The sequence below is a fragment of the Catellatospora bangladeshensis genome (assembly GCF_016862575.1).
GTDB lineage: Bacteria > Actinomycetota > Actinomycetes > Mycobacteriales > Micromonosporaceae > Catellatospora > Catellatospora bangladeshensis.
This window is the reverse complement of record NZ_BONF01000031.1, coordinates 56,116-111,059: the sequence shown is the minus strand read 5'-3', so window position 1 is coordinate 111,059 and position 54,944 is coordinate 56,116. Positions and strand designations below refer to the sequence as shown.

At 72.4% G+C, this 54,944-nt stretch carries 58 protein-coding genes, 2 tRNA genes and 1 other RNA gene (2 of these 61 only partly in view); 25 read left to right on the top strand and 36 right to left on the bottom strand.

Annotation, left to right across the window (positions count from 1 at the left end):
* The 8 genes from mutM to rsmD form a co-directional block, all read right to left on the bottom strand.
* Positions 1-694 carry the 5' portion of a bifunctional DNA-formamidopyrimidine glycosylase/DNA-(apurinic or apyrimidinic site) lyase gene (gene mutM / locus Cba03nite_RS25700; RefSeq protein ID WP_203751151.1) on the bottom strand. 161 nt of this gene lie to the left of the window's left edge, so the window shows 694 of its 855 coding nt (coding positions 1-694); the start codon lies at positions 692-694; its stop codon lies beyond the left edge, outside the window.
* 25 nt (positions 695-719) lie between these two features.
* Positions 720-1,931, bottom strand: a complete 1,212-nt coding sequence (locus Cba03nite_RS25695) for a hypothetical protein (RefSeq protein WP_203751149.1) — start codon at positions 1,929-1,931, stop codon at positions 720-722.
* Positions 1,928-2,707, bottom strand: coding sequence for a ribonuclease III (gene rnc, locus Cba03nite_RS25690; protein ID WP_203751146.1), 780 nt, complete (start codon positions 2,705-2,707; stop codon positions 1,928-1,930). Before rnc ends, Cba03nite_RS25695 begins: the two co-directional genes overlap by 4 nt.
* A 154-nt stretch (positions 2,708-2,861) precedes the next feature.
* A complete protein-coding gene (rpmF, locus tag Cba03nite_RS25685; protein ID WP_120318486.1) occupies positions 2,862-3,035 on the bottom strand; it encodes a 50S ribosomal protein L32 in 174 nt (57 codons plus the stop codon).
* Between the two features lie 87 nt (positions 3,036-3,122).
* A complete protein-coding gene (locus Cba03nite_RS25680) occupies positions 3,123-3,713 on the bottom strand; it encodes a YceD family protein (RefSeq protein WP_203751143.1) in 591 nt (196 codons plus the stop codon).
* Between the two features lie 145 nt (positions 3,714-3,858).
* The gene (locus Cba03nite_RS25675) at positions 3,859-4,353 is read right to left on the bottom strand and encodes an ATP synthase subunit B family protein (protein ID WP_203751140.1); all 495 of its coding nucleotides are present in this window, start codon (positions 4,351-4,353) and stop codon (positions 3,859-3,861) included.
* Between the two features lie 109 nt (positions 4,354-4,462).
* Positions 4,463-4,948: a pantetheine-phosphate adenylyltransferase gene (gene coaD, locus Cba03nite_RS25670; protein WP_203751137.1), complete on the bottom strand. Its 486-nt coding sequence runs from the start codon at positions 4,946-4,948 to the stop codon at positions 4,463-4,465.
* 7 nt (positions 4,949-4,955) lie between these two features.
* On the bottom strand, positions 4,956-5,546 hold the full coding sequence (rsmD, locus tag Cba03nite_RS25665) for a 16S rRNA (guanine(966)-N(2))-methyltransferase RsmD (protein WP_203751134.1): 591 nt from the start codon (positions 5,544-5,546) through the stop codon (positions 4,956-4,958).
* 238 nt (positions 5,547-5,784) lie between these two features.
* On the opposite strand from rsmD, the gene Cba03nite_RS25660 reads away from it, so the two are divergent.
* Positions 5,785-7,554 carry an LPXTG cell wall anchor domain-containing protein gene (locus Cba03nite_RS25660; RefSeq protein ID WP_203751132.1) on the top strand — a complete coding sequence of 590 codons (1,770 nt, stop codon included), beginning with the start codon at positions 5,785-5,787 and terminating at the stop codon, positions 7,552-7,554.
* Positions 7,555-7,714: 160 nt separating this feature from the next.
* Here the strand turns inward: Cba03nite_RS25660 and recG are convergent, their stop codons facing one another.
* Together recG and fakA are read right to left on the bottom strand one after the other, a co-directional pair.
* On the bottom strand, positions 7,715-9,928 hold the full coding sequence (recG, locus tag Cba03nite_RS25655; RefSeq protein WP_203751130.1) for an ATP-dependent DNA helicase RecG: 2,214 nt from the start codon (positions 9,926-9,928) through the stop codon (positions 7,715-7,717).
* A gap of 12 nt (positions 9,929-9,940) precedes the next feature.
* Positions 9,941-11,536 carry a DAK2 domain-containing protein gene (gene fakA, locus Cba03nite_RS25650; RefSeq protein ID WP_203751129.1) on the bottom strand — a complete coding sequence of 532 codons (1,596 nt, stop codon included), beginning with the start codon at positions 11,534-11,536 and terminating at the stop codon, positions 9,941-9,943.
* Positions 11,537-11,739: 203 nt separating this feature from the next.
* Between fakA and rpmB the strand changes: the two genes are divergently transcribed.
* Positions 11,740-11,931 carry a 50S ribosomal protein L28 gene (gene rpmB, locus Cba03nite_RS25645; protein WP_203751128.1) on the top strand — a complete coding sequence of 64 codons (192 nt, stop codon included), beginning with the start codon at positions 11,740-11,742 and terminating at the stop codon, positions 11,929-11,931.
* 69 nt (positions 11,932-12,000) lie between these two features.
* Here rpmB and Cba03nite_RS25640 read toward each other — a convergent pair whose 3' ends face one another.
* Positions 12,001-12,465 (bottom strand): GNAT family N-acetyltransferase, encoded by a 465-nt coding sequence (locus Cba03nite_RS25640; protein ID WP_203751127.1) that lies wholly within the window; start codon positions 12,463-12,465, stop codon positions 12,001-12,003.
* Between the two features lie 26 nt (positions 12,466-12,491).
* Positions 12,492-13,433 (bottom strand): thiamine-phosphate kinase, encoded by a 942-nt coding sequence (locus Cba03nite_RS25635; protein WP_203751126.1) that lies wholly within the window; start codon positions 13,431-13,433, stop codon positions 12,492-12,494.
* 119 nt (positions 13,434-13,552) lie between these two features.
* On the opposite strand from Cba03nite_RS25635, the gene Cba03nite_RS25630 reads away from it, so the two are divergent.
* Together Cba03nite_RS25630 and Cba03nite_RS25625 are read left to right on the top strand one after the other, a co-directional pair.
* Positions 13,553-13,786 carry an Lrp/AsnC ligand binding domain-containing protein gene (locus tag Cba03nite_RS25630; RefSeq protein ID WP_203751125.1) on the top strand — a complete coding sequence of 78 codons (234 nt, stop codon included), beginning with the start codon at positions 13,553-13,555 and terminating at the stop codon, positions 13,784-13,786.
* The gene (locus Cba03nite_RS25625; RefSeq protein WP_203751124.1) at positions 13,783-14,361 is read left to right on the top strand and encodes a DUF3515 family protein; all 579 of its coding nucleotides are present in this window, start codon (positions 13,783-13,785) and stop codon (positions 14,359-14,361) included. Before Cba03nite_RS25630 ends, Cba03nite_RS25625 begins: the two co-directional genes overlap by 4 nt.
* 115 nt (positions 14,362-14,476) lie before the next feature.
* Here Cba03nite_RS25625 and Cba03nite_RS25620 read toward each other — a convergent pair whose 3' ends face one another.
* A complete protein-coding gene (locus Cba03nite_RS25620) occupies positions 14,477-15,586 on the bottom strand; it encodes a D-alanine--D-alanine ligase family protein (protein WP_239126005.1) in 1,110 nt (369 codons plus the stop codon).
* An 83-nt stretch (positions 15,587-15,669) separates the two neighbouring features.
* On the opposite strand from Cba03nite_RS25620, the gene Cba03nite_RS25615 reads away from it, so the two are divergent.
* Positions 15,670-16,197, top strand: a complete 528-nt coding sequence (locus tag Cba03nite_RS25615; protein WP_203751120.1) for a hypothetical protein — start codon at positions 15,670-15,672, stop codon at positions 16,195-16,197.
* A gap of 155 nt (positions 16,198-16,352) precedes the next feature.
* Here Cba03nite_RS25615 and Cba03nite_RS25610 read toward each other — a convergent pair whose 3' ends face one another.
* Genes Cba03nite_RS25610 through Cba03nite_RS25600 form a run of 3 tightly spaced genes read right to left on the bottom strand, consistent with a single transcriptional unit; the run spans position 16,353 to position 19,214 of the window.
* Positions 16,353-17,456, bottom strand: coding sequence for a cystathionine gamma-lyase (locus Cba03nite_RS25610; RefSeq protein WP_203751118.1), 1,104 nt, complete (start codon positions 17,454-17,456; stop codon positions 16,353-16,355).
* 16 nt (positions 17,457-17,472) lie between these two features.
* Entirely contained in the window at positions 17,473-18,465 is a 993-nt protein-coding gene (locus Cba03nite_RS25605) for an NAD(P)H-dependent glycerol-3-phosphate dehydrogenase (protein WP_203751116.1), read from the bottom strand.
* Positions 18,462-19,214 carry a lysophospholipid acyltransferase family protein gene (locus Cba03nite_RS25600; RefSeq protein WP_203751114.1) on the bottom strand — a complete coding sequence of 251 codons (753 nt, stop codon included), beginning with the start codon at positions 19,212-19,214 and terminating at the stop codon, positions 18,462-18,464. The genes Cba03nite_RS25605 and Cba03nite_RS25600 overlap by 4 nt, the downstream gene beginning before the upstream one ends.
* A 234-nt stretch (positions 19,215-19,448) precedes the next feature.
* On the opposite strand from Cba03nite_RS25600, the gene cofC reads away from it, so the two are divergent.
* Genes cofC through Cba03nite_RS25580 form a run of 4 tightly spaced genes read left to right on the top strand, consistent with a single transcriptional unit; the run spans position 19,449 to position 24,158 of the window.
* Positions 19,449-20,039: a 2-phospho-L-lactate guanylyltransferase gene (gene cofC, locus Cba03nite_RS25595; protein WP_239126004.1), complete on the top strand. Its 591-nt coding sequence runs from the start codon at positions 19,449-19,451 to the stop codon at positions 20,037-20,039.
* A gap of 10 nt (positions 20,040-20,049) precedes the next feature.
* Positions 20,050-20,247 (top strand): cold-shock protein, encoded by a 198-nt coding sequence (locus Cba03nite_RS25590; RefSeq protein ID WP_203751109.1) that lies wholly within the window; start codon positions 20,050-20,052, stop codon positions 20,245-20,247.
* 51 nt (positions 20,248-20,298) lie between these two features.
* Positions 20,299-22,644 carry an RNA degradosome polyphosphate kinase gene (locus Cba03nite_RS25585; RefSeq protein ID WP_203751244.1) on the top strand — a complete coding sequence of 782 codons (2,346 nt, stop codon included), beginning with the start codon at positions 20,299-20,301 and terminating at the stop codon, positions 22,642-22,644.
* The gene (locus Cba03nite_RS25580) at positions 22,641-24,158 is read left to right on the top strand and encodes a CYTH and CHAD domain-containing protein (RefSeq protein WP_203751106.1); all 1,518 of its coding nucleotides are present in this window, start codon (positions 22,641-22,643) and stop codon (positions 24,156-24,158) included. The genes Cba03nite_RS25585 and Cba03nite_RS25580 overlap by 4 nt, the downstream gene beginning before the upstream one ends.
* An 84-nt stretch (positions 24,159-24,242) precedes the next feature.
* On the opposite strand, the gene Cba03nite_RS25575 is transcribed toward Cba03nite_RS25580, so the two are convergent.
* From Cba03nite_RS25575 to leuC, 3 genes are all read right to left on the bottom strand, one after another.
* A complete protein-coding gene (locus Cba03nite_RS25575; protein ID WP_275411620.1) occupies positions 24,243-24,845 on the bottom strand; it encodes an HU family DNA-binding protein in 603 nt (200 codons plus the stop codon).
* Between the two features lie 161 nt (positions 24,846-25,006).
* Entirely contained in the window at positions 25,007-25,594 is a 588-nt protein-coding gene (gene leuD / locus Cba03nite_RS25570; RefSeq protein WP_203751100.1) for a 3-isopropylmalate dehydratase small subunit, read from the bottom strand.
* 16 nt (positions 25,595-25,610) lie between these two features.
* Positions 25,611-27,023 carry a 3-isopropylmalate dehydratase large subunit gene (leuC, locus tag Cba03nite_RS25565; protein WP_203751098.1) on the bottom strand — a complete coding sequence of 471 codons (1,413 nt, stop codon included), beginning with the start codon at positions 27,021-27,023 and terminating at the stop codon, positions 25,611-25,613.
* Positions 27,024-27,089: 66 nt separating this feature from the next.
* Between leuC and Cba03nite_RS25560 the strand changes: the two genes are divergently transcribed.
* On the top strand, positions 27,090-27,776 hold the full coding sequence (locus Cba03nite_RS25560) for an IclR family transcriptional regulator (RefSeq protein WP_203751095.1): 687 nt from the start codon (positions 27,090-27,092) through the stop codon (positions 27,774-27,776).
* An 82-nt stretch (positions 27,777-27,858) separates the two neighbouring features.
* On the top strand, positions 27,859-29,649 hold the full coding sequence (locus Cba03nite_RS25555) for a hypothetical protein (protein ID WP_203751093.1): 1,791 nt from the start codon (positions 27,859-27,861) through the stop codon (positions 29,647-29,649).
* Between the two features lie 142 nt (positions 29,650-29,791).
* Here Cba03nite_RS25555 and Cba03nite_RS25550 read toward each other — a convergent pair whose 3' ends face one another.
* Entirely contained in the window at positions 29,792-29,983 is a 192-nt protein-coding gene (locus Cba03nite_RS25550) for a hypothetical protein (protein WP_203751091.1), read from the bottom strand.
* A 170-nt stretch (positions 29,984-30,153) separates the two neighbouring features.
* Positions 30,154-30,354, bottom strand: a complete 201-nt coding sequence (locus Cba03nite_RS25545; RefSeq protein WP_203751089.1) for a hypothetical protein — start codon at positions 30,352-30,354, stop codon at positions 30,154-30,156.
* Positions 30,355-30,493: 139 nt separating this feature from the next.
* Between Cba03nite_RS25545 and Cba03nite_RS25540 the strand changes: the two genes are divergently transcribed.
* Positions 30,494-30,676, top strand: a complete 183-nt coding sequence (locus Cba03nite_RS25540; RefSeq protein ID WP_203751087.1) for a hypothetical protein — start codon at positions 30,494-30,496, stop codon at positions 30,674-30,676.
* A 69-nt stretch (positions 30,677-30,745) separates the two neighbouring features.
* Here the strand turns inward: Cba03nite_RS25540 and Cba03nite_RS25535 are convergent.
* From Cba03nite_RS25535 to Cba03nite_RS25525, 3 genes are all read right to left on the bottom strand, one after another.
* Positions 30,746-30,821, bottom strand: a tRNA-Glu gene (locus tag Cba03nite_RS25535).
* Positions 30,822-30,956: 135 nt separating this feature from the next.
* Positions 30,957-31,028: transfer RNA gene (locus Cba03nite_RS25530), tRNA-Gln, on the bottom strand.
* 68 nt (positions 31,029-31,096) lie between these two features.
* Positions 31,097-31,870: a fumarylacetoacetate hydrolase family protein gene (locus Cba03nite_RS25525; protein WP_203751085.1), complete on the bottom strand. Its 774-nt coding sequence runs from the start codon at positions 31,868-31,870 to the stop codon at positions 31,097-31,099.
* 132 nt (positions 31,871-32,002) lie between these two features.
* Between Cba03nite_RS25525 and Cba03nite_RS25520 the strand changes: the two genes are divergently transcribed.
* Positions 32,003-32,881: a 3-methyladenine DNA glycosylase gene (locus tag Cba03nite_RS25520; RefSeq protein WP_203751083.1), complete on the top strand. Its 879-nt coding sequence runs from the start codon at positions 32,003-32,005 to the stop codon at positions 32,879-32,881.
* Between the two features lie 178 nt (positions 32,882-33,059).
* Here Cba03nite_RS25520 and Cba03nite_RS25515 read toward each other — a convergent pair whose 3' ends face one another.
* Together Cba03nite_RS25515 and glnA are read right to left on the bottom strand one after the other, a co-directional pair.
* Positions 33,060-33,485, bottom strand: coding sequence for a DUF350 domain-containing protein (locus Cba03nite_RS25515; RefSeq protein WP_203751081.1), 426 nt, complete (start codon positions 33,483-33,485; stop codon positions 33,060-33,062).
* 86 nt (positions 33,486-33,571) lie between these two features.
* Entirely contained in the window at positions 33,572-34,924 is a 1,353-nt protein-coding gene (gene glnA / locus Cba03nite_RS25510) for a type I glutamate--ammonia ligase (RefSeq protein WP_203751079.1), read from the bottom strand.
* A 163-nt stretch (positions 34,925-35,087) separates the two neighbouring features.
* Here glnA and Cba03nite_RS25505 point away from each other — a divergent pair, with 163 nt between their 5' ends.
* The 3 genes from Cba03nite_RS25505 to panB all read left to right on the top strand — a co-directional run bounded on the left by Cba03nite_RS25505 (position 35,088) and on the right by panB (position 38,809).
* A complete protein-coding gene (locus Cba03nite_RS25505) occupies positions 35,088-35,894 on the top strand; it encodes a hypothetical protein (RefSeq protein ID WP_203751076.1) in 807 nt (268 codons plus the stop codon).
* A 206-nt stretch (positions 35,895-36,100) separates the two neighbouring features.
* Positions 36,101-37,852, top strand: a complete 1,752-nt coding sequence (locus tag Cba03nite_RS25500) for an NAD+ synthase (RefSeq protein WP_203751073.1) — start codon at positions 36,101-36,103, stop codon at positions 37,850-37,852.
* A gap of 117 nt (positions 37,853-37,969) precedes the next feature.
* Complete coding sequence (gene panB, locus Cba03nite_RS25495) at positions 37,970-38,809, top strand: 3-methyl-2-oxobutanoate hydroxymethyltransferase (RefSeq protein WP_203751072.1); 840 nt, start codon at positions 37,970-37,972, stop codon at positions 38,807-38,809.
* Between the two features lie 58 nt (positions 38,810-38,867).
* On the opposite strand, the gene npdG is transcribed toward panB, so the two are convergent.
* Together npdG and Cba03nite_RS25485 are read right to left on the bottom strand one after the other, a co-directional pair.
* Positions 38,868-39,554, bottom strand: a complete 687-nt coding sequence (npdG, locus tag Cba03nite_RS25490; protein ID WP_203751071.1) for an NADPH-dependent F420 reductase — start codon at positions 39,552-39,554, stop codon at positions 38,868-38,870.
* Positions 39,555-39,590: 36 nt separating this feature from the next.
* On the bottom strand, positions 39,591-40,343 hold the full coding sequence (locus Cba03nite_RS25485; protein WP_203751070.1) for a sulfite exporter TauE/SafE family protein: 753 nt from the start codon (positions 40,341-40,343) through the stop codon (positions 39,591-39,593).
* A gap of 165 nt (positions 40,344-40,508) precedes the next feature.
* Between Cba03nite_RS25485 and rnpB the strand changes: the two genes are divergently transcribed.
* An RNA gene (rnpB, locus tag Cba03nite_RS25480) (RNase P RNA component class A) lies at positions 40,509-40,924 on the top strand.
* Positions 40,925-40,987: 63 nt separating this feature from the next.
* Complete coding sequence (locus Cba03nite_RS25475; protein WP_203751069.1) at positions 40,988-41,467, top strand: GNAT family N-acetyltransferase; 480 nt, start codon at positions 40,988-40,990, stop codon at positions 41,465-41,467.
* Between the two features lie 43 nt (positions 41,468-41,510).
* Here Cba03nite_RS25475 and Cba03nite_RS25470 read toward each other — a convergent pair whose 3' ends face one another.
* Positions 41,511-41,849 carry an LppU/SCO3897 family protein gene (locus Cba03nite_RS25470; RefSeq protein WP_203751068.1) on the bottom strand — a complete coding sequence of 113 codons (339 nt, stop codon included), beginning with the start codon at positions 41,847-41,849 and terminating at the stop codon, positions 41,511-41,513.
* Between the two features lie 173 nt (positions 41,850-42,022).
* Here Cba03nite_RS25470 and Cba03nite_RS25465 point away from each other — a divergent pair, with 173 nt between their 5' ends.
* Complete coding sequence (locus tag Cba03nite_RS25465; RefSeq protein WP_203751067.1) at positions 42,023-42,481, top strand: DUF4362 domain-containing protein; 459 nt, start codon at positions 42,023-42,025, stop codon at positions 42,479-42,481.
* A 97-nt stretch (positions 42,482-42,578) separates the two neighbouring features.
* On the opposite strand, the gene Cba03nite_RS25460 is transcribed toward Cba03nite_RS25465, so the two are convergent.
* A complete protein-coding gene (locus tag Cba03nite_RS25460) occupies positions 42,579-43,409 on the bottom strand; it encodes a DUF8692 domain-containing protein (RefSeq protein WP_203751065.1) in 831 nt (276 codons plus the stop codon).
* An 82-nt stretch (positions 43,410-43,491) separates the two neighbouring features.
* Between Cba03nite_RS25460 and Cba03nite_RS25455 the strand changes: the two genes are divergently transcribed.
* The 5 genes from Cba03nite_RS25455 (at position 43,492) to Cba03nite_RS25435 (ending at position 48,076) form a co-directional block, all read left to right on the top strand.
* Entirely contained in the window at positions 43,492-44,016 is a 525-nt protein-coding gene (locus Cba03nite_RS25455) for a hypothetical protein (RefSeq protein WP_203751062.1), read from the top strand.
* Position 44,017: 1 nt separating this feature from the next.
* Complete coding sequence (locus tag Cba03nite_RS25450) at positions 44,018-44,521, top strand: DUF1877 family protein (protein WP_203751059.1); 504 nt, start codon at positions 44,018-44,020, stop codon at positions 44,519-44,521.
* Between the two features lie 75 nt (positions 44,522-44,596).
* Positions 44,597-45,592, top strand: coding sequence for a cation diffusion facilitator family transporter (locus Cba03nite_RS25445; protein ID WP_203751056.1), 996 nt, complete (start codon positions 44,597-44,599; stop codon positions 45,590-45,592).
* Positions 45,593-45,946: 354 nt separating this feature from the next.
* Positions 45,947-46,618: a histone gene (locus Cba03nite_RS25440; RefSeq protein WP_203751054.1), complete on the top strand. Its 672-nt coding sequence runs from the start codon at positions 45,947-45,949 to the stop codon at positions 46,616-46,618.
* Between the two features lie 51 nt (positions 46,619-46,669).
* Positions 46,670-48,076, top strand: coding sequence for an RNB domain-containing ribonuclease (locus tag Cba03nite_RS25435; RefSeq protein ID WP_203751052.1), 1,407 nt, complete (start codon positions 46,670-46,672; stop codon positions 48,074-48,076).
* A gap of 145 nt (positions 48,077-48,221) precedes the next feature.
* On the opposite strand, the gene Cba03nite_RS25430 is transcribed toward Cba03nite_RS25435, so the two are convergent.
* From Cba03nite_RS25430 to Cba03nite_RS25410, 5 genes are read right to left on the bottom strand one after another with little or no spacing between them, the layout of a single operon-like run.
* Positions 48,222-49,403: a bifunctional RNase H/acid phosphatase gene (locus tag Cba03nite_RS25430; protein WP_203751050.1), complete on the bottom strand. Its 1,182-nt coding sequence runs from the start codon at positions 49,401-49,403 to the stop codon at positions 48,222-48,224.
* Complete coding sequence (locus tag Cba03nite_RS25425; RefSeq protein ID WP_203751048.1) at positions 49,400-50,140, bottom strand: zinc ribbon domain-containing protein; 741 nt, start codon at positions 50,138-50,140, stop codon at positions 49,400-49,402. The genes Cba03nite_RS25430 and Cba03nite_RS25425 overlap by 4 nt, the downstream gene beginning before the upstream one ends.
* A gap of 47 nt (positions 50,141-50,187) precedes the next feature.
* Entirely contained in the window at positions 50,188-51,006 is an 819-nt protein-coding gene (locus Cba03nite_RS25420; RefSeq protein WP_203751046.1) for a Nif3-like dinuclear metal center hexameric protein, read from the bottom strand.
* A gap of 9 nt (positions 51,007-51,015) precedes the next feature.
* On the bottom strand, positions 51,016-51,564 hold the full coding sequence (locus tag Cba03nite_RS25415; protein ID WP_203751038.1) for a flavoprotein: 549 nt from the start codon (positions 51,562-51,564) through the stop codon (positions 51,016-51,018).
* Positions 51,561-52,787 (bottom strand): helix-turn-helix domain-containing protein, encoded by a 1,227-nt coding sequence (locus Cba03nite_RS25410; protein WP_203751035.1) that lies wholly within the window; start codon positions 52,785-52,787, stop codon positions 51,561-51,563. Before Cba03nite_RS25410 ends, Cba03nite_RS25415 begins: the two co-directional genes overlap by 4 nt.
* Before the next feature lie 266 nt (positions 52,788-53,053).
* Here Cba03nite_RS25410 and Cba03nite_RS25405 point away from each other — a divergent pair, with 266 nt between their 5' ends.
* Complete coding sequence (locus Cba03nite_RS25405; protein ID WP_239126003.1) at positions 53,054-53,740, top strand: bifunctional DNA primase/polymerase; 687 nt, start codon at positions 53,054-53,056, stop codon at positions 53,738-53,740.
* Positions 53,741-54,056: 316 nt separating this feature from the next.
* Here Cba03nite_RS25405 and Cba03nite_RS25400 read toward each other — a convergent pair whose 3' ends face one another.
* Positions 54,057-54,944 carry the 3' portion of a type IV toxin-antitoxin system AbiEi family antitoxin domain-containing protein gene (locus tag Cba03nite_RS25400; RefSeq protein WP_203751029.1) on the bottom strand. Its footprint extends 96 nt past the window's final position, so 888 of the gene's 984 nt are visible here — the last part of the coding sequence; its start codon lies off the right edge, out of view; its stop codon occupies positions 54,057-54,059.

Here is a 54,944-nt window from a genome sequence, read left to right as displayed (position 1 = left end):
TGACGTTGACGTAGAGGGCGTCGAAGGTGGTGCCGCCGACGGCGATGGCCTCGGCGAGGACGTCGCGTACGTGGGTGAGCAGGCGTTTGGCGGCGGGGGCGGTCAGCTCGTCGCTGGGGCGTTCGCCGTGGAGTTTGGCGCGCCAGAGGGCCTCGTCGGCGTAGATGTTGCCGACGCCGGAGATCAGGGACTGGTCGAGCAGGGCGCGTTTGACGGCGGTGCGGCGGCGGCGCAGGGCCGCCAGGAAGTCCTTCTCGACGAAGGCGGGGTCGATCGGGTCGAGGGCGATGTGGGCGATCTCGGCGGGCAGGACCGCGCCGCCGGGTGAGACCGCGAGGCCGCCGAAGGTGCGCTGGTCGACGAAGCGCAGCTGGGGGCCGCCGTCGGTGAAGTCGAAGCGGATGTGCAGGTGTTTCTCCTCGGCGGCGTCGGCGGGCTGCACGAGCAGCTGGCCGGACATGCCGAGGTGGCCGACGACGGCGTCACCGCTGTCCAGCGGGAGCCACAGGTACTTGCCGCGGCGGCGGGCCTCGGTGATGGTGCGGCCGGTCAGCGCGTCGGCGAAGTCCTGCGCGCCGCCGGGGTGGCGGCGGATCGCGCGCGGGTGGCGCACCTCGACCGCGCCGATGGTGCGGCCCACCACCCAGCGCGCCAGGCCGCTGCGCACGGTCTCGACCTCGGGCAACTCCGGCATGACTCCGCCTCTCCGCTCCGGCCGTTCAGATCGTGTACGGCCATACCGTGATCATGTGCGCGCCGAACCAGAGGCCGAACGCGCTCCACATCATGAGCAACACCACCGACGTTCCCGTCGACACCCGGGCCAGCCCTCGGGCCAGTGGCACGCAGCACAGCAGCAGCACGGGCACCAGCAGCCGCGGCTTGGAGTGCCAGTAGCCGGCCTGCCCCAGCACCAGGACCAGGGCGATCAGCCCGTACACCAGCAGCGGCGGCCAGACCCGCTCGCCGGCCGCGTACACCGCCAGCAGCAGGGCGACCACGATGAGCAGCACGGTGACGATCTCGACGACGCCCTCGCCGCCGAGCACGGCCGAGGCGATGAAGTCCAGCACGCCCTTGCCGAAGTCGAACGTGGTGCCCCAGCCCCTGGTCTGCACCGTGAACCAGGCGTCCCACTCGCCGACGCGCACGCCGACCCACGCCAGGAACAGCGGCACCCCGGCCAGCGCGAGCCCGGCCGCCGTGACGGCCTGCGGCAGCTCGTACCGCCGCAGGGTGACCTCGCCCCGGCGGGACCGCCACCACAGCAGCAGCACTGCCACGGCCAGCGCCACGCCGACGGCGGCGCCGGTGGGCCGGGTCAGCGCCGCACCCAGCCCGGCCAGGCCCGCCGCCCACCACACCCGTTCGTGCGCGGCCAGCAGCGCGCCCGCCACCAGGGCCAGGAACAGCGACTCGGTGTAGCCCATGCCGAGCACGACCGCCATCGGCTGCGCGCAGACGAGCACGACCAGGGCGTACCCCACCCGCCGTCCCCACAGGCCGACGCCGAGCAGGTAGACCAGCACCCCGGCGGCCAGCGCCGCGAGATGGGCGGTCAGCAGCGACGCGGCCTCCGGCGGCAGGCCCAGTGCCGTGCCGCCCCGCACGAGCAGCGGGAAGAGCGGGAAGAAGGCGAACCCGTTGCCGGTGATCTCACCGTCGCGATAGGTGTACCCGGACGGGTAGCCGTTGACGGCGACGTCGAGCAGCCAGCCGCCGTCCCACAGCAGCAGCCGCTGCCACAGCGTCTTCGGCGAGTCGGGCGGGGACATCGCCCACACCGCGCCGAGCTGGGCGCAGCGCAGCGCGGCCACCACGACGAACGCCGCGGCGACCCCGCGCAGGCCGCCCGCCCGCCGCCACAGCCTCGGTTTGCGGCCGGCGTCTGTCGGCGGATTGTCGAGGTGGGCGGGGGCGGCCACCGTCATGTCTCCCGGGCCTCCGGATGCGAGGTGTCCACGGCCCGGTGCGACAGCACCTGCCAGGCCTCCTCGGCGGCCCGCTGCTCCGCGTCCTTCTTGGTGCGGCCGGTGACCCCGCCGAAGCGCTCGCCGCCGACGACCGCCCAGGCGGTGAACATCTTGGCGTGGTCGGGGCCCTGCTCCTCGATGGCGTACTCCGGCACGCCCCAGCCGTGTGCGGAGGTCAGCTCCTGCAGGCTGGTCTTCCAGTCCAGCGACGCGCCGCGCCGCGCCGACTCCGCCATCAGCGGGTCGAACAGCGCGCGGACCACCTCGGCGGCCCGGTCCATGCCGTGCTCCAGGTAGATCGCGCCGAGCAGCGCCTCCAGCGTGTCGGCGAGGATCGACTCCTTGTCCCGCCCGCCGGTGGTCTCCTCGCCCTTGCCCAGCAGCAGGTGCGGGCCGATGCCGCCGTTGCCGAGGGAGCGGGCCACACCCGCCAGGGCGCGCGAGTTGACAACGCTGGCCCGCAGCTTCGCCAGCCGGCCCTCGGGCAGGTCCGGGTGTGCGGTGTAGAGCGAGGCGGTGATGACGACGCCCAGCACGGCGTCGCCGAGGAACTCCAGCCGCTCGTTGGTGGGCAGCCCGCCGTGCTCGTACGCGTACGAGCGATGGGTCAAAGCGCGTTCCAGCAGCTCCGGAGCGAGTGTCACGCCGAAGGCGGCACCCAGGTCGGCCAGCGCGGCCGCGGCCTGCTCGGTCCGGTCCGCCGAACGCGCCTCCTGCGAGGACTTCGAAGCCATCAAACCCACCCCTCTCGGCGGCTTAGGGGCGGCAGCGTCATGCGGTGCCCGCTCCGCGGGCTCCCTTCTGGTACGGCGACGTCGCCGGCTGGCGCTTGCCAGCCGGCGACGTGACGTTTCGCAGCTTCCCGGCGCACCGGGATCGCCTGAAGGCTCAGACCTCGAGGACCTGGCGGCCGTTGTACGTGCCGCAGACGCTGCAGGCGGCGTGCGGCAGCTTGGCCGACTTGCACTGCGGGCAGGCGACGGTCGCGACCGCGCTCACCTTCCACTGCGCCCGGCGGTGACGGGTGTTGCTGCGCGACATCTTGCGCTTCGGGACTGCCACTGTCTTACTCCTCAGTAGTAGTCGGCTGGTCGCCGACCATTATCTCGGTACGGCCGCAGCCGTCTCCCACCCGGTTCGGCGAACCGATCAGGGCGCCGGCTCCGCCGGCTCGTCCGGCCCGGATGAGCCGGTCAGCTTGCTCAACTTCGCCCAGCGCGGGTCGATCTGCTCGTGGTGGTGATCCTCGGGCAGCTCGTCCCACCGCGCCCCGCACTCGGGGCACAGGCCTGGGCAGTCCTCCCGGCACAGCGGATTGACCGGCAGCGCCAGCACGACCTCGGCCCGCAGCGTCGGCTCCAGGTCGATCATGTCGTCCTGCAGCCGCCCGACCTCGTCCTCGTCGGTGGTCTCGTCCGTGGCGCTGTCCTCGTAGGCGAACAGCTCCTGGATGTTGACCGTGAGGTCGTAGCCGATCTCGGTGAGGCAGCGGCCGCACTCGCCCTCGACGGGGCCGGTGACGGTCCCGGAGACGAGCACTCCCTCGGTCACCGACTCCAGCCGCAGGTCGAGCGTGAGGTCGGCGCCCTCGGGCACCCCGATCAGCTGCAGGCCCAGCTCGGCCGGAGCGGGGACCACCCGATGGAGGGTACGCATAGCACCCGCGCCTCGGGGCAGGTCCCTCGTGTCGAGGACGAGCGGTGCGCGGGGATCGAGATGCTTGGTCGAGTGCTCAGCCATGGCTTTCATCGGGAAGGCAGCGGGAATGCGGCCGTTGTCGCAGGCCGAGGTAGAAGATTACCCGAAGCGGCCCATGCTCGTCGAACGGGCCGGGCCGCGTCGCGGGTCCCGCCGGCCGCCGCGACGGTGCGGCGGTCCGGACGGGTCAGAACGGAAGGGGACGGTCGTCGTCGCCGGGGACGAACGACCCGATCTCACGCAGCGCGTGCATCTTGTCGCGGCCGCGCTCGATGGAGGCGAGCGCACGCGTCAGGAACTGCTCGAAGTTGCCCAGCGCGGTGTCAACGTACTCGTCGACCTCCTCGCGCAGGCGCTGAGCCTCGGCGCGGGCCTCGCCGACGATGCGCGCGCCCTCGTGCTCCGCCGAGACGGTGATCTCGTTCACAGAGACCAGGCGCGCGTGTTCCTGCTCACCCTCGTGCATGATGCGGTCCGCCTCGCGCCGGCCGGCGTCGAGGATCTTGTCGCGCTCCTCGAGCAGCGCCGCGGCCCGGCGCAGCTCGCCGGGCAGCTCCGCCCGCAGCTGGTCCAGCGCGCCGATCAGCTCACCGCGGTCGACCATGCAGTTGCGCGACATCGGCACCGATCGCGCGGCCTCCACCATCGCGATGATGTCGTCAATACGGTCGAGTGGGTCCACCGACGGTCACTCCTTGTCCAGTGTCATGTCCACACCATGATGCGTCCCCGGGCCACCCCTGCGGCAGACCGGGGACCCCTGCGGCGAGTCGCCGCCGTGACCTGCCGATTCAGCCGCCGGCCGGGCGGAACTTCTCCAGGAGCCGGCGTTCCACCAGCTCGGGGACGAAGGAGGAGACGTCCCCGCCCCACTTGGCGATCTCCTTGACGAGGCTCGACGCCACGAATGAATAGAGCGGGTTCGTCGGCATGAACAGCGTCTCGACGCCGGACAGGCCGATGTTCATCTGGGCCATCTGCAGCTCGTAGTCGAAGTCGCTGACCGCCCGGATGCCCTTGACCACCACCTGGGCGTCGTTGTCACGGCAGTAGTCCACCAGCAGGCCGCGGAACGACTCGATCCGGACGTTCGGCAGCGCCTTGGTGACCTCGCGCAGGATCTCGAGGCGCTCCTCGACCTCGAACAGGCCCTGCTTGTGCTGGTTGATCAGCACGGCGACGATGACCTCGTCGAAGAGCCGGGCCGACCGGTCGATGATGTCCAGATGTCCCCGGGTGACCGGGTCGAACGACCCGGGACAGACCGCACGCCTCACTAGCCGCTCACCCTTCATCCGTGACGCCACTCTGCGCAACGGCGCGACCGTACCAAAGCGCGGTCTCGCCGTACCGGCGGCCGCGTTCGCCAGTGACGCCCTCCACCCAGGTGGGCTCGGGCGAGCGGCTGGACCGCTCCACGACCAGCACCGCGTCCTCGGCGAGCCAGCCGTGCCCGGCCAGCGCGGCCAGCACCCCGGTCAGCTCCGCCTCGGACAGCGCGTACGGCGGGTCGGCGAAGACGATGTCGTAGGCGCCGTCGGCCGGACCGGCGGCCAGCACCGTGCCCGCCTTGCCCGCGGCGACCCGCGCCGCGGCGCCCGCGCCGAGCACGGCGATGTTCTCCCGGATCACCCGGACGGCCTTGGCGTCCGACTCGACGAGCAGCACGTGCGAGGCGCCCCGGGACAGCGCCTCCAGGCCGACCGCGCCCGAGCCGGCGAACAGGTCCAGCACCCGTGCCCCGGCGAGTTCGGTCATCGCGTCGAGGGCGGAGAACAGTGCCTCGCGTACGCGGTCGGCGGTGGGCCTGGTGTCGCGGCCCGAGGGGGCGTTCAGCCGACGCCCGCCGAACCGGCCGGCCACGATCCTCGTCACGATCCCGACGCTACGGCATCCCCGTTCGGCGACCCCGGTGCACCGACCGGTGAACCAGATATGAACTGCTCGTGCGCGTAGCGCCACCGAATGCACGGCCGTCACGCAAATGCGATAACGATTCGGCAACGTTTCATGTTCGGGCTGGATGACGACTGTGTACCCCCACGCGGGCTCCCCTAGGGTCAGGCGGTCGCTTCGCGCTTCACCCTCGTCCCACGAACCACATGGAGCACGTGTGAAACGTCCCCTCTTCCGCCGCCTGCTCGCCGTCACGGGCAGCGCCGCGCTCGGCCTCATGGGCGCGGTGGCCCTGGCCAGCCCGGCCCAGGCGCACCACACGACCATCTCCGGCGTCGCGCAGTGCACGCCCAGCGAGTGGGTCATCACGTGGACCGTCGAGAACTGGGAAACGGAGATGACGGCCACGATCGACGTGACCGCCGACCCGAACACTCCCATCACGAACATCGTCGACGGCGCGACCCTGCCGAAGAGCACCAAGAAGAACAACAAGTGGACCTACGGCAAGCTGGTCGGCGAGCAGCGCGTGCCGCTGTCCACCGACGAGGCCGAGCTGACCGTCAAGGGCACCTGGACCAACGGCAACAAGGCCACCAACAAGGGCAGCGTCGATCTCGACGCCGACAAGTGCGGTGAGCACAAGGCCGGCATCACCGGCAGCGCGGTCTGCGACCCCGAGACCGGCAGCTGGAACGTCACCTGGCTGGTGTCCAACAAGCACTACTCGGACGAGGCCACGGCCAGCGTCATCACCCAGAACGGCCCGGACTCGGAGCGCAGCGCTGTCAAGAAGGCCAACGGCCAGTGGCAGACCCTCGCCAACGAGAACGTCATCAAGGGCCTGAAGGACGGCGACAAGATCGCGGGCGGCAAGACCGTCGAGGCGACCCAGGTCGTCGAGGGCAGCGCCCTGGCCGCGCGGCTGAAGGTCGAGCTGGAGTGGAAGCGCAACCGCTTCCAGACCAAGACCGACACCGAGGTGCACGTCGTCAACTTCAGCGGCAGCTGCGTCAAGAACGCTCCGAAGCCGAGCGTCACGTTCGCCTCGGACTGCACCGGCGTGGTGACCGTCACCCTGATCAACGCCGAGGGTGCCACCAAGGCCGCCTCGTTCGAGGTCAAGGGCGCGGGCGACTGGACCAGCGGCCCCGTCGAGGTCACCGCAGGCAACACGGTCGTGGTGACCGTGCCGGCCAGCGCGTCCTCCTCGATCACCGTGACGGAGAGCGGCAACGCGGTCGAGAAGGGCACCTACTCCTGGACCGACTCCCCCGCCTGCCACCCGGTCGAGATCACCAGTGACCAGACCTGTGACAAGCTCACCGTCACCATCACCAACCCGGCCGGCGGCGCCGAGGCGACCGTCGTGCTGACCCCGGTCGCGGGCTCCACCCCGGCCGCCAGCGAGCAGGCCCTGAAGGACCGTTCCGACGACGCGATCAGCAAGACCGTCGCGCCCGGCACCTCCGTGACGGTCGAGTTCGAGGTCGGCGAGAACGGCCTGGTCGTGCACGTGGCCGTGAACGGCGAGCAGCGCGGTTCGATCACCTGGGAGAAGCCGGCCGGCTGCGAGCCGATCGGCGGCGAGGTCACCGACACCTGTGAGGGCCTGGTCTTCGACCTGAACAACCCGCAGGACGGCAGCAAGACCGACGTCGTGCTCACCCCGAGCACCGGCGACGCCGTCAGCTTCACCCTGAACCCGGGCGACTCCAAGAAGGTCGAGTTCAAGGCGACCGGTGACGAGCTCAAGGTCACCGTCTCACTGAACGGCAAGGTCGTGGACGAGGTCGAGTGGGTCAAGCCCGAGGGTTGCACCGAGCCCTCGCCGTCCCCCTCGGCGTCCCCCTCCCCCGAGCCGGGCCTCCCGGTGACCGGTACCAACGTCACGATCTTCGTGATCTCCGGTCTGCTGCTGGTCGCGCTCGGTTTCGCGGTCTACATGATGGCCCGCCGCCGTCGGCTGAACCTGACCGACGTGTGACGGTCGCCTGACCGATGAGAAGGGGCGGGTCCCACCGGGACCCGCCCCTTCCTCGTGTTCAAGGTCATCCGACTTGCCAGGCACATGGGCGTATCCGCCCTCAAGATTCGCCCGTCTGCCAGGCAAGTCGGATGATCAAGGAGCCGGGGACGGCGCGGGGTCAGCCCTTGTGGAGGTATTCGGCGCGGTCGGCGTCGACCAGGCGGGTGATCTGGGCGGCGAGGAGGGGGTGGGCGGAGAGGTCGGGGTCCTCGGCGAGGAGGGACTCGGCCTCGGCGCGGGCCTCGCCGATCAGGTCGCGGTCGCGCAGCAGCGACAGCAGGCGCAGGTGGGAGCGGCGGCCGGACTGCGCGGCGCCCAGCACGTCGCCCTCGCGGCGCTGCTCCAGGTCCAGTTCGGCCAGGCGGAAGCCGTCCAGGGTGGAGGCGACCGCGTCGAGCCGCTCACGCGCCGGGGTGCCGGCCACCGCCTCGGTGACCAGCAGGCACAGGCCCGGCGCGGAGCCCCGGCCGACCCGGCCGCGCAGCTGGTGCAGCTGCGAGACGCCGAACCGGTCCGCGTCGAGGATCACCATCGCCGTGGAGTTCGGCACGTCCACGCCGACCTCGATGACCGTGGTCGCGACGAGCACGTCGATCTCCCCGGCCGCGAACGAGCGCATCACCGCGTCCTTCTCGTCAGCGGGCAGCCGCCCGTGCAGCACGCCGATGCGCAGCCCGCGCAGCGGGCCGTCGGCCAGCAGCGGCGCGACGTCCAGCACGGCCACCGGCGGCCGCTTCTCGTCCTCGACCGCGTCGCCCGGCGGCGGGGTGTCGTCGTCGGACTCGGTGTCGCCGATACGCGGGCAGACGACGTACGCCTGGTGGCCCTGCTGGACCTCCTCGACGACGCGGCGCCAGGCCCGGTCCAGGAACGCGGGCTTCTCGGCGACCGGCACCACGTGCGAGGCGATCGGCGAGCGCCCGCCCGGCAGCTGGGACAGGCTGGACACCTCCAGATCGCCGTAGACGGTCATGGCGACCGTACGCGGGATCGGGGTGGCCGTCATGACGAGCACGTGCGGCGGCTGCTCGGCCTTGGCGCGCAGCGCGTCACGCTGCTCGACGCCGAAGCGGTGCTGCTCGTCCACCACGACCAGGCCCAGGTCGGCGAAGTCGACGCCCTCGTAGAGCAGCGCGTGGGTGCCCACGACCAGCCCGGCCGATCCGTCGGCGAGCTTGGCCAGCACCTTGCGCCGGGCGGCCGCGCCCTGCGAGCCGGTGACCAGGGCGACCTGTGTACCCGGACGGTCGGTGTCGGCCGCACCGAACAGGGTGTCGGCGTCCTCGCGGGCGGCGGCACCCAGCATCTTCGTGATGCCGCGGTGGTGCTGGGCGGCCAGCACCTCGGTCGGAGCGAGCAGCGCGGCCTGGCCGCCCGCGTCGACGACCTGGAGCATGGCCCGCAGCGCGACCAGGGTCTTGCCCGCGCCGACCTCGCCCTGCAGCAGCCGGTGCATCGGGTGGGCGGTGGCCAGGTCCGCAGCGATCTCCTCGCCGACGGCGAGCTGGCCGTCGGTGAGCGTGAACGGCAGCGCCGCGTCGAACCCGGTCAGCATGCCGCCGTCGCGGCGCGGCCGGGCCTTGGCGGGCCACGCGGCGGCCTCCCGCTTGCGGCGGACCAGGGTCAGCTGCACCGCGAACGCCTCGTCCCAGGCGAGCCTGCGGCGGGCGACGTAGAGCATCTCCTTGGACGAGGGCCGGTGGATCTCGCGGAGCGCGGTGGCCAGGTCGACGAGCTTGCGCTCAGCACGGGTCCGGGACGGCGTCGCGTCGGGCGGCATCTCGACCGTGTCCAGCACGACCCGTACGCAGCGCGCGATCACCCACGTCGGCACGGCGGCCGCGGCCGGGTAGACCGGGATCAGCGCCCCGGCGAACTCCTCGACCTCGGCGGCCACCTCGCCGTCGGCGGCGCCCTGGTCGAGCAGCACGTACTCGGGGCTGTTGAGCTGGCGGCGGCCCCGGAAGTCGCTCACCTTGCCCGCGAACAGGCCCCAGCGGCCGGGGCGCAGGTCGCGCTCGCGCCAGGCCTGCTGGAAGTAGGTGAGCACGAGCTGGCCGCCCGCGCCGTCGCCGACGACGACCTCCAGCATGCTGCCGCGCCGCTGCCGCATCGGCCGGGTGGTGGTTCGCAGCACCTGCGCGAGCACGGTCACCTCTTCGCCGATCTCCAGCGTGCGCATGTCGGTGTGCTCGCCGCGCTGGTCGTACCGCCGGGGGACGTGGTAGAGCAGGTCACCGGCCGTGTAGAGGTCGAGGTGCGTCTTGAGCGCCTTGGCGGTCTTCTCCCCGACCAGCTTGGACAGGTCGGTGTCGACATCCGCGGTGGTCATGCCCTCACTCCATCACTCCACCCCGACAAGCAGCGGGTAGTGCGGCTGGCCGCCCTCGTACGCGTGCACCTCGACGAACGGCCAGCGCGCCGCGACGTGCGCGGTCAGCGCCTCGACCAGGCCGTCCGGGGCCTGGGCGCCCGTGAGCAGGGTCACCAGCTCGCCGCCGCTGGCCAGCATCCGGTCCAGCAGCTGCGCACACACCGTCGGCAGGTCCGCGCCGATGAGGTTGACCTCGCCCTCGATCAGCGCGATGACGTCGCCGGGGCGGCAGCGCCCGGCCATCGTCAGCGCCTCCCGGCTCGCGGTGGTGACCTCGGCCGAGCGGCACGCGCCCGCCGCCTCCGCCATCGCGATCACGTCGTCCTCGAAGCGCCGGGCGTGGTCTCGGATCGCCAGCGCGGCCAGGGCCTGCACGGGCGAGCGGGTCGGGATGACGCGCACCTTCACGCCCTCGCCGAACGCCTCCTCGGCCGCCATCTGGCACACCGCCCGCAGGTTCGTATCGGTGGGCAGCACCGCCACCCGCCCGGCGCCGGTGGCCAGGATCGCGTCCAGCACCTCGGCGGTCGACGGGTTGCCGCTGACCGCGACCGCGCCCTCGGCGGTGAGCAGCTGCTCGATGCCGTCCCCCGCGGCGGTGACGACGACCGCGCGGGCCGTCGGGTCGGGCCGCCGCGGCGCGCCCGCCGCGGTCGGCGCGGTCAGGTGGGTCACCTGGATCTGGTACGGCCGCCCGGCCGCCAGCCCCGCCTCCAGCGCCGCGCCGGCGTCGTCCACGTGCACGTGCACCCGCCAGGTCGCCGGACCGCCCACGATGACCAGGGAGTCGCCGAGCCGGTCCAGCGCCACCCGCAGGTCGGCGATCTCGCCCGCCCCGGTGTCCAGCAGGAACTGCACCTCGTACGCGGGCCCGCGGTACGCCGCCGCCACGTGCGCGTGGCCGCCGTGCCCGTGCCCGGCGTGATCGGCGTGTTCGTGCCCGTTCGGGGCTGGGTCGATCATGCTCTCGTCGTGCTCGCCGGTCAGCGCCTCCAGCAGCGCCTCCAGCAGCAGCACCAGCCCCTGCCCGCCCGCGTCGACCACCCCGGCGGCCGCCAGCACGGGCAGCTGCTCCGGAGTACGGGCCAGCGCCTCCCGGGCGCCCCGAACCGCTGCGCGGACCGCCTCGGCGTCGTCGGAGCCGCCGTGTGCCGCGTCGGCCGCCGCGCGGGCCACGGTGAGGATGGTGCCCTCCACGGGCCGGGCCACGGCGGCGTACGCGGCCTTCGCGGCGGCGTCCAGCGCGGGCGCCAGGCCCCCGCCGTCCAGGCTGTCGGCCAGCCCGGACAGCCACTGCGCCGTGATGACGCCGGAGTTGCCGCGCGCGCCCATCAGCGCGCCCCGGGCCGTGGCACGCAGCAGCGCACCGGCCGACTGGGGCTCGGCCAGCGGACCGGCCAGCACCTGCTCGGCCGCGGTGAGCGTCAGCAGCAGGTTGGTGCCGGTGTCGCCGTCGGGCACCGGATACACGTTCAGCTGGTTCAGCGCCTGCTCATGCCGTCGCACGCCGGCGACCGCCAGCCCGCTCCAGCGCCGCACCGCCGCGATGTCCAGGACCTCCAGCACGGCCGCCAGCCTATCGGTGCCGCACCCGCTTCTCACGCACGGCGTGGCGGGCGGTACAGTCATGCCAGCCACACCGGGCGCGTCGGCGCCGGGTGGCTCCGCCCCGATTGGGCACGTGCCATGCGCGTCAGGTACCCTGGCGAAGTTCCCGGCACAGTGACGCTTGGTCGGGTAGTTGATCAAGACGAACTCAGGAGAATCCCGTGGCTAGCGTGTGCGACGTCTGTGGCAAGGGACCGGGCTTCGGTCACAACGTGCCGTGGTCGAAGAAGAAGACCAACCGTCGCTGGAACCCGAACATCCAGACGGTGCGCACCCCCGCCGGTGGCGGCAACTCCAAGAAGGTCCAGGCCTGCACGTCGTGCCTGAAGGCCGGCAAGGTCACCCGCGCCTGACGCAGACTCACGAAGAGGCCGCCGAGCACCCGCTCGGCGGCCTCTTCGCCGTCCTGGCGTGTGACGCGCTCAGAGGGTGCGGCCGAAGGAGCGGCAGCCGGGCTTGTCCCGGTAGTGGCCGAAGTTCTCGATCAGCTGGTAGCCGATGGCCTGGTAGAGGGCGATCGCCTCGGGCTGGGCGAGGCCGGTCTCCAGGATGGCGCGCACCCGGCCGTGCGCCCGCGCGTCGGTCTCCAGCGCCGTCATGACCGCCCGCGCGACGCCCTTACCTCGCCCGTCAGCCGAGGTGTAGACGCGCTTGATCTCGGCGACCTCCTCCGAGCCGCCGAAGCTGCGCCAGCCGCCGCAGCCGACCGCCGCGCCGTCGAGGTACGCCACGAAGAAGCCGCCGTCCGGCGGGTCGAACTCGACCGCCTCGATCGGCGTGGCGTCGGAGTCGCCGTAGCGTTCGGCCAGGTCAGCCATGAGCTCGGCGATCAGCTTGCGGGCCACCGGCGCGCCGTACCGCGTCGGCCTGATCTCAATCTGGGTCACGGCGCCGAGGATACTGATCAAGCAGGTCACGCCCGGAAGTGGTCCCACCCCTTGGGGCCGTACCACGGGCGGCTGTCCACGGTGACCGTGGTGCCGTCGGTCACCTCGCCGATGAAGTGCCACCCGTCCGGCAGCGCCGAGCCGGGCGGGAACGTCGCGGCCAGCGCGTGATCGTCGCCACCGGCCAGCAGCCACTGGTACGGGTCGACGCCGAGCGCGAGCGCCGCGTCGCGCATCTGCTCCGGGACCTTGAACGCGCTGCGGTTGAGGTTGATGCCTACCTTGCTGGCGGTGGCGATGTGCCCGAGGTCGGCGATGAGCCCGTCCGACACGTCGATCATCGCGGTCGCCCCGGCCCGGCCCGCCGCGGGACCCAGCGCGTACGGCACCACCGGCCGCCGATACGCCTCCACCAGCAGCTTCGGCGTACGGAACCCGCGCGACAGCACGGTGTACCCGGCGGCGGCGTAACCGACCCGCCCGGCCAGCGCGACCAGATCCCCCGGCCGCGCGCCCGAGCGCAGCACCGGCGGCAGCCCGTGCAGGTCGCCGAGGGCGGTGACGGCGATGGTCAGCGTCGGGCTGGCGGTCATGTCGCCGCCGACGACGCTCGCCCCGACCAGCGCGGCCTCGGTGGCCAGCCCGTCCGCGAGCTGCTCCGCCCAGGCCGCGTCCAGGTCCGGCGGCATGCACAGGCCCACCAGCAGCGCGGTCGCCGTGGCGCCCATCGCCGCGATGTCGGCGAGGTTCGCCGCGGCGGCGCGGCGGCCGATGTCCTCGGCCTCGGCCCAGTCGCGCCGGAAGTGCCGGCCCTCGACGAGCACGTCGGTGGAGGCGACGACCCGCCCGTCGGAGGCGGTCACCAGCGCCGCGTCGTCGCCGGGGCCGATGATGGTGGCCGGGCCGGTGCCCAGCCGCGCCACCACCCGCTCGATCAGGCCGAACTCGCCGGTCCGCGCGACGCTCATGCCGTCCCCTCGCCAGGTGATCCCATACTGTTCCCTTCCTCGCCCTTGCGCCTCCTGCCGCGGCCTGTGCACCCTCAGTGAGGTACTTTCACTGGCGGCACGTGGTGAAGGAGTCGTCCGTGGTTCACGCTTACATCCTGATTCAGACGTCGGTGGGGCGCTCCGTCGACGTCTCCGCGGCCATCGGCGAGATCCAGGGTGTCACCCGGGTGGACGCGGTGACCGGCCCGTACGACGTGATCGCCATGGTGGAGGCGAACACCGTCGACGAGCTCGGCAAACTCGTGCTCTCACAGATTCAGCTGATCCCCAACATCACCCGTACGCTCACGTGCCCGATCATCCACCTATGAGTAACGACCAGACGGCACGGTCGGGCGACCGCTCCGCGAAGACGATCGCGACCGCGATCGCGGTGCCCCTGGCGCTGGCCGCCGGGTTCGGCTTCTTCCAGGCCATGCGCCCCCCGGCGGAGCCCGCCGCGGCGCCGAGCGCGAGCGCCGCGCCCCGCGTGATGCCCACGGCGCCGGTGGCGGTGCCCGCGCCCTCGCTGAACGCCCGCCAGACCACGGTGTGCCGCGCGCTGCTGTCCCAGCTGCCCGACCGCCTTCAGGACCTGCCGCGCCGCGACGTCACCGCGGGCCACGAGCAGAACGCGGCGTACGGCGATCCGGCGGTGACCGTCGCCTGCGGCGCCGCACCGGTGCCGAGCCTTCCCCCGGAGGAGAAGGTGTGGACGCTGAACGGCGTCTGCTGGCACCAGCGCGACGAGGTGTGGACCACGGTCGACCGAGAGGTGCCGGTGCAGATCACGATGCCGCTGGCGTACCAGCCGCCCGGCCAGTGGATCATCGGCCTCTCCAACACCCTCGTCGCGACCGTCCCCTCGGCCGCAACAATCCCCGCCGGCTGCGCCACCCGCAGCTGAGCCGCGCGAGTTCGCCGCCACCCGCGTCCCGCTCGATCTTGCGCGAAGTGTTGCCCCTTTGGGCGGAATGGGCGTGTCGCACCCACAGTTCGCGCAAGATCGGCGCAGGAGGGGGCTAGTGGAGGCCGGTGCCTCGGCGCTGGGCGGTGCGGACCAAGCGGGAGACGAGCTTGGCGTAGTCGAGGCCGCTGGCCGCCCACATGCGCGGGAACATGCTCGTGGACGTGAAGCCCGGCATGGTGTTGATCTCGTTGAGGTAGACCTCGAGGTCGTCGGTGACGAAGAAGTCGACCCGGGCCAGGCCCGCGCAGTCCAGCGCGGTGAAGGTGCGGACGGCCAGCTCCTGGACCCGTGCGGCGACGGGCGCGGGCAGGTTCGCGGGCAGGTCGTATTCGCAGTCCTCGCCGAGGTACTTCGCCTCGAAGTCGTAGAACTCGTGGCCGCCGGCCACCACCCGGATCTCGGCCAGCAGGGACGCCTCGGGGCTGCCGCCGACCTCGCTCTCCAGCACACCGCACTCGACCTCGCGGCCTACGATGCCCTGCTCGACGAGCACCTTCGGGTCGATCGCTCGTGCCTTGGCCAGCGCCGCGTCGAGCTGGTCCCAGCTGTTCACCTTGGTGATGCCGAACGACGAGCCGGCCCGGGACGGCTTCACGAACACCGGCAGGCCGAGCCGCTCCTTGTCGGCCTCGGTCAGCTCCTGTCCGGCCCGGAGCACCACGTACGGCCCGACCGGGATGCCCTCGGCGGCGGCCAGCTTCTTGGTGAACTCCTTGTCCATGGCGGCCGCGGAGGCGAACACGTTCGCGCCGACGTACGGCACGCCCGCCATCTCCAGCAGTCCCTGGATGGTCCCGTCCTCGCCGTACGCCCCGTGCAGCGCGGGGAAGACGACGTCCACCCCGGCCAGCGCGGCGGCGCCCTCGGCGGGCTCCAGCACGACCAGCTCACGGTTGGTGGGGTCGGCGGGCAGCACGACGGCCCGGCCGGACGCGGCGGTGATCTCGGGCAGGCTGCTGCCGGTGATGGCGAGCTGCGCCGGGTCGCCCGAGGTGAGCACCCAGCGGCCCTCGCGGGTGATGCCGACCGGAACGACCTCGAACTCGGCCGGGTCGAGCGCGCCGAGGATGCTGCCCGCGCTGACGCAGGAGATGGCGTGCTCGGTGCTGCGGCCGCCGAAGACTACGGCGACACGGGTCTTACGCTGGCTGCTTTCACTCACGCGGCTGACCCTACCGTGCGTTGTGGGGATCCGGTGAAGAGCACGTCGCGGGGCAGCCGAGAGTGGCACTACCATTCCGCAGCGTGACCCCTCACGCGCGCCTGCGGCGTATCCGGATCTGGCTGGTCCTCTTCATCATCGGTCTCGTGCTCAGTGGCGCGACGGCTTTTCCGCTGGTTACCGAGGTCCGCTGGCTGGACGGCCTGCTCCGGGAGAGCCGGCTGCCCGCGCCGGACGCCCTCGTGGACTTCATCGGCACGGTCCGGGTGGCGCTGGAGACGGCCGACCGGGACTTCCCGTTCCTGCTGTACGGCACGGACTGGCTGGCCTTCGCCCACCTGGTGATCGCGATGGCCTTCTACGGCCCGTTCCGCGACCCGGTGCGCAACCTCTGGGTGATCCACTGGGCGATGCTGTGCTGCGCCGCGGTGATCCCGCTGGCCCTGATCATGGCCCCGATCCGGGAGCTGCCCTGGTGGTGGATCCCGATCGACTGCTCGTTCGGCGTCTTCGGCATCGTCCCGCTGCTCATCGTCCGCCGCCACATCCTGGCCCTCGCCGCCACGGCCCAGCCCACTCCCGCCCCGTCCCCGGCGCCGGCCGCCGCCTAGATCAACGAACTTGCCTGGCACTCGGGCGAAAGCGAGCCCAAGATACGCCCATGTGCCAGGCAAGTCGGACGATCAACGCCACGGACGATCAACGTCGCGGACGATCAACGTCGCGGACGGTCAACGTCGCGGACGGCCGGGGGCGCGCCGGGCGGTCAGGGTAGGGCGGCGGCGTCGAGGGACTTGGTGAGGTCGGCGAGGAGGTCGTCGGTGTCCTCGATGCCGCAGGAGAGGCGGACGAAGCCGGGTGCCACGCTGTCGCCCCACTGGTGGCGGCGGTCGGCGCTGGAGTGCAGGCCGCCGAAGCTCGTCGCCGCCGCGACCAGCGCCGAGGCGCGCAGGAACGCCGCCACGTGCTCGGCCGAGGGCAGCTCGAACGAGACCAGCCCCGGGATGATCCGCATCTGCCGAGCGGCCAGCTCGGAGTCCCCCGCCCAGCGCACGGCGCCGGCCAGCGGGTGCTCGCGCAGCAGCTTCGCGACCGCCGCGGCGTTGGCGGACTGCTGCCGCAGCCGCAGCGCCAGAGTGCCCATCGAGCGGCGGGCCAGCCAGCAGTCGAACGGGCTGGGCACGGCCCCGGCCAGGGTGCGCCACTGCCGCATCCCGTCGAGCAGTCCCGCGTCGTTCGTCGCGGCGTACCCGAGCAGCATGTCGGAGTGCCCGGCCAGGGCCTTGGTGCCGGACGCGACGACGACGTCGGCGCCCAGCTCCAGCGGCCGCTGCGACAGCGGCGTGGCGGTGGTGTTGTCGACCGCGACCAGCGCCCCGGCGGCGTGCGCGGCCCGCGCGACCTCGGCGATGTCGACCAGGTCCAGGCCGGGGTTGGCCGGGGTCTCCAGCAGCACCAGCCGCACCCCCTCGAACGGCGGGTACGGCCCGGCCGTCGGCGCCTCCACGGTGGTGATGCCGAGCCCGGCCAGCGTGGACGCGGCGAAGGAGCGCACGTTGTAGTACCCGTCCGAGGGGATCATCACGGTGTCCCCCGGGTGCAGCACCGTCATCAGCAGCGCCGTGATCGCCGCCTGCCCGCTGGCGAAGGCGAGGCAGCCGCCGCCCTCCAGTTCCCCGATCGCGTCCTCCAGCAGGCGCCGCGTGGGGTTGTCGCCCCGGCCGTACCCGTCGCTGCCGGGGGTCCAGCCCGCCGGGTCGAGGTGGTACGGCGCGGCGAAGACGGGTCCCGGGAGCATCGGTGCTCCGGGCACGGGTGCGGGCATGCCTGCATGAAGGGAACGGGTGCTGTCCCCGTACTGCGAACTCATGCTCAGACGGTAGCGGTCACTCCGCCTTGGTCGAGCGGGACATCAGGGCCGCGACCGCCACCTTCGGGTCCACGCCCTCGTGGCAGACCCGCTCGACCTGCTCGGTGATCGGCATCTCGACGCCGTGCGAGCGGGCCAGGTCCCGGATGGCCAGGCAGCTCTTGACGCCCTCGGCGGTGTATCGGGTCGCGGCCTGGGCCTGCTCCAGCGTCTTGCCCCGGCCCAGGTGCTCGCCGAAGGTCCGGTTGCGCGACAGCGGCGACATGCAGGTGCCGACCAGGTCGCCGAGCCCGGCCAGGCCGGAGAAGGTCAGCGGGTCCGCGCCGAGCGCGACGCCCAGCCGGGCGGTCTCGGCCAGCCCGCGGGTGATCAGCGTGGCCTTGGTGTTGTCACCCAGGCCCATGGCGTGCGCGATGCCGAACGCCAGCGCGATCACGTTCTTGACCGCCCCGCCCAGCTCGCACCCCACCACGTCGTCGTTGGTGTACGGCCGGAAGTAGGGCGTGGTGATCGCCCGCTGCACCCGGGTGGCCCGGTCGATGTCGGTGCACGCCACCACGGTCGCGGCCGGCTGCTCCAGGGCGATCTCACCGGCCAGGTTCGGTCCGCTGACCACGGCGACCCGCTCGGGCGCGACCCGGCCGGCCTCCACGATGACCTCGCTCATCCGCTGGGTGGTGCCCAGCTCGATGCCCTTCATGAGCGAGATGAGCGTCGAGTCGGCGGTGAGGTCGGCCGCCCAGTCGCCCAGGTTGGTGCGGAGCGTCTGCGACGGCACGGCCAGCACGACCAGCTCCGCGCCCTTGATCGCCTCGGTGGCCGAGGCGGTCGCGGTGACCCGCTCGCCCAGCCGGGTGCCCTCCAGGTACTCCGGGTTGCAGCCGGTCTCGCGGATGGCGGCGGCGATCTCCGGCCGCCGGGCCCACAGGACCACGTCGTTGCCGGCGTCACCGAGGATCTTCGCGAACGCGGTGCCCCACGACCCCGCGCCCAGCACGGCCGCCTTCATCGGGCACCGCCCTTGGCCTGGCCGTTCCCGGCTGCGTCGTTCCTGGCGGAATCGTCGCGCACGCCCCACAGCGGCGGCGGCGTCTCGCCCCGGATCTCGGCCAGCATGTCGCGCAGGCGCAGCATCACGGCGTCGGTCATCTCGTTCAGCACGGCGCCGGTCGGCTCGGCCCCGGCCCACTTCGACAGGTCGACCGGCGGGCCCGCCCACAGCGACACCGGAATCTTCGGCAGCAGCCGGACCTTCTTGGTACGCGGATCGAAGATCTTCTCCGGGCCCCAGGTGGCGACCGGGATGACCGGGGCACCGGTGGCCAGCGCCAGCCGGGCCACGCCGGTCTTGCCGCGCATCGGCCACAGCTCGGGCTCCTTGGTGGTGGTGCCCTCCGGGTAGATCACCACGCAGGCGCCCTGGCGCACCGCGTCCACGGCGGCGTCGAGCGCCTTGACCGCGTCGGCCGTGCCCCGGTGCACCGGGATCTGCTTGCACCAGTGCAGGATCCGGCCCGCGAGCGGGATCCGGAAGACGCTCTCCTTGCCCAGGAACTGCGGCCAGCGGCCGGAGTCGTAGACGTAGTGCGCGGTGGTGAACGGGTCGGCGTGCGACACGTGGTTGACCGCGAGGATGACCCCGCCCTCGGCCGGGATGTGCTCCCAGCCGCGCCAGTCCCGCCTGGTCAGCGCGATCATCGGCGGCTTGACCAAGCACACCGCGAACCGCTGCCAGAAGCCCAGCCTGCGCCGCGCCAACGAAGCCTCCCTGTCGTCCACCCGTACACCTGCCCGTGCGTGGGTGCGTACTAACCGCCCACCCGCGGTCCGCCACCGCGCCGGGGTGCCCGGCACGACCGGCCGGTCACGGCCGTGACGTGCCGGTGTGCCGTCCACGTTCAGCGCATCATGCCATGTCCCGCTGGGGGCGGGCCTCAGCCGCCGGAGGCCGCCGCCCGGCCGGACGCCCGGCGGGGCTGCCAGAATGGCCGAGTGTACGCACCCGGAGTCACCGTGCTGGTGCCGCTGAAGCCGCTGGCCGAGGCGAAGAGCCGGCTGCGCGGCGCCGCGCCCGATCACGAGGATCTGGTGCTGGCGCTGGCCCGCGCCACGGTCCGGGCGGCGCTGGCGGCGGCGGGGGTGGCCCGCGTGCTGGTGGTGACCCGGGACCCGGTGGCCGCGGCGGAGCTGCGCGGCTGCGGCGCGGGCGTGGCCGCCGACGACGGACGTGATCTCAACGACGCGCTGCGCCGAGCCGCCGCCGCCGTTGCCGGGCCGGTGGCCGCGCTCCCGGCCGACCTGCCCGCGCTGCGCCCGGCGGAGCTGGCCCAGGCGCTGGCGGCGGCGGGCGGGCGGCGCGCCTTCGTGCCCGACGCGGACGGGGTGGGCACGGTGCTGCTGGTGGCCGCCCCGGGCCGTCCGCTGGATCCGCGGTTCGGCGCCGGCTCGGCCGCCGCGCACGAGCGGACGGGCGCGGCACGGCTGACCGGCGACTGGCCGACGCTGCGCCGCGACGTGGACACCGCCGACGACCTCGCCGTGGTACGGGGCTGGGGACTGCTGCGCACGGGCGCGACGGCGTAGCGTGAGGGCCATGCAGGGCACCGTCGCCACGTTCGACCCCGATTCCCGCACCGGCTCGCTGCTGCTCGACGACGGCACCCCGGTCGACTTCGACCGGGCCGCGTTCGACGCGTCCGGCCTGCGGCTGCTGCGCCTGGGCCAGCGCGTGCGCCTGGAGCACGGCGAAGACGGCACGCTGCGCCGCATCGCCATCCCGACGATGCCCTGACCGGCGGACCCGGCCGACCGCTGCCGGACATGGCGCGGCACAGCCGAGTTCATCTCTTGTTCACCCAGATCAGGCAAAAATGACAGGGTGAGCGCTGCCCCGCGACGACCGCGTAACAACTCCGGCTCCACACCCGCACCGGACCAGCCGCCGCCCGCCGACAGCGCCGTCGAGCAACCGGCTCCCGCTTCCGCAGAGGCCCGCGACGAGCCCAGGACCCTGGAGCAACCGCAGCTCCCGGCGCAGCCGGTGGTGCCGCTCCGGGTGACCGTGGTGCCCGAGTTCGCCAGCACCGCCCTGACCGAGCTGCCCGAGGACCGGTACTTCAACCGCGAGGTCTCCTGGCTGGACTTCAACGCCCGCGTGCTGGCCCTGGCCGAGGACCCCCGGGTGCCCCTGCTGGAGCGGGCCAAGTTCATGGCCATCTTCGCCAGCAACCTGGACGAGTTCTTCATGGTGCGCATCGCGGGCCTGCGCCGGCGGCTGGAGACCGGCCTGCCGACCCGGGGCGCCGACCGGCTGCCGCCGCGCGCGCAGCTGGAGGTCGTCTCCGAGCGCACCGCCGAGCTGGTCGCCGACCACGCGGCCGAGTTCACCAAGGTGATCCGCCCGGCCCTGGCCAAGGCGGGCATCCACATCCTGAGCTGGTCCGAGCTGGAGCACGCCGAGCGCGAGCAGATGCGGGTCTACTTCCGCGAGCACATCTTCCCGGTGCTGACACCGCTGGCGTTCGATCCGGCGCACCCGTTCCCGTACATCTCCGGCCTGTCGCTGAACCTCGCAGCGGTGGTGCGCGAGCCGGAGACGGGGCACGAGCTGTTCGCGCGGGTCAAGGTGCCCAACAACGTGCCGCGTTTCGTACGCATCGAGCCCGCGTCGCGGACCGGGGCCGAGGGCCGCCACAGCTACCGCTTCCTGCCGGTCGAGGAGCTGATCGCCAACGAGCTGGGGCAGCTGTTCTCCGGCATGGACGTGGTGGAGCGGCACGTCTTCCGGGTCACCCGCAACGCCGACTTCGAGATCGAGGAGGACCGGGACGAGGACCTGCTCCAGGCGATGGAGCGGGAGCTGATGCGGCGGCGGTTCGGGCCGCCGGTGCGGCTGGAGGTGGCCGCCGACATCTCGGACCGGGTGCTGGCCACGCTCGTCACCGAGCTGGAGGTCGACTCCCGGGACGTGCTGCGGGTGCCCGGCCTGCTGGACCTGTCCGGGCTGATGCAGCTCTACGGCCTGGACCGGCCGGATCTCAAGGACCCGCCCTTCGTGCCCGCGACGCATCCGCGCCTGCGCGAGGTCGAGTCCACCCGCAGCATCTTCAACGTGCTGCGCGACGGCGACATCCTGGTGCACCACCCCTACCACTCGTTCTCCACGAGCGTGCAGCGCTTCATCGAGCACGCGGCGGCCGACCCGCACGTGCTGGCCATCAAGCAGACGCTGTACCGCACCTCCGGCGACTCCCCTATCGTGGACGCGCTGGTCGCCGCGGCCGAGGCGGGCAAGCAGGTGGTGGTGCTGGTGGAGGTCAAGGCGCGCTTCGACGAGAAGGCCAACATCGGCTGGGCGCGCACGCTGGAGAAGTCGGGCTGCCACGTGGTGTACGGCCTGGTCGGCCTCAAGACGCACTGCAAGACGGCGCTGGTGGTGCGCGAGGAGGCGGGCCAGATCCGCCGCTACTGCCACATCGGCACGGGCAACTACCACCCGAAGACCGCCCGGCTCTACGAGGACTTCGGCCTGCTCACCGCCGATCCCGAGGTGGGCGCGGACCTGACCGACCTGTTCAACACGCTCACCGGGTACAGCCGCCAGACGGCGTACCGGCGGCTGATGGTGGCGCCGCACGGGGTCCGCAGCGGCATCATCGAGCGGATCGAGCGCGAGGCGGAGTTCGCCCGCGCCGGCAAGCCCGCCCTGGTGCAGATCAAGGTGAACTCGCTCGTCGACGAGCAGGTCATCGACGCGCTCTACCGGGCCTCGCAGGCCGGGGTGCGCATCGACGTGCTGGTGCGCGGCATGTGCGCGCTGAAGCCGGGCGTGCCGGGGCTGTCGGAGAACATCCGGGTGCGCTCGATCCTGGGCCGCTTCCTGGAGCACTCGCGGCTGTTCCGGTTCGGCAACGGCGACGTGGCCGCGGGCCGGGGCCGGGCCGAGTTCTGGATCGGGTCGGCGGACATGATGCACCGCAACCTGGACCGCCGGGTGGAGGCGCTGATCCAGGTGACCGACGCGGCGGCCCGGACCGAGCTGGCCGAGCTGCTCACCGCGGCGATGTCGGACCGGACCGAGGCGTTCGACCTGAACACCGACGGCACCTGGTCGCGGCTGATCTCCACTTCGGAACACCACCGCACCGACCTGCAGGCCGCGCTGCTGGAGCGGGTGCTGAAGCGGTGAGCCGGGAGGTGCGCAGCTTCGACGTCGCCCCCGCCTTCGTGCTGCCGCCACCGGACGCGTCCGGGGTCCGGGCCCGGCCCCGGCCGGAAGTCACCGTGACCGCGACCTACCTGGACACGGCCGACCTCCGGCTGGCCCGAGCCGGAGCCGCGCTGTGGCACCGGGCGGGCGAGACCCTGCCCTGGGCGGTGCGGCTGCCGCACGCCAACGGGTTCACGCCTGGTGAGCTCCATCGGGCGGGCGCGCCGGACCGGCCGCCGGAGGAGCTGGTGTGGCTGGTCGCGGCGCTGACCCGGGGCGCCGCGCTGGCCCCGGTCGCGGTGCTGCGTACGGTGCGCCGCCGGGTGGACCTGGTGGATCCCGCCGGTGCACGCCTGGCGGAGATCGCCGACGACACCGTGGAGGCGGCCGTGCCGGGCCGCGCCGTCCGGGTCTTCCGCGAGGTCGTGGTGACGCCGCTGGCCGGTGCGCCGGAGCTGCTGTCCGCTGTGGAGGAGCGGCTGCTGGCGGCCGGTGCCCGGCCCGCACCACCCGCCCCTGCGCACGTGCGGGCGCTGGGCGCGGCGGCGGCGTACCCGCCGGACGCGCTGCCCCCGGCCCCGCGCCTGCCCGTGCCGCCCCGTGCCGCGGACGTCGTGATCGACGTGGTGCGGGCCGGGGTGGCCCGGGTGCTGGCGCACGATCCGCTGGTGCGCCTGGACGAGCCGCTGCCCGGCGGCGACACCGCGGTGCACCAGATGCGGGTCGGCTGCCGGCGCCTGCGCTCGGACCTGCGCACGTTCGGCAGGCTGGTGGATCCGCGCTGGGCGCGCCCGCTGCGCGCGGAGCTGCGCTGGCTGGCCGACCGGCTGGCCGGTCCCCGGGACGCCGAGGTGCTGCGCGCCCGCATGCACGAGACCGCCGCCGCAGATCCGCTCGTCCCGCTGGACGCCGCCGACCTGGCCCGCCTGGACACGATCCTGGCCCACCGCCGCGACGAGGCCTACGGCGAGCTTCAGGAGGCCCTGCGTACCCGCCGCTACCTGGTGCTGGTGCAGCGCCTGACCGCCGCCACCCGCCGCCTTCCGCTGCTGTCCGCAGCGGGCGAGCCGGCCGCGGCGATCCTGCCGGGGCTGGTCGCCCGGCCCTGGCGCCGCCTCGTCAAGGGCGGCCACGGGGTGCCGGGCGCGGGGCGGCTGGCCCCGGACGCGCCCGATGTGGACTGGCACCAGGTCCGCATCCACGCCAAGCGCGCCCGGTACGCCGCCGAGGCGGCCCAGGCCGCCGGGGACCCGCGCCTGGCCCCGCTCGCCCGTAAGCTCGCCAAGCTGCAGAACCTGCTCGGCGAGCACGCCGACGCCGCCATGGCCGCCGAAACCTGGCTGGCCCTGGGCGAGGCCCACCCCGACCTCGCCCCCACCTGCGCCCACCTCGCCGCCCGGGAGCGCGCCGCCGCCACCGCCGTCCGCACGACCTACCCCACCCGCTGGCACAAGACCGAAAGGAAGGGCACCTTCTTAACGCAATACGTATAAGAAGGTGCCCTTCTTAACGACTCCGCCCGTGCCGTTCACTACGGCACGGGCGGAGCTTTGACCTTGTTGGGATACGGGCGCCGGTCAGCGTTTGGCGGCCTTCTTGGCGGGGGCCTTCTTGGCCGTGGTCGCCTTGGCGGTGACCGTCTTCTTGGCCGCGGTGGTCTTCGCCGCCGCCGTCTTCTTCGCGGGCGCCGCCTTGGCCGCGGTCACCTTGGTCGCGGTCTTCTTGGCCGCCGTGGCCTTGGCGGTGGTCGCCTTGGCCGTGCTCTTGGTCGCGGTCTTCTTGGCCGGGGCGGTCTTCGCCGCGGCGGTGGCCTTGCCCGCGGCCGGGCGGGTCGAGGCGGACGTGGTCTTCTTGGCGGCCGCCTTCTTCGCCGGGGCGGCGACCTTGCCGACGGCCACGGTCTCCTTGAAGCCGGCGCCGGGCCGGAAGGCCGGGACCGACGTCTTCTTCACCTTGACGGCCTCGCCGGTGCGCGGGTTGCGCGCCATCCGGGCGGCCCGGGCCCGCTTCTCGAAGACACCGAAGCCGGTCAGCGAGACCTTGTCGCCCTTGGTGACCGCGTTCTGGATCTCGGTGAGCGTCGCCTCCAGGACGGCCGCGGCGGTCTTCTTGTCGACCACCTGCGGGTGGGCGGCGATCGCGTCGATCAGCTCAGTCTTGTTCACGGATTCCTCCCGTATGGTGCTACTGGACTTATAACAGTCATTCTGTGCGCACAGTAGGCCCAACGTCAGCAATATGCCAACAGGAGGGTGAAAAACCACCTATGTGTCGCAAAGAAAAAACGCCCCCATCCTGTTAACAGGACGGGGGCGTTTACGTTGCTGTCGCGCTTCGGCACCTACCCGACGAGCACTCCGAATGCGGGCCGGTGGCTTTCGAACTCGGTGATGGCGTCCGCATGCCGCAGCGTCAAACCGATGTCGTCCAAGCCTTCCAGCAGCCGCCAGCGGCTGAAGTCGTCCAGGGCGAAGGCCCAGGTGTGCCCACCCGCGCGGACCTCCCGGGCGACCAGGTCGACCTCGATCGAGGTCGCCGGGTCGGCTTCCACGAGATCCCAAAGGGTCTCCACGGCCGCCTGCGGCAGCTCCACCGTCAGCAGCCCCTGCTTCAGGGAATTCCCCCGGAAGATGTCGCCGTACCGGGGCGAGACGACCACCCGGAAGCCGTAGTCGTTCAGGGCCCAGACCGCGTGCTCCCGCGACGAGCCGGTGCCGAACTCCGGCCCGGCCACCAGGATCGAGGCCCCGGCGTACGCCGGGTTGTTCAGCACGAACGACGGGTCCTCCCGCCAGGCGCTGAACAGCCCGTCCTCGAAGCCGGTCCGGGTCACCCGCTTCAGGTACACCGCCGGGATGATCTGGTCGGTGTCCACGTTGGAACGCCGCAGCGGCACCGCGGTGCCGGTGTGCACGGTGAACTTCTCCATTTGGCTATACCTCGGTTCAGCGGGCGCCGACGGCGTCCAGGTCGGCGGGGGCGGACAGGTGGCCGGTCACCGCGGTCGCGGCGGCCACCGCCGGGGACACCAGGTGGGTACGGCCGCCCTTGCCCTGCCGTCCCTCGAAGTTGCGGTTGGACGTGGAGGCCGAACGCTGGCCGGGCTGGAGCGTGTCCGGGTTCATGCCCAGGCACATCGAGCAGCCCGCGAAGCGCCACTCGGCGCCGGCCGCGGTGAAGACCTCGTGCAGGCCCTCCTCCTCGGCCTGCTCGCGCACCGCCGCGGAACCGGGCACCACCAGCATGCGTACGCCGTCGGCGACCTTGCGCCCGCGCAGCACGTCGGCCGCGGTGCGCAGGTCCTCCAGGCGCCCGTTGGTGCAGGAGCCCACGAAGACCACGTCCACGTTCACGTCGCGCAGCGCGGTGCCGGGCGTGAGGTCCATGTACTCCACGGCCCGGCGGGCGGCGGCGCGCTCGGACTCGGTGCCGAACGACTCCGGGTCCGGCACCACGCTGTCCAGCGAGGCACCCTGGCCGGGGTTGGTGCCCCAGGTGACGAACGGCGTCAGCGCGCTCGCGTCGAGGAACACCTCCTTGTCGAACACGGCGCCGGAGTCGGTCGGCAGCGTCTTCCAGTACGCCACCGCGTCGTCCCAGGCCTGGCCCTGCGGCGCGAAGGTGCGGCCCTTCAGCCAGGCGAAGGTGGTCTCGTCCGGCGCGATCAGGCCGGCCTTGGCGCCCCACTCGATGGACATGTTGGAGACGGTCATCCGCCCCTCCATGCTCAGCTTCTCGATCGCGGGCCCGCGGTACTCCACCACGTAGCCGCGGCCGCCGCCGGTGCCCTCCTGGGTGATCAGGGCCAGGATCAGGTCCTTCGCGGAGACGCCGGGCGGCAGCTCGCCGGTGACCGTGACCGCCATCTGCTTGGGCAGCGCCTGCGGCAGCGTCTGGGTGGCCAGCACGTGCTCGACCTCGGAGGTGCCGATGCCGAAGGCCAGCGAGCCGAACGCCCCGTGCGTCGACGTGTGTGAGTCACCGCACACGATCGTCATGCCCGGCTGCGTGAGCCCCTGCTGCGGGCCCATCACGTGCACGACGCCCTGCTGCGGGTCGCCGAGCGGGTGCAGCTTCACGCCGAACTCCGCGCAGTTCTTGCGCAGCGTCTCGATCTGCGTACGCGACACCGGGTCGGCGATCGTCAGCAGGTTGTCGGTGGGCGTGTTGTGGTCCTCGGTCGCGATCGTCAGATCCGGCCGCCGCACCGCACGTCCGGCCAGGCGCAGGCCGTCGAAGGCCTGCGGGCTGGTCACCTCATGCAGCAGGTGGAGGTCGATATAGAGGAGATCGGGCTCGCCTTCCGCTCGACGTACCACGTGCGCGTCCCAGACCTTCTGGGCAAGGGTCCTGCTCACTGGGCTGCTCCCACCATCTGGACATCCCGCATCTTGGGAGGTATGTTTCGGTCTGTGGGACACAGTATGTCTGGCGTGGGCGTCCTTGACAAGGCGGTCGTGATCCTTGCGGCGTGTGTCGACGGCGCCAGCCTCGCGGAACTCGTCGATCGCACCAAGCTGCCGAGAGCAACGGCGCACCGGCTGGCGCAAGCGCTGGAGATTCATCGGATGCTGGTACGGGACACGCAGGGACGCTGGCGTCCCGGTCCCCGCCTGGGCGAGCTCGCCAACGCCGCCCCGGACGTCCTGCTGACAGCGGCAGAGCCGCTGCTGTCCGCATTGCGGGACGCCACCGGCGAGAGCGCGCAACTCTACCTACGCAGAGCCGACGAGCGTCTCTGCGTGGCCGCGGCCGAACGGGCCAGCGGCCTGCGGGACACCGTGCCCGTCGGCGCCATACTGCCGATGACGGCCGGCTCCGCGGCACAGATCCTCCTGGCCTGGGAGCCCCCCGAGGCGGTCATGCCGCTGCTTCCCCGCTGCAAGTTCACCGGCCGCACGCTGGCCGAGGTGCGCCGGCGCGGCTGGGCCCAGTCCGTCGCCGAGCGCGAGCCCGGCGTGGCCTCGGTCAGCGCCCCCGTACGCGACCGCACGGGCCGGGTCATCGCCGCGATCAGCGTCTCCGGCCCGATAGAGCGGCTCGGCAGGCGCCCCGGCGACCGTCACGCGATGGCGGTGGTCCGCGCCGGGCAACGGCTCTCCGGACTCTGAACAGCTGACCCTTCCCCCGCTGAGCGTCGTGGTTGACGGCCCCTACCATGAGCGCCGATCTTCAACGGGGAAAGGAACCCTCATGGCAGACCCTCAGGCGCCGGTGGACGATCCGTCCACCGGCGCCGCCGTGTCCGCGCCCGAGACCGTCATCTCGCTCGACCGCGACCCGTACGCCGACACCGCGCCCGCACCCGCCCGGCGCCGCCCGCTCCCGCTGATCCTCGCCTCGGTCGTGGCCGTCGTGCTGCTGCTCGGCGTGGGCGCGTACGCGGTCTACCGCTTCGCCTTCGGCGACGGCCGCCGCGCCGAGGAGCTCGTCCCGGCCTCCGCCGGGCTGTTCGCCACGATCGACCTGGAAACCGGCCTGGAGCAGCAGCTGAAGCTGTTCCGGCTGGCGCAGAAGGCGCCCCGCGCCGACGGCGACGGGGCGCGGCAGCGCGACGAGGCCCTCGGCGAGTTGCTGAAGCGCATCGGCCTCGACGGCGTCGACGTGGACCGCGACGTCCTGAGCTGGCTCGGCCGCCGGGCCGGGATCGCGATGTGGCTCGACGGCGGGCAGCCGTACGTGCTGATCACCGCCGCGAGCACGGACAGCGGCAAGGCGGGCACCGGCCTGACCCGCCTCCGGGACGGCGTCAAGGACGCCAGCCTCGGCTTCGTGGCCCGCGACGGCGTGGTGCTCGTCGCGATCGGCGAGAAGGACGGCCAGCGCGCCGCCGACCGCGCCTTCGCCGAGGCCCAGCGGGCCCCGCTGGCCGAGGCCCAGCCGTTCGCCGCCGACCGGGCGTGGCTGGAGGGCGACCAGCTCGCCGTGATCTGGGCCGACCTGGCGGCCTACCAGGAGGTCACCACCGCCGGGCTGCGCGCCGGGATGACCGAGGCCGAGCAGCAGGAGGTGCTCGGCGGCACCCCGAAGGCGCAGGGCCGCCTGATCGTGGGCGTACGGGCCACTGGAACCGGCCTGGAGGCCCGCTACCGCACGTTCGGTGCGCAGACCCCGGCCCCGGCCGCCCACGACGCCGTGGCGAAGCTCGGCGCCCTGCCCGGCGACACGAACGTCGGCGTAGTGGCGCGGCTGCCCCAGGGCCTGGCCGCCCAGGCGAACACGGTGACCTCGCCCTACCAGGCCGTCCTCGGGCTCGTCATGATGCAGGCGATGGCGACCGCGACCGCGGGCGAGGAGGTCGACCTGTCCGCGCTCGAGGAGCTGGAGAACGGGCCCACGCCCGGACCGGGCGAGCCGGAGTCCCTCGGGCCGGACCTCACCAAGGCCGAGCAGAAGGAGCTGGCCCGCCTGCTCAGCAAGGACCCGGAGGAGCTCACCGAGGCCGAGGCCAGGCGGGCCGAGGAGCTGATGGGCCTGCCCGAGGGCGTGCTGACCGACCAGGGCGGCCTGGACGGTCCCGAGGGGGCGGGCAGCATGACCGATCCGTTCGGCATGTTCGCGGCGCTCGACGGCGCTGCGGTGAGCGTGGCCGCCCGCTTCGGGCAGGGGCAGGACCCGGCGGTCCGGGTCACCGCCGAGGCGCGGGACGCCGCTGGCGCCGGCCGCCTCGCCGACCTGCTCGGGGGCGGTCTCGCCGGGCCCACCGCCGGTCCGAAGGGCGGTCTGACCACCACCACCGCCGGGAACGTGGTCACCGCCACCACCGCGGGCTACACCCCCGGCAGCGGCACCCTCGCCGAGCGGCCCACGTTCCAGCAGGCCGTCGCCGGCGCGCCCGCGGGCACGGACCTCGCGGTCTACCTGGACCTGGCGAACCTGCTGCCACAGGACCAGCGCGAGCGGCTGCCGTTCGAGGCGCTCGCGGTGCTGCAGGGCAGCGACGGCGGTGACCAGACCGGGGTCATCCGCCTGATCATGCGCTGACCCTCGCTCAGGACGGAGAGATCGCTGCTTCGTGTCGGAACCTCAGGCCTCACCGCAGGTTCTGACACGGAGCAGCGATCTCCCCACCGCCGACACCGACCCGGCCACCCGGGAAGCGCGCCTTCTGAAGCCGACCGGCTCGTCAGAAGTTCGACCCCGGGGTATCGACCAGATGCCCGCCCACCGAGCTGGGGTTCTTGTCGTCCGGGAAACCCTGGTGGAGATCCCGGGAAGGGTCGAGGGTGCTGCGGCTGCGACTGCGCCGGGACACGATGAGCAACATGGCGGCGATCAGCACCGCCGTGACGGCGAACATGCCTACCAGTACTTCCATGGCCGGAGGGTAGTGCCCCCAGGCCACCTCCCACAGCCCCGGACCGGCCCGCGAAGATCACTGTTTCGTGTCGAAAACTCAGGCCCAACCACGGGTTCTGACACGAGGTAGCGATCTTCGGTCATCCAGCCACGACGGCGCCGCCCGAAGCCGCCGTCGGGCTGGCAGCTTCAGAAGGACCCGCCGGAGTTGCTCTCTGTGCCCGAGTGAGGCGTCCCGTAGGGGCTTGGCGTCTTGTGGTCGGGAAAGCCCTGGTACCCGTCCTGCGAAGGGTCGAGGCGGCTACGGCTACGGCTGCGCCGCGACACGATGAAAACCATGACGGCGATCAGCACCGCCACGACGACGAGAGTCCCCACCAGCAATTCCATGGCAGGAGGGTAGTGGCATCCGGCCACATTCCGCTGCCCCGCACGGGCACCTGGAGCGAGCCCACTGGCGCGCTCGCGGCGACCCACCCCGAGCCGCACGGCGCCCTAGGCTCTGGCGGGGCGTCGCTACCCTCCGGGCATGGAGATCTTCTTAGGCGTTCTGGTCGGCGGTGCGGCGCTGGTCACCGTCCTGCTCCTGATCGTGGCGAGGCGCAGCCGGAACCGGAGCACCCTCGACCCCTCCAAGGACCTCTACGGGGGCGTCCCGCGTGGCACCGAGGTGCACCCCACCGTGTTCGACTGGGAGCAGTACCGGCCTTGACCGCATCCCGTCGCCCCGATGCCGATGACGAAAGAAGCGCACGAGCATCGCTCGTGCGCTTCTTTAACCTGGTAGCCCCGAAGGGATTCGAACCCTCGCTACCGCCTTGAGAGGGCGGCGTCCTAGGCCGCTAGACGACGGGGCCAGGTCGACGTTCCGGAGAACATCTCTTCTTCAGTTTTCGACCGCCTTGCTGATCTCTCAGCTCGGCGGCCTGCTGAACTTTAGCAGGTCCAGCAGCCTCGCGCTAATCGGGCTCTCACCCGTTCAGGCTTGGTTGCTGGGGTACCAGGACTCGAACCTAGACTAACTGAACCAGAATCAGTTGGGCTGCCAATTACCCCATACCCCATCGGCACCGTTTCCGCTGCCGGGGATGAACTTTACCTGACGGCCCCGGCAGCGCCAAATCGGTATCCGCTAGCGCGCCGCGACCGGGTTGCGCAGCTCGCCCAGCCCCTGGATCCGCACGCTCACCACGTCTTTCGCGGCCAGCGGGGACACGCCCGCCGGGGTGCCGGTGAGGATGACGTCGCCCGGCAGCAGCGTCATGACGTGGGACACGTACGACACCAGCGAGGGCACGTCGAACACCATCTGCGAGGTGCGGCCGAGCTGGCGCACCTCCTCGTTGACCTCGCAGCGCACCTCGACGTCGGAGACGTCGGCCGCCGTGTCGATCCACGGCCCCAGCGGGCAGAACGAGTCGAAGCCCTTGGCCCGGGTCCACTGGCCGTCGCTGCGCTGCAGATCCCGTGCGGTGACGTCGTTCGCGCAGGTGTACCCGAAGATCGCCTTCTCCGCCGCGGCCCGGTCCACCCGGCGCGCGCCGGTGGCGCCGATCACCACGGCCAGCTCGGCCTCGTGCTCGACCTGGTGCGACTGCTCGGGCAGCCGGATGATGTCGTGCGGGCCGATCACCGAAGTGGACGGCTTGAGGAAGAGCAGCGGCTCCTTGGGCACCTCCGCGCCGTGCTCGGCGTAGTTGCGGCCCACCCCGATCACCTTGCTGGGCAGGATCGGCGACAGCAGGCGTACGTCGGCCAGCGCGAACCGCTGCTCGGTGTAGTCCAGCTCACCGAACGGGTGCCCGTTGATCGCGCGCACCGTCAGCGCCTGCGAGCCGGCCTCCGGGTCGCCCTCCACGACGCCGAACGACATGCCACCCGGATGAACGAAACGTGCGATGCGCACCACAGCCCCCAGCCGAAGCTCAGTTGATTGATTCTGCGCTCCAACTTACGCGCCGCCCCGGTGTGACCCGGCTCGCTCCACGGCCGACACCGCCCGCCCGGTTGGGGCGCACGCCGCGGCTACCCTTGCCGGGTGACCGCCGCCACCGCCATCACCGAGGTCCTGGACCCGGCGGTGTGGCGTGCCCGGCGGCAGGCGCACGAGCAGCTCGTCGACGGCTGGCTGGCCACGCACCTGGCCCGGCGCCGCGACGGCGTCAAGCACCCGGTACACGACTTCCTGTTCACCTACTACTCGCATCGCCCGGCCCAGCTGCGGCGCTGGCACCCCGGCGCGGGGGTGCTGCTGATCGACGGCGAGCCCGCCCGCGACTACGTCGCCGCCGACGGCGGCGTGCTGCTGGACCCGACCCTGCTCGCCAAGCGCGCCGAGGCCGTGCGCTGGATCCGCGACCTGCTGGCCGCGACCGCGTCGCGCCCCGCTCAGCTGGGCTGCTTCGGCATGCACGAGTGGGCCATGGTCTACCGGCAGACCCAGCAGGAGGTGCGGCACAACGCCTGGCCGCTGCGGCTGTCCCCCGCCGCGACCGCCGAGGTCGTCGAAGACCGGGGGGTACGCTGCACCCACTTCGACGCGTTCCGCTTCTTCACCGCGCCCGCCCGTCCGCTCAACGTGCACCAGCCGTCGCGGGAGCTGCAGCCGGTCCTGGAGCAGCCCGGCTGCCTGCACGCCAACATGGACCTCTACAAGTGGGCGTACAAGCTGTCCCCGCTGGTGCCCAGCGAGCTGGTCACGGCCTGTTTCGCCCTGTCCCGCGAGATCCGGGTGCTGGACATGCGCGCCAGCCCGTACGACCTCGATGCCCTGGGCTTCCCCCCGGTGCGCATCGAGACCCCCGAGGGCCGCGCCGACTACGCCGCCCAGCAGCGTGACTTCGCCACCCGCGCCGCCCCGCTACGCGCCGCGCTCACCGCCCACTGCGACGCACTGCTCACCCTCCCCGCCCCCTGATCCCCGCCGATCTCACTCCCCGACGCCACCCTCGCGCGGCACCGTGGCGCTCCGGTGCCGGCGTGCATGATCAAGTCGATCTTGCGCGAACTGTTAGGCATTCGCCCGTTTCAGGCGTGTCGTCCCCACAGTTCGCGCAAGATCGGCGCGGGAGAGAGAGGCGCGGGAGAGGGGGCGGTCAGGCGATGCAGGCGCAGACGATGAGGGCGGCGCCGAAGTGGGTGGCGGCGACGACCTTGGCGGCGGGGTGGGGCTCGACCTCGGCGATCATCTCGCCGAGGCGGCCGGGGGTCAGCCAGTCGAGGACGAAGAAGGCCAGGGCCATCAGGGCGATGCCGAGCACGCCGAAGACCACCGTCGAGGCCAGGCCCTTGCCGAAGTCCTCGTAGCTGGTGAAGATCGCGGTGAACACGATCAGCGCGATGCCGAGCTGGTTCGCGGCCAGCAGCAGGGCAGCGTTGCTGCTGCGCTGGTGCCAGATGAGCTCGCGCAGGCGGCCCGGCGTGAGCAGGTCCACCACGATGAAGCCGACGGCCATCAGGCTGACGCCGGCCACCCCGAAGACCACGCTCTGCCACGCGCCCGTGATCAGATCCTGCAACATGAAACTGCCTCCACTAGGTCAGACGTCGTGGGGCAGGCTAGCGGACCCCCGCAAGGGGGCCCGCCGCACAGGGATCAGCAGGTGGCCTACAGCGCACCCAGGTACTTGCGGCGCTCGAACGGCGTCACCTCGCGCCGGTACTCCTCCCACTCCGCGCGCTTGTTGCGCAGGAAGAAGTCGAACACGTGCTCGCCGAGCACGTCGGCGACCAGCTCCGAGCCGGCCATGACGTCGATCGCCTCGGACAGGTTCTCCGGGAGGCTGGCGTAGCCCATCGCGCGGCGCTCGGCGCTGGACAGCGCCCACACGTCGTCCTCGGCGCCCGGGGGCAGCTCGTAGCCCTCCTCGATGCCCTTCAGGCCCGCGCCCAGCAGCACGGCGAAGGCCAGGTACGGGTTGCAGGCGGAGTCGAGCGAGCGGACCTCGACCCGGGCCGAGTTCGGCTTGCCGTACGCGGGCACCCGCACCAGCGCGGAACGGTTCAGGTGGCCCCAGCAGACGTACGCCGGAGCCTCGGTGATCTGGTCCGGGAGGGTCTGCGGGAACAGGCGCTTGTAGGAGTTCACCCACTGGTTGGTGACCGCGGTGAACTCGCGCGCGTGGGTCAGCACGCCCGCGATGAACGCCTTCGCGGTCTTGGACAGCTTGTGCGGGTCGGCCGGGTCGTGGAAGGCGTTGCGCTCGCCCTCGAACAGCGACAGGTGCGTGTGCATGCCGCTGCCCGGCTGGTCGGTGAACGGCTTGGGCATGAACGTGGCCCGCACCCCGTGCGACAGCGCCACCTCCCGCATCACGTGCCGGAAGGTCATGATGTTGTCGGCGGTGGTCAGCGCGTCCGCGTACCGCAGGTCGATCTCCTGCTGGCCGGGGGCGACCTCGTGGTGGCTGAACTCCACCGAGATGCCGATGCGCTCCAGCGCCAGCACCGCCTGGCGGCGGAAGTCGCGGGCGATGGCGTGCGTGGTGTGGTCGAAGTAGCCGCCCGCGTCCACCGGGGTCGGCACGCCGCCGTCCGCGGGCGCGTCGGCGAGCAGGAAGAACTCGACCTCGGGGTGGGTGTAGAAGGTGAAGCCCTTGTCCGCGGCCTTCGACAGCGCGCGGCGCAGCACGTGGCGCGGGTCGGCCCAGCTCGGCGTGCCGTCGGGCATGAGGATGTCGCAGAACATCCGCGCGCTCTCCCCGGAGCCGCCGCCCTCGAACGGGAACACCTGGAAGGTGGTCGGGTCCGGCATCGCGATCATGTCGGACTCGTAGACCCGCGCGAAGCCCTCGATGGCCGAGCCGTCGAAGCCGATGCCCTCCTCGAACGCCGACTCCAGCTCGGCCGGGGCGACGCTGACCGACTTCAGGGTGCCGAGCACATCGGTGAACCAGAGGCGCACGAACCGGATGTCGCGCTCCTCAAGCGTGCGCAGCACGAACTCCTGCTGACGATCCACGGCATGCCTCTCTCGGACGAGATCTCCGGGCCAGTCTGGCGCGGCCTCATTACGGGCACGTTACGCCATACCTCAGCTCTACGCCGGGCCACGGTGATCCCGCAACTTCGACGCCCTTCACCCCGTTGGACGGGGCAGTAACAAGCTCGCGCGAGGAGCGCCCATGAACCGCCTGGACCGTTTGTTCCCCGTCCGGCACCGCACGATCGCCGGGGGCGTCGCCCTCGGCGGTCTGCTGATCACCGCGCTCACGCTGGCCGGGGTGCTGGGCGCCTCGCATCGCCAGAAGCAGGGACAGGCCGCCGGTGTACGCCAGACGGACACCATCACGGCGAGCCAGCCGGAGCTGCAGGCGGCCCTGCTGGCCCCGATCGACCTGCCCGCGAGCTACGCCCCGCAGCCGCCGGCCGCCTCGCCCAAGCCGAAACCGCCCAAGCAGGAGCGCTGCGCAGCCCTGCTCAGCGCCCCCGACGAGCTGATCCGCACCGCGGCGGCCACCGTCTCCACCCACCCGAAGGGCGCGCTCGAGCCCAGCGCCCAGGCGGTCTCCAAGCACCGCGGCCCGACACTGATCACCCAGGTGCTGGCCACCTTCACCGGGGACGGCGCCGCGACCACGCTCGGCGAGCTGCGCCGCCTGGGGCAGCGCTGCCGCGACTTCAACGCGGTGCTGGACGACGGCACGGCGGTGCGCGTCCGCGTCGACGACGTGCCGCGCGACAGCCTGCCCGCCGAGCTGCTGAAGCTGGAGGGCGACGCGTACGCGGTCCGCTTCACGCTCACCGGCAAGGCCAAGACCATGACCGGCTACCTGGCGCTGGGCCGCGTCGGCGGGGTCCTGTCCGGCCTGCGCGAGATGGACTCCGGCGAGCCCACCGGCGCCGTAGCCGACCTCACCCGCTTCACCGGCCTGCTCGAACAGGCCGCCCGCAAACTCCTCCCCATCACCCTCGGCGCCCCCCAGCCCTGACCACCCGCCCCAGTCCCCGCCCCCGCCCCGCGGCCCGCGGCCCGCGCCGCCGGGCGTCATGATCCTCCGACTTGCCTGGCACTCGGGCGTATCTTGAGGCCGCTTTCGCCCATCTGCCTGGCAAGTCGGACGATCATGGGGGGTGTGGTGGGGCACACGGGGTGTGGGTGGCACGCGGGGGCGGGGGTGTGCGGGAAGATGTGGCTATGACCGCCACGCTGCGTCTCGCTCTCGCCCAGGTCAATCCCACCGTCGGCGACCTCGCCGGCAACAGCGCGCTCATCCGTGAGTGGGCGGCGCGGGGCGCCGAGGCGGGCGCGCACGTCGTCGCCTTCCCCGAGATGATGCTGACCGGCTACCCGGTCGAGGACCTGGTGTTCCGGCAGTCCTTCGTCGAGGCCTCGCAGCGGGCGCTGACCCGCCTCGCCGCGGACCTGCACGCCGACGGGCTGGGCGAGACCGCGGTCATCGTGGGCTACCTCGACGCCGACGGCCCGGCGCGGCTCGGCGCGGACAGCACCTCCCCGGTCGGCCCGCGCGACTCGCTGGCGCTGCTGCACCGCGGTGTGGTCGCGGCCCGCTACCACAAGCACCACCTGCCCAACTACGGCGTCTTCGACGAGGACCGCTACTTCGTGCCCGGCGACACGCTGACCGTGGTGCGGGCGGTGTGGGCCGACGGCAGCCAGGCCGACCTGGCGCTGACCGTGTGCGAGGACATCTGGCAGGCGGGCGGGCCGTTCGCGGTCGCCGCGTCGGCCCGGGTCGGGCTCGTGGTCAACATCAACGGCTCGCCGTACGAGCTGAACAAGGACGACGTGCGGCTGCCGCTGGTGGCGCGGCGGGCGCAGGAGGCCGGCGCGGCCGTGGCGTACGTCAACATGATCGGCGGCCAGGACGAGCTGACCTTCGACGGCGACTCGATCATCGTGGCGGCCGACGGCACGCTGCTGGCCCGCGGCCCCCAGTTCCACCAGGCGCTCATGGTGCACGACCTGCCGCTGCCGGAGGCCGACCCGGACGCCCCCGACGGCCACCTCGGCGCGATGCGCGTCGAGCGGGTGCTGCTGCCCACCTCGTGGGCCGCGCCGCAGGGCCCGGCCGCCGACGCCGGCATCGCCCCGCGCCTGGGCGACGAGGCCGAGGTGTGGAACGCGCTCGTGCTCGGCCTGCGCGACTACGTGCGCAAGAACGGCGCCAAGTCGGTGCTGCTGGGCCTGTCGGGCGGCATCGACTCGTCGGTGGTGGCCGCGATCGCGGTGGACGCGCTCGGCGCCGAGCACGTGGTCGGCGTCTCGATGCCCAGCGGCCACTCGTCGCAGCACTCCCGCGACGACGCCGCCGACCTGGCCCGGCTCACCGGCCTGGACTACCGCATCGAGCCGATCCAGCAGATGGTCGACGGCTTCCTGTCCAACCTGAACCTGTCCGGCCTGGCCGTGGAGAACCTGCAGGCCCGCGTCCGCGCGGTGATCCTGATGGCGCTGTCCAACCAGGAGGGCCACCTGGTGCTCACCACCGGCAACAAGAGCGAGCTGGCCGTGGGCTACTCGACCCTCTACGGCGACTCGGTCGGCGCGTTCAACCCGCTCAAGGACGTGCCGAAGACGCTGGTGTGGAAGCTGGCCAACTGGCGCAACACCGTCGGCGAGGTGATCCCGGAGAACTCCATCACCAAGCCGCCGAGCGCCGAGCTGCGCCCCGGCCAACTGGACACCGACTCGCTGCCCGAGTACGACACGCTCGACCCGATCATCATGGGCTACGTGGACGGCGACAAGGGCCGCGCCGAGCTGGTCGCCGAGGGCCACGATCCGGCGCTGGTGGACCGGGTGCTGCGCCTGATCGACGGCGCCGAGTACAAGCGGCGCCAGTCCGCGCCCGGCACCAAGATCTCGTTCAAGTCGTTCGGCCGCGACCGCCGCATGCCGATCACCAACCGCTGGCGGGAGAGCTGACCCGGGCGCTCAGTGAATTACTCCACTGAACCCTGACATCGGGTGTTCAACAGGTGGAAACATCGTCCTCAGATCCCGGGGACCGCGTTCGCGGCTTCGAGGAGAGAGGAGACAGCGATGTCCGACAGTGTGCCCTCCCTCTACGGCGGGCCGGCCGGCACGCGGGTGCGCACCCGCCACCTGCAGCTGGCCAAGGAGCGTGGCGAGAAGTGGGCCATGCTCACCTCGTACGACCAGTACACGGCCCAGATCTTCGACGAGGCGGGCATCCCCGTGCTGCTCGTCGGCGACTCGGCCGCCAACAACGTGTTCGGCTACGAGTCGACCCTGCCGGTCACCGTCGAGGAGATGCTCCCCCTGGTCCGCGCCGTGGTCGGCGCCACCAAGCGCGCCCTGATCGTCGGCGACCTGCCCTTCGGCACGTACGAGGAGGGCCCGGTGCAGGCGCTGCGCACCGCGGTCCGCTTCATGAAGGAGGCCCGCTGCCACGCGGTGAAGCTGGAGGGCCACCGCCCCGAGCAGATCGCCGCGATCACCGGCGCGGGCATCCCCGTCATGGCGCACCTGGGCTTCACCCCGCAGTCCGAGCACCAGCTCGGCGGCTACCGGGTGCAGGGCCGCGGCGAGGACGCGGCCGCCACCGTGCTCCAGCAGGCCCGCGAGGCCGTCGAGGCGGGCGCGTTCTCCGTCGTCCTGGAGATGGTCCCCGGCGACGTCGCCAAGCAGGTCACCGCCGAGCTGCCGGTGCCCACCATCGGCATCGGCGCGGGCCCCGACACCGACGCCCAGGTCCTCGTCTGGCAGGACATGGCCGGCCTGCGCCCCGCCTCCGCCGGCCCCACCCCCCGCTTCGTCAAGAAGTACGCCGACCTGCACACGGTCCTGTCCGAGGCGGCCACCGCCTACGCCGCCGAGGTCCGCGAAGGCACCTTCCCCACCGCCACCCACACCTTCTGAAAAGGAAGGGCACCTTCTTAACGCTATGCGTAAAAGAAGGTGCCCTTCTTAACGTCTCTCAGACGTCGGTGACGCGGAGGCCGGAGTGAGCCTTGTAGCGCTTGTTCATGGCGATCAGGTTGGCCGTGAGGGCTTCGACCTGGCCGGCGTTGCGCAGGCGGCCCGCGTGCACGCCGCGCATGCCGGGGATGCGGCCCGCCAGCGCCTGGACCACGGCCACGGCCTCGCGGTCGTCGCCGAGCACCAGGATGTCCAGCTCCATCGACGTCACCGCCGGGTCGGCCAGCAGCTCCGCGCTGACGTGGTGGAACGCCGCGGTCACCCGGGCACCGGGCAGCAGCACCTCGGCCTGCTGGGCGGCGCTGCCCTCGTCGACCTTGAGGGCGTACGGGCCCTGCTTGTCGAAGCCGAGCGGGTTCACGCAGTCCACCACGATCTTGCCGACCAGCACCTCGGCCAGGTCGGCGAGGGTGGCGGCGTGCCCGGCGTACGGCACCGCGACGATCAGCACGTCCGAGCGCGCCGCGACGTCGGCGTTCTCGCCGCCGCCCACGTTCCCGCCGGACAGCTGCCCCAGCTCCTGCGCCGCCGCCTGCGCCCGCTCGGCGCTGCGCGAGCCGATCAGCACCTGCTGCCCGGCCAGGGCCAGCCGGTATGCCAGGCCGCGGCCCTGATCGCCGGTGCCGCCGAGAATGCCGACCGTCAGCCCGCTGACGTCGGGAAGGGAAGCGAGATCCAAAGCCATACGCCCGATCCTCGCACCGAACGAGCGTTCAGCGCGCTATGACATGGCTCGCACGAACAGCACGCCCGCCACGGCCACCCCGAAGCCCACGATGACCGCGCGCAGCGTCCGGGCCGGCAGCCGCCGCCCCAGCCGCGCCCCGGCGAACCCGCCCAGCAGCGTCGCGGGCACCAGCACCGCCACCGCCGGCCAGAAGACCGGCCCGAACAGGGTGTACGCCGTCGTGGCGACCACGCCCACGGCGAGCTGGAGGGCGTTCTTCAGCGCCACCACGCGGTTCATGGTCTCCACGAGGACCACGCCCAGCACGGCGATCAGGATGACGCCCAGCACCGAGTTGAAGTAGCCGCCGTAGACGCCGACCCCGAACAGCAGCAGGTACCGCAGCCAGGCGGGCTGGCCGTGCGGCTCCCCCACCAGGCGCACCACCCGCTCCTGGAACGCCAGCAACAGCGACGCCGCCAGCACCAGCAGGGGCATGACCTTGGCGAAGACGCCGGGTGGCGTGTGCAGCAGCAGCACACAGCCGGTGATGGCCCCCGCCACCACGGTCGGGGCGAGCACGCGCAGGCGTACCCCCTGGTCTTGCAGGTCTTGGCGGGTGCCCAGCACGCTCGCGGAGTAGCCGCCGGTCACGGAGATCGAGTTGGTGACCGTCGCCTGGATCGGCGGCACGCCCAGCGCCAGCAGGGCGGGCAGCATCAGCAGCGAGCCGCCCCCGGCCACCGCGTTCACACCCCCGGCCACCACCCCGGCGCCCGCCAGCAGGCCCAGCATCCCTACATCCATCCCACGCGAGGCTAGCGGGTGGCCGGGTTTCGGGGTTGATCGCTGGTTCGTGTCACGAAGTGCGCTCCAACCGCAGGTTGTGACACGAACTCGCGATCAACCCTCCCCAGCCCGCGCGGTGGCAAGCGCTCCGCGCGGAAGCCGTATCATGGTCAACGCGACGGACGAGTCGGCCGGGCGGTCGCGTCACCACGGGAAACCGCTGGTGCCGAGGAACGTCCGGACTCCACAGGGCAGGGTGGTTGCTAACGGCAACCCGGGGCGACCCGCGGGAAAGTGCCACAGAGAACAGACCGCCCGCGGCTCTTCGGAGCGGCGGGTAAGGGTGAAACGGTGAGGTAAGAGCTCACCAGCACCCCGGGTGACCGGGGTGGCTCGGTAAACCCCACCCGGAGCAAGACCAAGAAAGGCCGCTCGACCCGCCTCGGCGGGCAGGAGGCCGCGCGGACGATCGAGGGCGGCCCGCCCGATGTCCGCGGGTAGGTTGCTCGAGCCTGCCGGCGACGGCAGGCCTAGATGGATGACCGCCGCCCGCGCGCGAGCGCGGGGCACAGAATCCGGCGTACAGGCCGACTCGTCCGTCCCCTGTACCGGCTCTGGGCGACTGCCGCACCCGTTCCGGACGCCGTGGCATGATCGGCGGCGTGTCCGCTTCGCACCCCCTGGTCGTCCGCACCCGAGAGGTGTCCGACCTGCCCGCCTGCGTCGAAGCGCTGGCTGCCGTACACGCCTCCGGCGCGGGCTACCCGACCCGCTGGCCCGCTGATCCCGTCGCCTGGCTGACCCCTGCCGACATCGAGCAGGGCTGGGTCGCCGTCCTCGGCGAGCAGGTCGTGGGCCAGGTGCTGCTGCGGGACAGTCCCGCCCACGGCCACAACATCAGCCGCCTGTTCGTCTCGCCCGCCGCGCAGGGCGCCGGAGTGGCCGCGGCGCTGCTCGACACGGCCGTCACCTGGGCCCGTGACCGGGACCTGCCGCTGATGCTGGACGTGACCGCCCATGCCGGGGCCGCGATCAGGCTGTACGAGCGCACCGGCTGGCGGCGTACGGGCACCACGGTCGCGGCCTGGATCGCCCCGGACGGCAGCCCCGTCGACGTGCACCGCTACGTCCTGCACCCCTAGCCCACACCGCGCCCGTCCCGGGACCGGCCGTCTCGCGCGGCTGTCACGGAGCGGCCGGAGCCAGGCACAGCACCTTGCCGCCGAGGAAGACATGGGGCTGCCCGGCATCCGGACAGTCGATCACCGAGGCGCCGATCTTCACGATCCGGTATGCGCCCTGCTCCGCGCAGTCGGCCGGAGCGGCGTCCGCCCCGGCCTGCTTGACGCAGTCCCCGACGGCGAGAGCACCTACCGCGCTCGACTGCTCGACCGCCGGGGCCGGGAGCGGCGGATTCTCCTGGCGGATACCGACGAAGTAACTGACTCCGACGATGGCGCAGGTGACGACGCCGAGCACCACCCCGCCGACCACGCCGATCACGATCTTCGTCGACGAGTCCACGCCCACCGCCCTCCCTGCTGATGAATGGCGGACGTTACCGTCGCTCTCGGTGGCCTGTCGACCCGCCGATGCCCCGTTGGCCTACGGGCGGTGCGATCCGGATCGAGCGCCGGGAACGGATCCCGGCCGTGGCCTGTCCTAGGTACGGGATGTTCGACCACGGGAGGTTCCTGATGCCGCTGCGCAGACTGCTGCTCGTGGCGTTGCTGCCGATCGTGCTCGCGCAGGCGGCCTGTTCGGCGGATTCGCCGGCCCGTCCTGCCGCCACCGCGACGGCAGCCGCGCCGCGGCCCTCCGCCGTCGCCCCGGCCGCGCCCGCCGAGCCCACGGACTGCGGCGATGTCGTGCTGCTCCAGGGCGGCGAGGTGTCGGCCGAGACGACCGCCTGCTTCCTGGACGCGGTACGGGACAAGCGCCCCGCCGTGCTGAAGGTGACCCGGCCGACCGTCGAGGGCGACCCGATCCGGTACGCGTACACAGCGCTGCCGGACGGCAGGGTCGAGGTGGTCACGGATGCCAGGGAGGACGGCTTCGGCAGCGGGACCATGTTCCGCGAGACGTGCACCGGCCCGGCGGCGGGCGGCGCGGCGCTGACGTTCGCGACGTGCTCGTCCCCGGTCCGGATCGGCTGAGCGCCGGGACACTGGGCGGGGCCGGACCCGCGGTGGGCCGCTCCGGCGCGCCTGACCTCGCGGGCGGCCGGCACCCGATCAGCGAAAGCCGCGGGGATCAGCGGTGGCTGCGCGCCGGAGACGGTGCGGAACGGCCACTTTCCTGCCGCCGCACCGGCAACGGCACCCGCCGCCCCCGACCCCCGGGGGACTCGGCCGCCCGAGGGTTAAGAAGGTGCCCTTCCTCTACGTATTCCGTTAAGAAGGTGCCCTTCCTTTCTAGGTTTGTGGCGAGGGTGTAGATGAAGAGGGTGACGCCGAGCATTTCGCAGAGTTCTTCGGCGGAGGCGGCGAGGACGTAGCCCATGGAGGCCCAGCCGGGGGTGAAGCCGATGTTCTCGCGGCCGGTGAAGGCGCCGAGGACCTCGATCCCGGCGGCGCCGCCGAGGTAGAGGGCGGCGGAGGCGAGCAGCAGCCAGCGGATGCGCGGCGGCAGGCTGAGCAGCAGGCGCAGGTAGGCCAGGCCTAGCACGACGACCACTGGGGCGGCGAGGACGAGCCAGGACAGGTAGGACGCCTTGCCGTCGAGCACGTCGGCCTGCGCGCCCAGCTCGTGGAACTGTGAGAACTCGTCCAGCGACAGCACGGTGAAGACGCCCGCGAGCACCCGCCAGTGCCACCGGTGGCGGCCGCCCGAGGCCGCGGCGGCTGCGCCGGTGCGCCACAGCAGCAGCGCGGCCAGGAACAGGATCCCGCTGGAGAACCAGGTCGGCAGGTTCTGCTCCTTGTCGACGTAGAAGAACTTGACGATCCTTCCCCAGTACGGGATCAGGTCGTACACGCCGAAGCCGTGGTACACGATCGTGAACCCGAGGCTGAGCAGGTGGATCGCGGCCACGCACCAGAGCAGCAGGCGCAGCAGGCGCGATGCCGGAATGTCCAGTCCCATGCCCGCTCAACGAGGCGGCGGCTGTCCACAGCACGGCGTACACCGGTTACTCATGCGCCCGGTTCTGTGCCATAGTCACCCCGTGTCCGATACCCCTGCCCGGATGCTCGCGCTCGCCGGTGTCCTGATCGCCCTGGCCAGTCTGGTGGTGGCGCTTGCCGGTTACCGGCGCACGCGGGTGCGCCCGAGCGCGCGGCTCTACCACATCAACAACTTCGGGCCCGGCGACAGCAAGGAGTTCCTGATCGCCACCACCCTGACGAACGGGACGCTGGGCGCGGTGCAGGTGGTGACCTGCGAGTTCGAGGTGAAGGGCCTGCGCGGCCGGCACATGGTGGGCGGGCAGAGCCGCAAGGGCCCCGATCTGCCGTACAAGGTGGAGGGTCACCATTCGGCGACGTGGACGGTGCCGGTCACCGACGTCGCCGAGCTGCTGAAGGTGTACGGCAAGCAGACCGCGAAGATCCGTGCGGTGCTGGCGCTGGGCAGCGGCCGGGACGTCAAGGGCGGCTGGTTCCGCTTCGACTCCGACAAGTGGGGCAGCGGCGGCGAGAAGCCGAAGACCCCGGCGCAGCGCACGCAGAGCCAGGCGAAGGCGAAGGTCTGACGTGACCGGCGTGGACATGTACTGGCACCGGGTGCCCGCGGACGACTTCGCGAAGGCGCAGCGCAGCCTGTTCGAGCAGGTGCCGGTGTACGGCGCCGAGGGCTACGAGGCGGCGCTGGCCGAGGGCTCCGTGGTGGCCGTGGCCGAGGACTACCTGCTGCTGGAGGTGCTGTTCGCGGGCGGTGCCACGCCCGGCGAGCACGCCGCGAGCCTGGTGGTGTCCGGCGGCGGCTGGTATCCGGTCGATCCCGCCACCGACGAGGAGATCGGGCTGCTCGCGCCGGACGAGGTGCGCGCCGTCGCGGCGTACCTGGACGGCGCCGAGCCCGCGGTGTGGATCGCGCGGCGCGAGGCGGAGCTGGCCGCGGTGCTGCGCGGTTACTCGCCGCACCCGTGGGACGAGCGGCGCGCCGCCCACCTGGCCGGGCACGCGCGGGCGCTGGCGGCGTTCTACCGCCGGGCCGCCGACGCGGGCGAGGCGGTCGTGAAGGTGCTGGTCGGCTAGGACCTGACCGCGCTGTACGATCGACGGGTGCTGCTGGCTGCCGCCGCTCGCGGGTACGCCGAGGAGGTGCGCTGAATGGGCACCGGACACGCGCACGACCACTCATCCGGGCACGGTCACTCCCCCGGGCACGGCCATGCGCACGGGCACGGGGTGAGCGCGGACGCGGACCGCCGCTGGCTGAGCATCGCGCTGGCGCTGATCCTCGGCTTCATGGGCGTCGAGGTCGTGGTGGGCGTGCTGGCCGGCTCGCTGGCGCTGCTGTCGGACGCCGCGCACATGCTCACCGACGCGGCCGCGATCGTGCTGGCGCTGATCGCGATGCGGCTGGCGGCGCGGCCGCCCCGGGGCGGGTACACGTTCGGGCTGAAACGGGCCGAGATCCTGTCGGCGCAGGCGAACGGCATCACGCTGCTGCTGCTCGCGGCCTGGCTGGGGTACGAGTCGGTGCGGCGGCTGCTGCATCCCGAGGCCGTCGCGGGCGGCGCGGTGCTGTTCACCGCGCTGGCGGGCATCGCGGTCAACCTCGCCGCGACCTGGTGCCTGTCCCGCGCCAACCGCACCAACCTCAACGTCGAGGGGGCGTTCCAGCACATCCTCAACGACCTGTTCGCGTTCATCGCGACCGCGGTGGCCGGTCTGGTGGTGCTGCTGACCGGTTTCGACCGCGCCGACGGCATCGCCTCGCTGATCGTGGTGGCGCTGATGGTGAAGGCGGGGGTGAGCCTGCTCGGCGCGTCCGGCCGGATCCTGCTGGAGGCCGCGCCCGCGGGCGTGGACCCCGACGCGCTGGGCGCCGAGCTGGCCTGCACGCCGGGCGTCGTCGAGGTCCACGACCTGCACGTATGGCAGGTGACGTCGAGCTATCCGGCGCTGTCGGCGCACATCCTGGTCCAGCCCGGCGGCGACTGCCACGCCGTACGCCGCGCCGTCGAACACCTCCTCCATGAGCGCCACCACATCGACCACACCACCCTCCAGGTCGACCACACCGACGAGCACGAGACCCCCGCCGCCATCTCCACCGCCCACTGCGCCGACCCCCACGGCGCCACCTACCGCCCCGCGTGACGCGCCCTCATCGGGGTGCGGTTTCGGGGAAAGTGCAGGCAACGAGCCGCTCATTGCTGCACTTTCCCCGAAACCGCACCACGGCCGGGCGCCCGCGGCTCCTCGGCGGACACGGGTGGGGAGTGCCGGAACGGGTGGTGGAGTAAGGGATGCCGCGATACGTGCACTGTGGAGTGGTCACATCGGCGGTCGTAGGAATTTGACTTTTTTACGGATTTCGCCAGCACATGTTCCTTTTGCGGCGCACAGTGATGTCTGGAGCAGCAGTGCGCGGACTGGCACCGCAACCACGGCCGTTCCACGGTTCCGCCGGAGACCTGTCCGGCAGGACGCGATCCGTGAGGAGGACGAGCGATGGCCGTAGCCAAGGCCGCAGCGAAGAAGGCCCCAGCAAAGAAGGCCGCTGCCAAGAAGGCCGTGGCCAAGAAGGCCCCGAGCCGGCCGGCCGCGGCGAAGAAGGCCGCGGCCGCGAAGAAGACGTCGCCGGCGCGCAAGACCACGGCGAAGAAGACCTCGCCGGCCAAGAAGTCGACGGCCGCCAAGAAGACGGTCACGGCGCGCACGACCGCTAAGAAGACCACGGCCAAGAAGACCACGCCGATGAAGAAGGCCGCACCGGCCCGCAAGACCACCACGGCGAGGAAGACCACCGCCAAGAAGGCGCCCGCGAAGAAGGCCACCACCGCGCGCAGCTCCACGGCAGCGAAGAAGACCACCGCCGCGAAGAAGACCACGGCGGCCAAGAAGACCACCGCCGCCGCGCGGAGCAACGGCGCCAGGAAGACCACCGCGGCCCGCAAGACGGCCGCGAAGAAGGCGTCGCCTGCCAGATCCACGTCCGCCGTGCGCAAGACCACCACCGCGCGCAAGAGCACGACGGCCCGCCGGAGCACGCCGATGCGCAAGGCCGTGATGGCACGCAGCACCTCGCCCGCCCGGCGGACCGCGGCGAAGTCCGCGCCCGCCCGCAAGGCGACGATGCGCAAGAGGGCGCTGAAGAAGGCCGTCCGGTCGTCGGTCCGATAGGCGTCCGTACGGGCCCCGCCGTGGCAGGCGGGCGCCTGGTAAGAATGACCAATGGCATACCGCCGACTGCTCGTCGAGGCCATCGACTTCGCCGCCCTGCGCCGCGAGCTGGAACTGCCGGAAGGCTTCCCGCCCGCGGCGCAGGCGCAGGCCGAGGCGGCCGCCGTCGAGGTCAAGCTGCCCGACGTCGACCGCACCGACCTGCCCTTCGTCACCATCGACCCGCCCGGCTCGCGTGACCTGGACCAGGCCGTGTGCCTGTTCCGCCGGGACGGCGGCGGCTACCGGGTGCACTACGCGATCGCCGACGTCGCGTCGTACGTGGCCCCGGACAGCCCACTGGAGGCGGAGACCTGGCGCCGCGGCCAGACGGTGTACCTGCCCGACGGCAAGGTGCCGCTGCACCCGGCGGTGCTCAGCGAGGGCGCGGTGAGCCTGCTGCCCGGCGTGGACCGGGCCGCCGTGGTGTGGACCATCGACGTCTCCGCCGAGGGTGACACCGTCGCGGTACACCTGGAGCGGGCCCGCGTACGCAGCCGCGCCAAGCTGGCCTACGAGGGTGTGCAGGCCGATGTGGACGCCGGGCGGCTCACCGAGGCGATCGCGCTGCTGCCCGAGCTGGGCCGGCTGCTCATCGCGCGGGGCCTGGAGCGCGGCGCGATCAACCTGCCCATGCCCGACCAGGAGATCGAGCCGCACGACGGCAGCTGGCGGCTGAGCCTGCGCGCACCGCTGCCCGCCGAGGAGTGGAACGCGCAGATCTCGCTGCTCACGGGCCGGGCCGCGGCGGGCATCATGCTCGCCGGGAAGATCGGCATGCTGCGCACCATGCCCCCGCCGGACCCCGAGGCGGTCGACCGGCTGCGCGTCGCCGCCCGCGGTCTGGGCGTGAGCTGGCCGGACGGCGCGACGGTTGGGCAGGTGCTGGCCGCGCTCGATCCCGCCGAGCCCAAGGCGGCGGCGTTCGTCGACGAGGCCGCCGAGCTGCTGCGCGGCGCCGGGTACACGGCGTTCGCGGGCGAGGTGCCGCAGCAGCCGCTGCACAGCGCCGTCGCGGACGCGTACGCACATGTCACGGCCCCGCTGCGGCGGCTTGCCGACCGCTACGTCACCGAGGTCTGCCTGGCCCTGTACGAGGGCCGGGAGGTGCCCGCCTGGGCCGCCGCCGCGCTGCCGGAGCTGCCCGCCGTCATGTCTGGCACGGACCGGGTCGCCTCCGCCGCCGAGCGGGGCGCGGTGGACCTGGTCGAGGCCACGGTGCTGGCCGGCCGTATCGGCGAGACCTTCCCCGCCGTGGTCCTCGACACCAACCACGGCAAGCCCGGCGGCACGGTCGCCCTCGACGAGCCCGCCGTGCGCGCCCGCTGCGACGGCGACCTCACCGCCGGCGATCGCGTCACGGTCCGCCTCACCCAGGCCGACCCCACCAAACGCCTGGTCCGCTTCACCCTCGCCTGAAAAGGAAGGGCACCCTCTTAACGCTATACGTAGAGGAGGGTGCCCTTCTTAACGCTCGAACGAGGATCCTGCCGTCCGATGCCCGGCCGGAACGCCGTCGGAGGCGCGGGCCGGGGCTCCGACGTGGCCTGGCCCTGCCGGCCGCTCAGCCGTCGAGCAGGTGGGACGTGTCGTTCACCGTGCGCACGGACACCCCGCCGTCCGGCCACACGTCCACGATCGAGATGCCCGCCGGGTCGAGCAGCAGCCGGTAGAGGAACGCGTCCCCGGCTGCCAGCGCGTCCCGCAGGATCAGCTTGATCGGCGACACGTGCGACACGACGGCCACGGTCTGCCCCTCGTACGCCTGCTGCAGCCGCCCCATCGCGCCGCGCACCCGCTTGGCGACCTGCTGGAAGGACTCGCCCTTCGGCGGCGCGACGGACGTCGAGCCCAGCCACGCGTCCAGCTCGGCCGGGTAGCGCTCGCGCACATCGCTGAAGGTCAGCCCCTCCCACGCGCCGAAGTCGCACTCGATCAGGTCCTTCTCCACGCTCACCGGCACGCCCCCGGCGGCCTCGGCGACCGCCGCGGCGGTGGCCCGGCAACGGCTCAGCGGCGAGCTGACCACCCGGTCGGGCCGCAGCCCGGCCACGCGCACCCCGGCCAGCGCGGCCTGCCGCTCCCCCACCTCCGACAGCGGCACGTCCCCGCGCCCGGAGTAGCGCTTCTGGGCGGTCAGCTCGGTCTCGCCGTGGCGTACCAGCACCAGCCGCGTCGCCGGGGACGAGCGCGGCGCCCAGTCCTCGCGCGCCGGGCGGCCCGTGGCCGCGGTCTGCGCCTTCGCGGCGGGCTCGGCCGTGTCGAACAGGGGGTCGGGGCCGGACGTCTCGGTGATGGTGGCGACGATGACGGTCTCCCCGGCGCCGCCCGTGGCCGCGGCCGCGTCCATCGCCGCGTTGGCCAGGGCGTCGGCGGCGCGGTTACGCTCGCGCGGGATCCACGTGTACGTCACCCGGTCGAACCGGCGCACCAGCGCGGCCACCTCGGCGGCCAGCGGGCGCAGCCCCGGGTGCTTGATCTGCCAGCGGCCGGACATCTGCTCGACCACGAGCTTGGAGTCCATGCGCGCCTCGACCTGCGCCGCCCCCAGCTCGGCGGCGGCCTCCAGCCCGGCGATGAGCCCCCGGTACTCGGCGACGTTGTTGGTGGCCACGCCCAGTGCGGCGCTGCGCTCGGCGAGCACCTCGCCGGTCTCCGGATCGCGCACGACCGCGCCGTACCCGGCCGGGCCGGGGTTGCCGCGGGCGCCCCCGTCGGCCTCGATGATGACCCGCACGACCGTCACAGGCCCGACTCGGCAGTGCGGATCATGATGCGGCGGCACTCCTCGCAGCGCACGACCTCGTCCGGCGGGGCCGTCTTCACCCGGTTGCGGTCGGCGCCGAACAGCTCCAGGCGGCAGCCGCCGCACCGGCCGTGCTGCACCAGCGCCGCACCGAGGCCGCCGGACTGCTCGCGGATCTTCTCGTACAGCTGGACCAGCTCGCCCGGCAGGTCGGCGGCGAGCGGGCGGCGGGCCTGCTGCTTCCACTCGATCTCGCGGGTGATCTCGGTCAGCGCCTCGTCGCGGCGGGTCTCGGCGGCGATGCGCTTCTCGCGTGCGACGGAGATCTTCTCGTCCACGCCGTCCAGCCTGCCCTGCGCCGTCTCGCGCTTCTCCATCAGCTCCAGCTCGGCGTCCTCCAGCTCGGTCTGCCGCCGGGTCAGCGAGGTGATCTCGTGCTCCAGGGCGGTCAGCTCGCGCGCGGGCAGCCGCCCGTCGTCGAGCCGCTGCTGGTCCTTGGCGCGCCGCTGGCGTACGGAGTCGACCTCGCGCTCCAGCTTGGTGATGTCGCGGTCCAGGTCGTCGACCTCGACCTCGGCTCGCACCCGCTCGTCTTCGAGCACGCCGATCGCCCTGCCCAGCACGTCCAGCTCGGCGAGCTCGGGCAGCACCTTGCGGCGGTGCGCCAGCTGCTGCAGCGTCGTGTCGATGGCCTGCAGGTCGAGCAACCGCTGCTGGTCCTTAGGGTCGGCCTTCACGTCGGCACTCCTTCTCTCTGCGGTTGTCTGCGTGGTGGGCGGCGCACTCAGGCGACAGGGTCAAGTGTCGCGCAGGCGTGGAACCGGAACGGATCGGTGGTCGTGTCGGAGACGATGATCTCAAGTCCCGTCTGCGCCCGCAGCCAGGCGGCCAGCGGTGTCAGCCACGGCCGCTCGGTGGCGTAGTGACCCGCGTCGACCAGCGCGGGCCCGCCGGAGGCGACCAGGTCGATGGTGCGGTGGTGCTTGAGGTCGCCGGTCAGGTAGACGTCGGCCCCGGCGGCCACCGCGTCGGGGATGAACTCGTCGCCGGACCCGCCGCACACCGCGACCGTGGACACCGTCCGGGCGGGGTCGCCGGCGACGCGTACGCCCCAGCTGCCCACCGGCAGCGCGGTCGCCGCGAGGTGCGCGAACTCGCCGAGGGTGAGCGGCGCGGGCAGCCGCCCGACGCGGCCGAAGCCGCGGCCCTCGTCCGTGGGCCGCAGCGGGCGGGTCTCCACCAGGCCGAGCAGGTCGGCGAGGGCGTCGCTCACGCCGGGGCGGGCCACGTCGGCGTTGGTATGCGCGACGTACAGCGCGACCCCGTTGCCGATCAGGTCGTGCACGATGCGCCCCTGGTAGGTGGTCGCGGCCACCGACGACACCCCGCTGAGCAGCAGCGGATGGTGCGCGATGATCAGGTCGGCGCCGGTGTCCAGCGCCTCCGCGACGGTCTGCGGCAGCACGTCCACCACCGCGAGCACCCGGGTCACCGGCTGCTCGGGGCGGCCGGTGACCAGCCCCACCCGGTCCCACGGCTCCGCCCAGCGGGGCGGGAACTCGGCCTCCAGCAGCTGCGTGAACGACGCGACAGTCCAGGTCACCCGATCAGACTAGTCAGGCGGGCAGAGCCGTGCGGCGGCCTGCACCGCCAGTTCCCACGGGAACTCGTGGCGGTAGGCGTCGCCCTCCCCCGGCGCGTGCAGTTTCAGCACGTCGTCGCCGTACAGCACCTCGATGCCCCAGCCGCGCAGGCGCGTGATGTTGTCCTGGAACGCGGGATGCCGCGCCATCGCGTCGTTGGTGTACGGGACCGCGACGATCGGCAGGCCCTTGCCCTGGCTCTCCACGAGCAGGCCCAGCGCGAGCGTGTCGGCGATGCCCGCACCCCACTTGTTGACGGTGTTCACCGTGGCCGGAGCCACGACCAGCACGTCCGGCGAGGGCAGCACGTCCGGGTCGCCCGGGTTCTTGTAGGTGCTGCGCACCGGGTGCCCGGTCTGCGCCGCCAGCGACGGCACGTCGACGAACTTACGGCCGTCCGGCGTGACCACGACGCACACGTCGAACCCGCGCTCCTGGGCGAGGGCCACCAGCGTCCCGACGTCACGGGCCACCGGCGAGCCGCAGGCCAGGGCGTACAGCACCGGCCTGCCGGTCACACGCCCACGCCCATCTGCTCGGCCAGCTCCGCCAGCGACGCCGACGGTGTGCCGCGGGTGCGGCGCAGGACGTCGCTGAGCACCTCGTGCGCGATCGGGCGGCAGCGGATCTCGGCGGGCGCCAGCAGGTCGCCCTCCAGCAGCATCTCGCCGGCCCGTTCCACGTCGCCCACCTGGGCGAAGCCGCGCGCCATGTCGAGGTAGTGATGGGCCCGGCGCTCCGGCAGCATCGCGTTGAACGCGGCCGGGTCGAGGCTCTCGTGGATGACGATCGCCTGCCCGCCCTCGCCCAGCTCGACCGCGGCCGCGGCCCGGTGCACCTGCACGTTCGTCGGGCCGAAGCTGGTCCAGTAGTGGTTCTTGTCGCCGCCCAGCCCGGCCGCCGCGTCCTGGGCGCCGGTCAGCAGGTCCCGCATGGTGGCGCTGTCACCGATACAGGAGGCCGCCATCGCGCCCTGCAGCAGCAGGAAGCCGTACACCGACAGCCGGTCCTCGGTGGTGTCCGGGCCGGTCGGGCACAGCCGGTTGGCGATGTTGACGTTGACCTCGAGCGCCGCCCGGTGCCGGCCCAGCGCCCGCAGCGCGTTCGCGACCCGGGTGGTGGCCACCCCGGCCAGCAGCTGGTCACCGGCCCGCTGCGAGACGGCGATGGAGCGGTCCGCGGCCAGCCAGCTCAGGTCCAGCTCGCCGAGCTTGCGCAGCACCGAGGAGGCCAGCTGGTAGACCTGCCCGAGCAGGTGCGCGGCCTCGCGCGAGTCGTCGGTGTGGGCGTACGCGGTGTCGGCGGCCTGGGCGTCGCGCAGCAGCCGGGGCAGCGCGCGGGCCAGCACGCCGTACCGGCCGTGCTCCCAGGTCTGCCAGGCGTGCAGGGCCGCCTTGCGCATCTCGGCGATCGGCGGCGGCTCGGGCGCGGCGTAGAAGAACGCGCTGATCTGGTCGTAGCGCTCCAGCGCGGAGCGGATCTCGGCGACCTCGATCTGGTCGATGCAGTTCACGCTGTCGGGCCTGCGCTCCGGGTCCTTGCCCAGCAGGAGCTGGACGTCGAGCTGGAGCACGTCGGCGATCTCGTACACGACGGAGAACTTGTCCAGCCGGCGCACGCCGCGCTCGACCTTGTCCACCCAGCTCTTCGATTTGCCCAGGCGGTCGGCGAAGACCTGCTGCGACATCTTGCGTCGGTTGCGCCAGTACGACACCCGGCGGCCGATCGGCAGCTCGTCCATCTCCCAGCCCTCCCCTCATCGGGTCGGTCTGACCGAGTCGCACAGTCTGTGCGCCCATATCCGGTCCGACACTCGTATCTTCAGATGCAAGTTGCAGTTGGACAATGCATTCAGGCGTTTGCTACTGGACTGTTGTCGATGTAACGACAACCTTCGGCATTGGTGACGGCAACAGCAGATGTCGATCTAATGACGTCGGTGGGGGTAACCCGGAAGAGGGGGTCGGGCTCATGCGGTGGCCACAGGCGCCGTTCGGCAGAGTCCTGTTGCGACGCCGGCTGCGGCTCGCCGCGCAGCGGTACGCCGACCACGGCTGGGCGGTCACCCCGGGCGGGTTCTTCAACGGCCGCCGGATGGCCTGCGACCGCCCCGACTGCCTCGCCACCAGCTGCCACCCGCTGCTCGACGACTGGGAGCTGCGGTCGAGCACCGCCACCGCGCAGCTCGACGACTGGTGGAGCGAGCGCCCGCACGCGGTGCTGCTGCCCGCCGGCCACGTCTTCGACGCGATCGAGGTGCCCGCGCTGCTCGGCAGGCAGGCCGTCTGCGGCCCGCCGACCGGGCCGGGCCGGGCCACCTCCGCGGGACGCGTACGCGGGCCCGTCGCGGTCACCGCCGCCGGCCGCTGGACGTTCCTGATGCGCGCCGGCGGCACGTTCGCCTCCGAGCTGGACCACCGGGTCGACGTCGTACGGCACTCGCTCGGCTCGTGGATCCCGGCGCCGCCCACCGTGCTGCCCGAGGGCCCGGTGCGCTGGCAGGTCTCCCCGCAGCAGGTCGACTGGCGGCTGCCGGATCCGGAGGAACTCCAGCTCGCACTCGTCCGGGCACTGGTCGCGCTCGACGCCGCGTTCCTGGACCTGCCCGTCAACGCCCGCCGCCGCCTCGCCCCGCCGATGCTGACCCGGCCGGTCGGCCTCAAGCCCACCCCGACCCTGCGCCGAGCCGTCTGAGCAGCGGCTCCATCACCCCTCGTCCCCACCCGGCGGCACGCGCCGGGCAGCGACCGCCCGGCAGCGCGGTCGTTGAAAGAGGTATCGAGGAGGTCCGACATGGCACCTGACAACCTAGAACGGCACTTGTCGCACGTCGAGTCCCAATTCGGGGTCATACGATCGACAGCCGCAGCTCGCTGGGCAGGCACCCGTCCCTCGGGCGCGCGCCCGCACGGCTCCCGCCCCTCAGGCTCCCGCCCCACCAGCACCCACCGCCCCACCCGCTAAAGGAAGGGCACCTTCTTAACGCTATGCGTAGAGGAAGGGCACCTTCTTAACGCCTTTCCCTGGAGAGCGGCGAAGCACCGTCCGATGTCACCCGGACATCGGCCGCCACCCCCTCCCTGAGCCTCGCAGCCTGCTCGACGATCCGGCGTACCTCGTCCGGCTGACACTCCACGAACGAGGGAGTGAAGTGCAGGACCTGCACGCCGTGCCGCCCCAGGATGTTGTGCCGCTCCAGTGACCGCGCCCAGTCCTCGGGGCTCAGGTGGAACTCCCGCGAATCGACCTCGATCGCCAGCGCCACGTCCGGCAGATAGCCGTCGGGTGTGGGCAGCCGAGTCCCGTCCGGCAGCGCCAGCTGCGGATTCCACAGCATCCGGCCGGCGAGCAGCGAACTGGCCTCCAGCACCGCTCGCGTCTGCGCCTCGGGAGCGGAACGGGCACCGCCCGCGATCTCGTCCAGCGCCCTGCGCACCACTGCGGTCCGGCTTCGCGCCGCCCGGCGGACCTCCTCGTCGAGCACGTGCGGCGTCACCCGGAACCGCTGCACCGCCTCGGCCACGACAGCCCGGACCCTACGCAGCTCACGCAGCTCCCGGCACGTGTCGACGACCGCCCGAGCGGGACTGACCACACGGTAGAGCTCGGTATGGCGGGCCTGGCGATCCATCGCCGTCGCCCGCTTCACCACGGCGAACCCGTTGGACCGGCAGCGCGTCTCGTGCGGCACGGACAGGTGGATCTCATCCGAGGCCGGCAGGGTACGGAAGCCGTACCAGGCCAGCGCCGAAGGACCGGTGATCTGGGCGTCCGGCCCGGCGTAGAGCGCCGCCGCCACCCGCCGCTGCTCGTCGGTCAGCGTTCCGCCGTCGAGGCAGTACACCCCGGTCAGCACGCGCTGCCAGCGTCCCTCGCGGATGCGGCGGTAGATGAGCAT

Bases quoted from the DNA above. Each gene is read 5' to 3' on its own strand.
- Cba03nite_RS25625 (WP_203751124.1), top strand. From the start codon at position 13,783: ATGAGTAACGACCAGACGGCACGGTCGGGCGACCGCTCCGCGAAGACG.
- panB (WP_203751072.1), top strand. From the start codon at position 37,970: ATGTCCGACAGTGTGCCCTCCCTCTACGGCGGGCCGGCCGGCACGCGG.
- Cba03nite_RS25590 (WP_203751109.1), top strand. From the start codon at position 20,050: ATGCAGGGCACCGTCGCCACGTTCGACCCCGATTCCCGCACCGGCTCG.
- Cba03nite_RS25695 (WP_203751149.1), bottom strand. From the start codon at position 1,931: ATGACGGTGGCCGCCCCCGCCCACCTCGACAATCCGCCGACAGACGCC.
- Cba03nite_RS25550 (WP_203751091.1), bottom strand. From the start codon at position 29,983: ATGGAAGTACTGGTAGGCATGTTCGCCGTCACGGCGGTGCTGATCGCC.
- Cba03nite_RS25485 (WP_203751070.1), bottom strand. From the start codon at position 40,343: ATGGATGTAGGGATGCTGGGCCTGCTGGCGGGCGCCGGGGTGGTGGCC.
- Cba03nite_RS25465 (WP_203751067.1), top strand. From the start codon at position 42,023: ATGCCGCTGCGCAGACTGCTGCTCGTGGCGTTGCTGCCGATCGTGCTC.
- Cba03nite_RS25680 (WP_203751143.1), bottom strand. From the start codon at position 3,713: ATGGCTGAGCACTCGACCAAGCATCTCGATCCCCGCGCACCGCTCGTC.
- Cba03nite_RS25505 (WP_203751076.1), top strand. From the start codon at position 35,088: ATGAACCGCCTGGACCGTTTGTTCCCCGTCCGGCACCGCACGATCGCC.
- Cba03nite_RS25445 (WP_203751056.1), top strand. From the start codon at position 44,597: ATGGGCACCGGACACGCGCACGACCACTCATCCGGGCACGGTCACTCC.
- Cba03nite_RS25555 (WP_203751093.1), top strand. From the start codon at position 27,859: ATGGCAGACCCTCAGGCGCCGGTGGACGATCCGTCCACCGGCGCCGCC.
- Cba03nite_RS25515 (WP_203751081.1), bottom strand. From the start codon at position 33,485: ATGTTGCAGGATCTGATCACGGGCGCGTGGCAGAGCGTGGTCTTCGGG.
- Cba03nite_RS25610 (WP_203751118.1), bottom strand. From the start codon at position 17,456: ATGAGTTCGCAGTACGGGGACAGCACCCGTTCCCTTCATGCAGGCATG.
- Cba03nite_RS25440 (WP_203751054.1), top strand. From the start codon at position 45,947: ATGGCCGTAGCCAAGGCCGCAGCGAAGAAGGCCCCAGCAAAGAAGGCC.
- leuD (WP_203751100.1), bottom strand. From the start codon at position 25,594: ATGGAGAAGTTCACCGTGCACACCGGCACCGCGGTGCCGCTGCGGCGT.
- Cba03nite_RS25560 (WP_203751095.1), top strand. From the start codon at position 27,090: ATGTCTGGCGTGGGCGTCCTTGACAAGGCGGTCGTGATCCTTGCGGCG.
- Cba03nite_RS25605 (WP_203751116.1), bottom strand. From the start codon at position 18,465: ATGAAGGCGGCCGTGCTGGGCGCGGGGTCGTGGGGCACCGCGTTCGCG.
- Cba03nite_RS25460 (WP_203751065.1), bottom strand. From the start codon at position 43,409: ATGGGACTGGACATTCCGGCATCGCGCCTGCTGCGCCTGCTGCTCTGG.
- npdG (WP_203751071.1), bottom strand. From the start codon at position 39,554: ATGGCTTTGGATCTCGCTTCCCTTCCCGACGTCAGCGGGCTGACGGTC.
- Cba03nite_RS25635 (WP_203751126.1), bottom strand. From the start codon at position 13,433: ATGAGCGTCGCGCGGACCGGCGAGTTCGGCCTGATCGAGCGGGTGGTG.
- Cba03nite_RS25410 (WP_203751035.1), bottom strand. From the start codon at position 52,787: ATGGACGAGCTGCCGATCGGCCGCCGGGTGTCGTACTGGCGCAACCGA.
- rnc (WP_203751146.1), bottom strand. From the start codon at position 2,707: ATGGCTTCGAAGTCCTCGCAGGAGGCGCGTTCGGCGGACCGGACCGAG.
- Cba03nite_RS25500 (WP_203751073.1), top strand. From the start codon at position 36,101: ATGACCGCCACGCTGCGTCTCGCTCTCGCCCAGGTCAATCCCACCGTC.
- Cba03nite_RS25540 (WP_203751087.1), top strand. From the start codon at position 30,494: ATGGAGATCTTCTTAGGCGTTCTGGTCGGCGGTGCGGCGCTGGTCACC.
- recG (WP_203751130.1), bottom strand. From the start codon at position 9,928: ATGACCACCGCGGATGTCGACACCGACCTGTCCAAGCTGGTCGGGGAG.
- Cba03nite_RS25545 (WP_203751089.1), bottom strand. From the start codon at position 30,354: ATGGAATTGCTGGTGGGGACTCTCGTCGTCGTGGCGGTGCTGATCGCC.
- Cba03nite_RS25435 (WP_203751052.1), top strand. From the start codon at position 46,670: ATGGCATACCGCCGACTGCTCGTCGAGGCCATCGACTTCGCCGCCCTG.